65 protein-coding genes, 1 other RNA gene and 1 riboswitch (2 of these 67 only partly in view) are annotated in these 55,499 nt (G+C 45.7%); of the genes, 45 read left to right on the top strand and 21 right to left on the bottom strand.

Annotated elements, in window-relative coordinates; genetic code table 11:
* From gap to QRD89_RS14025, 7 genes are all read left to right on the top strand, one after another.
* On the top strand, positions 1–62 hold the final stretch of the coding sequence (gap, locus tag QRD89_RS14055; RefSeq protein ID WP_008634098.1) for a type I glyceraldehyde-3-phosphate dehydrogenase. 946 nt of this gene lie to the left of the window's left edge; 62 of the gene's 1,008 nt are visible here — the last part of the coding sequence; its start codon lies off the left edge, out of view; the stop codon is at positions 60–62.
* Positions 63–234: 172 nt separating this feature from the next.
* Positions 235–1,416 (top strand): phosphoglycerate kinase, encoded by a 1,182-nt coding sequence (locus tag QRD89_RS14050; protein WP_008634099.1) that lies wholly within the window; start codon positions 235–237, stop codon positions 1,414–1,416.
* A 20-nt stretch (positions 1,417–1,436) separates the two neighbouring features.
* Entirely contained in the window at positions 1,437–2,198 is a 762-nt protein-coding gene (gene tpiA, locus QRD89_RS14045) for a triose-phosphate isomerase (RefSeq protein ID WP_008634100.1), read from the top strand.
* A complete protein-coding gene (gene gpmI, locus QRD89_RS14040) occupies positions 2,191–3,726 on the top strand; it encodes a 2,3-bisphosphoglycerate-independent phosphoglycerate mutase (protein WP_008634101.1) in 1,536 nt (511 codons plus the stop codon). The genes tpiA and gpmI overlap by 8 nt, the downstream gene beginning before the upstream one ends.
* Before the next feature lie 18 nt (positions 3,727–3,744).
* On the top strand, positions 3,745–5,031 hold the full coding sequence (gene eno, locus QRD89_RS14035; RefSeq protein ID WP_026578238.1) for a phosphopyruvate hydratase: 1,287 nt from the start codon (positions 3,745–3,747) through the stop codon (positions 5,029–5,031).
* A gap of 90 nt (positions 5,032–5,121) precedes the next feature.
* Complete coding sequence (locus tag QRD89_RS14030; protein WP_286095517.1) at positions 5,122–5,706, top strand: YdcF family protein; 585 nt, start codon at positions 5,122–5,124, stop codon at positions 5,704–5,706.
* An 8-nt stretch (positions 5,707–5,714) separates the two neighbouring features.
* Positions 5,715–6,293 carry a nitroreductase family protein gene (locus tag QRD89_RS14025; RefSeq protein ID WP_286095515.1) on the top strand — a complete coding sequence of 193 codons (579 nt, stop codon included), beginning with the start codon at positions 5,715–5,717 and terminating at the stop codon, positions 6,291–6,293.
* A 140-nt stretch (positions 6,294–6,433) separates the two neighbouring features.
* Here the strand turns inward: QRD89_RS14025 and ytzI are convergent, their stop codons facing one another.
* The 6 genes from ytzI to QRD89_RS13995 form a co-directional block, all read right to left on the bottom strand.
* Entirely contained in the window at positions 6,434–6,598 is a 165-nt protein-coding gene (gene ytzI / locus QRD89_RS14020) for a YtzI protein (protein WP_008634105.1), read from the bottom strand.
* A gap of 89 nt (positions 6,599–6,687) precedes the next feature.
* On the bottom strand, positions 6,688–8,403 hold the full coding sequence (gene ptsP, locus QRD89_RS14015; RefSeq protein WP_286095513.1) for a phosphoenolpyruvate--protein phosphotransferase: 1,716 nt from the start codon (positions 8,401–8,403) through the stop codon (positions 6,688–6,690).
* A gap of 4 nt (positions 8,404–8,407) precedes the next feature.
* A complete protein-coding gene (locus tag QRD89_RS14010; RefSeq protein ID WP_008634107.1) occupies positions 8,408–8,674 on the bottom strand; it encodes a phosphocarrier protein HPr in 267 nt (88 codons plus the stop codon).
* Positions 8,675–8,729: 55 nt separating this feature from the next.
* Entirely contained in the window at positions 8,730–10,625 is a 1,896-nt protein-coding gene (locus QRD89_RS14005; RefSeq protein ID WP_008634108.1) for a PTS fructose transporter subunit IIABC, read from the bottom strand.
* Between the two features lie 13 nt (positions 10,626–10,638).
* On the bottom strand, positions 10,639–11,553 hold the full coding sequence (gene pfkB, locus QRD89_RS14000) for a 1-phosphofructokinase (protein ID WP_286095511.1): 915 nt from the start codon (positions 11,551–11,553) through the stop codon (positions 10,639–10,641).
* Entirely contained in the window at positions 11,550–12,299 is a 750-nt protein-coding gene (locus QRD89_RS13995) for a DeoR/GlpR family DNA-binding transcription regulator (RefSeq protein WP_008634110.1), read from the bottom strand. Before QRD89_RS13995 ends, pfkB begins: the two co-directional genes overlap by 4 nt.
* Positions 12,300–12,537: 238 nt before the next feature.
* Between QRD89_RS13995 and secG the strand changes: the two genes are divergently transcribed.
* The 3 genes from secG to rnr all read left to right on the top strand — a co-directional run bounded on the left by secG (position 12,538) and on the right by rnr (position 16,038).
* Positions 12,538–12,771: a preprotein translocase subunit SecG gene (gene secG / locus QRD89_RS13990; RefSeq protein WP_008634112.1), complete on the top strand. Its 234-nt coding sequence runs from the start codon at positions 12,538–12,540 to the stop codon at positions 12,769–12,771.
* A 189-nt stretch (positions 12,772–12,960) separates the two neighbouring features.
* A complete protein-coding gene (locus QRD89_RS13985) occupies positions 12,961–13,704 on the top strand; it encodes an alpha/beta hydrolase (RefSeq protein ID WP_008634114.1) in 744 nt (247 codons plus the stop codon).
* A gap of 42 nt (positions 13,705–13,746) precedes the next feature.
* Positions 13,747–16,038 carry a ribonuclease R gene (gene rnr / locus QRD89_RS13980; protein ID WP_008634116.1) on the top strand — a complete coding sequence of 764 codons (2,292 nt, stop codon included), beginning with the start codon at positions 13,747–13,749 and terminating at the stop codon, positions 16,036–16,038.
* Positions 16,039–16,072: 34 nt separating this feature from the next.
* Here the strand turns inward: rnr and QRD89_RS13975 are convergent, their stop codons facing one another.
* Together QRD89_RS13975 and QRD89_RS13970 are read right to left on the bottom strand one after the other, a co-directional pair.
* Positions 16,073–16,492 carry a Thoeris anti-defense Tad2 family protein gene (locus QRD89_RS13975; protein WP_026578242.1) on the bottom strand — a complete coding sequence of 140 codons (420 nt, stop codon included), beginning with the start codon at positions 16,490–16,492 and terminating at the stop codon, positions 16,073–16,075.
* Positions 16,493–16,559: 67 nt separating this feature from the next.
* Positions 16,560–17,444 (bottom strand): GNAT family N-acetyltransferase, encoded by an 885-nt coding sequence (locus QRD89_RS13970; protein ID WP_286095506.1) that lies wholly within the window; start codon positions 17,442–17,444, stop codon positions 16,560–16,562.
* A 155-nt stretch (positions 17,445–17,599) separates the two neighbouring features.
* Between QRD89_RS13970 and smpB the strand changes: the two genes are divergently transcribed.
* Entirely contained in the window at positions 17,600–18,064 is a 465-nt protein-coding gene (gene smpB / locus QRD89_RS13965) for an SsrA-binding protein SmpB (protein ID WP_008634122.1), read from the top strand.
* Between the two features lie 95 nt (positions 18,065–18,159).
* Positions 18,160–18,520: a transfer-messenger RNA gene (gene ssrA / locus QRD89_RS13960) on the top strand.
* A 67-nt stretch (positions 18,521–18,587) separates the two neighbouring features.
* On the opposite strand, the gene QRD89_RS13955 is transcribed toward ssrA, so the two are convergent.
* Positions 18,588–19,523 (bottom strand): arginine deiminase family protein, encoded by a 936-nt coding sequence (locus QRD89_RS13955; RefSeq protein WP_008634124.1) that lies wholly within the window; start codon positions 19,521–19,523, stop codon positions 18,588–18,590.
* Positions 19,524–19,638: 115 nt separating this feature from the next.
* On the opposite strand from QRD89_RS13955, the gene QRD89_RS13950 reads away from it, so the two are divergent.
* Positions 19,639–20,940, top strand: coding sequence for an amino acid permease (locus tag QRD89_RS13950; RefSeq protein WP_286095505.1), 1,302 nt, complete (start codon positions 19,639–19,641; stop codon positions 20,938–20,940).
* Here the strand turns inward: QRD89_RS13950 and QRD89_RS13945 are convergent.
* The 3 genes from QRD89_RS13945 to QRD89_RS13935 form a co-directional block, all read right to left on the bottom strand.
* The gene (locus tag QRD89_RS13945; protein ID WP_286095503.1) at positions 20,935–21,678 is read right to left on the bottom strand and encodes a YqcI/YcgG family protein; all 744 of its coding nucleotides are present in this window, start codon (positions 21,676–21,678) and stop codon (positions 20,935–20,937) included. The genes QRD89_RS13950 and QRD89_RS13945 overlap by 6 nt on opposite strands.
* A gap of 67 nt (positions 21,679–21,745) precedes the next feature.
* Positions 21,746–22,366 carry a LysE family transporter gene (locus tag QRD89_RS13940; protein ID WP_008634130.1) on the bottom strand — a complete coding sequence of 207 codons (621 nt, stop codon included), beginning with the start codon at positions 22,364–22,366 and terminating at the stop codon, positions 21,746–21,748.
* A 103-nt stretch (positions 22,367–22,469) separates the two neighbouring features.
* Positions 22,470–23,090, bottom strand: coding sequence for a spore coat protein (locus QRD89_RS13935; protein WP_286095501.1), 621 nt, complete (start codon positions 23,088–23,090; stop codon positions 22,470–22,472).
* 174 nt (positions 23,091–23,264) lie between these two features.
* On the opposite strand from QRD89_RS13935, the gene QRD89_RS13930 reads away from it, so the two are divergent.
* Complete coding sequence (locus QRD89_RS13930) at positions 23,265–23,867, top strand: YpjP family protein (RefSeq protein WP_286095500.1); 603 nt, start codon at positions 23,265–23,267, stop codon at positions 23,865–23,867.
* Between the two features lie 70 nt (positions 23,868–23,937).
* Here the strand turns inward: QRD89_RS13930 and QRD89_RS13925 are convergent, their stop codons facing one another.
* Positions 23,938–24,315 carry a winged helix-turn-helix transcriptional regulator gene (locus QRD89_RS13925; protein WP_008634136.1) on the bottom strand — a complete coding sequence of 126 codons (378 nt, stop codon included), beginning with the start codon at positions 24,313–24,315 and terminating at the stop codon, positions 23,938–23,940.
* 135 nt (positions 24,316–24,450) lie between these two features.
* On the opposite strand from QRD89_RS13925, the gene QRD89_RS13920 reads away from it, so the two are divergent.
* Positions 24,451–25,428 carry a zinc-binding dehydrogenase gene (locus tag QRD89_RS13920; RefSeq protein WP_026578247.1) on the top strand — a complete coding sequence of 326 codons (978 nt, stop codon included), beginning with the start codon at positions 24,451–24,453 and terminating at the stop codon, positions 25,426–25,428.
* 37 nt (positions 25,429–25,465) lie between these two features.
* On the opposite strand, the gene murB is transcribed toward QRD89_RS13920, so the two are convergent.
* The gene (gene murB, locus QRD89_RS13915; RefSeq protein ID WP_286095496.1) at positions 25,466–26,386 is read right to left on the bottom strand and encodes a UDP-N-acetylmuramate dehydrogenase; all 921 of its coding nucleotides are present in this window, start codon (positions 26,384–26,386) and stop codon (positions 25,466–25,468) included.
* Between the two features lie 237 nt (positions 26,387–26,623).
* Here murB and QRD89_RS13910 point away from each other — a divergent pair, with 237 nt between their 5' ends.
* The 6 genes from QRD89_RS13910 (at position 26,624) to hpaB (ending at position 34,123) form a co-directional block, all read left to right on the top strand.
* Positions 26,624–26,782 carry a DUF1540 domain-containing protein gene (locus QRD89_RS13910; RefSeq protein ID WP_286095494.1) on the top strand — a complete coding sequence of 53 codons (159 nt, stop codon included), beginning with the start codon at positions 26,624–26,626 and terminating at the stop codon, positions 26,780–26,782.
* Positions 26,783–26,963: 181 nt separating this feature from the next.
* Positions 26,964–28,679 (top strand): dihydroxy-acid dehydratase, encoded by a 1,716-nt coding sequence (gene ilvD / locus QRD89_RS13905; protein WP_035388336.1) that lies wholly within the window; start codon positions 26,964–26,966, stop codon positions 28,677–28,679.
* 63 nt (positions 28,680–28,742) lie between these two features.
* Positions 28,743–29,315: a histidine phosphatase family protein gene (locus QRD89_RS13900; RefSeq protein WP_026578249.1), complete on the top strand. Its 573-nt coding sequence runs from the start codon at positions 28,743–28,745 to the stop codon at positions 29,313–29,315.
* A 339-nt stretch (positions 29,316–29,654) separates the two neighbouring features.
* On the top strand, positions 29,655–31,241 hold the full coding sequence (aceB, locus tag QRD89_RS13895; protein ID WP_286095489.1) for a malate synthase A: 1,587 nt from the start codon (positions 29,655–29,657) through the stop codon (positions 31,239–31,241).
* Positions 31,242–31,256: 15 nt separating this feature from the next.
* Positions 31,257–32,549, top strand: a complete 1,293-nt coding sequence (aceA, locus tag QRD89_RS13890; protein WP_286095487.1) for an isocitrate lyase — start codon at positions 31,257–31,259, stop codon at positions 32,547–32,549.
* A gap of 134 nt (positions 32,550–32,683) precedes the next feature.
* A complete protein-coding gene (gene hpaB, locus QRD89_RS13885; RefSeq protein WP_062514206.1) occupies positions 32,684–34,123 on the top strand; it encodes a 4-hydroxyphenylacetate 3-monooxygenase, oxygenase component in 1,440 nt (479 codons plus the stop codon).
* An 18-nt stretch (positions 34,124–34,141) separates the two neighbouring features.
* Here hpaB and QRD89_RS13880 read toward each other — a convergent pair whose 3' ends face one another.
* Positions 34,142–34,279: a hypothetical protein gene (locus QRD89_RS13880; RefSeq protein ID WP_201029310.1), complete on the bottom strand. Its 138-nt coding sequence runs from the start codon at positions 34,277–34,279 to the stop codon at positions 34,142–34,144.
* A gap of 128 nt (positions 34,280–34,407) precedes the next feature.
* On the opposite strand from QRD89_RS13880, the gene QRD89_RS13875 reads away from it, so the two are divergent.
* Both QRD89_RS13875 and QRD89_RS13870 read left to right on the top strand, forming a co-directional pair.
* Positions 34,408–34,593, top strand: coding sequence for a YozQ family protein (locus tag QRD89_RS13875; protein ID WP_235601492.1), 186 nt, complete (start codon positions 34,408–34,410; stop codon positions 34,591–34,593).
* A gap of 4 nt (positions 34,594–34,597) precedes the next feature.
* Positions 34,598–34,861, top strand: a complete 264-nt coding sequence (locus tag QRD89_RS13870; protein WP_026578251.1) for an alpha/beta-type small acid-soluble spore protein — start codon at positions 34,598–34,600, stop codon at positions 34,859–34,861.
* A 45-nt stretch (positions 34,862–34,906) separates the two neighbouring features.
* On the opposite strand, the gene QRD89_RS13865 is transcribed toward QRD89_RS13870, so the two are convergent.
* Entirely contained in the window at positions 34,907–35,362 is a 456-nt protein-coding gene (locus tag QRD89_RS13865; protein WP_286095481.1) for a flavodoxin, read from the bottom strand.
* Between the two features lie 4 nt (positions 35,363–35,366).
* Positions 35,367–35,753, bottom strand: coding sequence for a hypothetical protein (locus tag QRD89_RS13860; protein WP_008635780.1), 387 nt, complete (start codon positions 35,751–35,753; stop codon positions 35,367–35,369).
* Positions 35,754–35,903: 150 nt separating this feature from the next.
* On the opposite strand from QRD89_RS13860, the gene QRD89_RS13855 reads away from it, so the two are divergent.
* Positions 35,904–36,497 (top strand): hypothetical protein, encoded by a 594-nt coding sequence (locus QRD89_RS13855; protein ID WP_008635778.1) that lies wholly within the window; start codon positions 35,904–35,906, stop codon positions 36,495–36,497.
* A 74-nt stretch (positions 36,498–36,571) separates the two neighbouring features.
* On the opposite strand, the gene QRD89_RS13850 is transcribed toward QRD89_RS13855, so the two are convergent.
* The gene (locus QRD89_RS13850; protein WP_062514202.1) at positions 36,572–37,330 is read right to left on the bottom strand and encodes a TrmB family transcriptional regulator; all 759 of its coding nucleotides are present in this window, start codon (positions 37,328–37,330) and stop codon (positions 36,572–36,574) included.
* 131 nt (positions 37,331–37,461) lie between these two features.
* Between QRD89_RS13850 and QRD89_RS13845 the strand changes: the two genes are divergently transcribed.
* From QRD89_RS13845 to QRD89_RS13810, 8 genes are all read left to right on the top strand, one after another.
* On the top strand, positions 37,462–38,634 hold the full coding sequence (locus QRD89_RS13845; RefSeq protein ID WP_026578255.1) for an MFS transporter: 1,173 nt from the start codon (positions 37,462–37,464) through the stop codon (positions 38,632–38,634).
* 75 nt (positions 38,635–38,709) lie between these two features.
* Positions 38,710–38,892, top strand: coding sequence for a YfhD family protein (locus QRD89_RS13840; RefSeq protein WP_008635774.1), 183 nt, complete (start codon positions 38,710–38,712; stop codon positions 38,890–38,892).
* A gap of 126 nt (positions 38,893–39,018) precedes the next feature.
* Complete coding sequence (locus QRD89_RS13835) at positions 39,019–39,828, top strand: VLRF1 family aeRF1-type release factor (protein ID WP_008635773.1); 810 nt, start codon at positions 39,019–39,021, stop codon at positions 39,826–39,828.
* 164 nt (positions 39,829–39,992) lie between these two features.
* Entirely contained in the window at positions 39,993–40,298 is a 306-nt protein-coding gene (locus QRD89_RS13830; RefSeq protein ID WP_008635772.1) for an antibiotic biosynthesis monooxygenase family protein, read from the top strand.
* On the top strand, positions 40,295–40,663 hold the full coding sequence (locus QRD89_RS13825) for a hypothetical protein (RefSeq protein WP_008635771.1): 369 nt from the start codon (positions 40,295–40,297) through the stop codon (positions 40,661–40,663). Before QRD89_RS13830 ends, QRD89_RS13825 begins: the two co-directional genes overlap by 4 nt.
* 5 nt (positions 40,664–40,668) lie before the next feature.
* Positions 40,669–41,328, top strand: a complete 660-nt coding sequence (locus QRD89_RS13820) for a cobalamin B12-binding domain-containing protein (RefSeq protein ID WP_008635770.1) — start codon at positions 40,669–40,671, stop codon at positions 41,326–41,328.
* Entirely contained in the window at positions 41,315–42,079 is a 765-nt protein-coding gene (locus tag QRD89_RS13815; protein ID WP_008635765.1) for an STAS domain-containing protein, read from the top strand. The genes QRD89_RS13820 and QRD89_RS13815 overlap by 14 nt, the downstream gene beginning before the upstream one ends.
* 90 nt (positions 42,080–42,169) lie before the next feature.
* Positions 42,170–42,376, top strand: coding sequence for a cation transporter (locus QRD89_RS13810; RefSeq protein WP_008635764.1), 207 nt, complete (start codon positions 42,170–42,172; stop codon positions 42,374–42,376).
* A gap of 35 nt (positions 42,377–42,411) precedes the next feature.
* On the opposite strand, the gene QRD89_RS13805 is transcribed toward QRD89_RS13810, so the two are convergent.
* Positions 42,412–42,741 (bottom strand): spore coat protein, encoded by a 330-nt coding sequence (locus QRD89_RS13805; protein WP_286095474.1) that lies wholly within the window; start codon positions 42,739–42,741, stop codon positions 42,412–42,414.
* A gap of 11 nt (positions 42,742–42,752) precedes the next feature.
* Positions 42,753–43,016, bottom strand: coding sequence for a hypothetical protein (locus QRD89_RS13800; protein WP_008635762.1), 264 nt, complete (start codon positions 43,014–43,016; stop codon positions 42,753–42,755).
* A 214-nt stretch (positions 43,017–43,230) separates the two neighbouring features.
* On the opposite strand from QRD89_RS13800, the gene QRD89_RS13795 reads away from it, so the two are divergent.
* From QRD89_RS13795 to QRD89_RS13755, 9 genes are all read left to right on the top strand, one after another.
* Positions 43,231–44,148: a proline dehydrogenase family protein gene (locus tag QRD89_RS13795; protein WP_008635761.1), complete on the top strand. Its 918-nt coding sequence runs from the start codon at positions 43,231–43,233 to the stop codon at positions 44,146–44,148.
* Between the two features lie 211 nt (positions 44,149–44,359).
* Positions 44,360–46,747 (top strand): 3-hydroxyacyl-CoA dehydrogenase/enoyl-CoA hydratase family protein, encoded by a 2,388-nt coding sequence (locus QRD89_RS13790; RefSeq protein ID WP_286095469.1) that lies wholly within the window; start codon positions 44,360–44,362, stop codon positions 46,745–46,747.
* Between the two features lie 24 nt (positions 46,748–46,771).
* Positions 46,772–47,947, top strand: coding sequence for an acetyl-CoA C-acetyltransferase (locus tag QRD89_RS13785; RefSeq protein WP_062514192.1), 1,176 nt, complete (start codon positions 46,772–46,774; stop codon positions 47,945–47,947).
* Positions 47,948–47,964: 17 nt separating this feature from the next.
* The gene (locus QRD89_RS13780; protein WP_008635758.1) at positions 47,965–49,746 is read left to right on the top strand and encodes an acyl-CoA dehydrogenase FadE; all 1,782 of its coding nucleotides are present in this window, start codon (positions 47,965–47,967) and stop codon (positions 49,744–49,746) included.
* Positions 49,747–49,885: 139 nt separating this feature from the next.
* Positions 49,886–50,245 carry an arsenate reductase family protein gene (locus tag QRD89_RS13775; protein ID WP_286095466.1) on the top strand — a complete coding sequence of 120 codons (360 nt, stop codon included), beginning with the start codon at positions 49,886–49,888 and terminating at the stop codon, positions 50,243–50,245.
* 83 nt (positions 50,246–50,328) lie between these two features.
* Entirely contained in the window at positions 50,329–50,712 is a 384-nt protein-coding gene (gcvH, locus tag QRD89_RS13770) for a glycine cleavage system protein GcvH (RefSeq protein ID WP_286095463.1), read from the top strand.
* Positions 50,713–50,831: 119 nt separating this feature from the next.
* Positions 50,832–51,179, top strand: a complete 348-nt coding sequence (locus QRD89_RS13765; RefSeq protein ID WP_008635754.1) for a toprim domain-containing protein — start codon at positions 50,832–50,834, stop codon at positions 51,177–51,179.
* 10 nt (positions 51,180–51,189) lie between these two features.
* A complete protein-coding gene (locus QRD89_RS13760; RefSeq protein ID WP_286095461.1) occupies positions 51,190–51,504 on the top strand; it encodes a thioredoxin family protein in 315 nt (104 codons plus the stop codon).
* A gap of 104 nt (positions 51,505–51,608) precedes the next feature.
* Complete coding sequence (locus QRD89_RS13755) at positions 51,609–51,920, top strand: hypothetical protein (protein WP_152522219.1); 312 nt, start codon at positions 51,609–51,611, stop codon at positions 51,918–51,920.
* Here QRD89_RS13755 and QRD89_RS13750 read toward each other — a convergent pair.
* Positions 51,913–52,332: a TlpA family protein disulfide reductase gene (locus tag QRD89_RS13750; RefSeq protein ID WP_286095459.1), complete on the bottom strand. Its 420-nt coding sequence runs from the start codon at positions 52,330–52,332 to the stop codon at positions 51,913–51,915. The two genes, QRD89_RS13755 and QRD89_RS13750, sit on opposite strands and share 8 nt — an antisense overlap.
* Before the next feature lie 197 nt (positions 52,333–52,529).
* Positions 52,530–52,638, top strand: a riboswitch (SAM riboswitch).
* Positions 52,639–52,717: 79 nt separating this feature from the next.
* Here QRD89_RS13750 and QRD89_RS13745 point away from each other — a divergent pair.
* The 4 genes from QRD89_RS13745 to QRD89_RS13730 form a co-directional block, all read left to right on the top strand.
* The gene (locus tag QRD89_RS13745) at positions 52,718–53,743 is read left to right on the top strand and encodes a methionine ABC transporter ATP-binding protein (RefSeq protein ID WP_008635750.1); all 1,026 of its coding nucleotides are present in this window, start codon (positions 52,718–52,720) and stop codon (positions 53,741–53,743) included.
* Entirely contained in the window at positions 53,736–54,404 is a 669-nt protein-coding gene (locus QRD89_RS13740) for a methionine ABC transporter permease (RefSeq protein WP_008635749.1), read from the top strand. Before QRD89_RS13745 ends, QRD89_RS13740 begins: the two co-directional genes overlap by 8 nt.
* Before the next feature lie 24 nt (positions 54,405–54,428).
* A complete protein-coding gene (locus tag QRD89_RS13735) occupies positions 54,429–55,259 on the top strand; it encodes a MetQ/NlpA family ABC transporter substrate-binding protein (protein ID WP_026578263.1) in 831 nt (276 codons plus the stop codon).
* Positions 55,260–55,324: 65 nt separating this feature from the next.
* A protein-coding gene (locus QRD89_RS13730; protein ID WP_008635747.1) for a carboxymuconolactone decarboxylase family protein crosses the window boundary here: on the top strand, positions 55,325–55,499 show its 5' portion. 191 nt of this gene lie beyond the right edge of the window; 175 of the gene's 366 nt are visible here — the first part of the coding sequence; its start codon is at positions 55,325–55,327; its stop codon lies off the right edge, out of view.

The following is a 55,499-nucleotide window of genomic DNA, read 5'->3' as shown; positions in this document are numbered from 1 at the left end:
AAACTGGATACTCCAACCGTTGTGTAGACCTAGCTGTTTACCTTAAAAATCAAGGCCTGTAAGCCGAAAGCCTGATTTGAAAATACTATAAAAAAATGGAAAGGAGGGGGTCTCATGTCCTCCTCCTTTATCCATGTTTTATTGGTTCCCGTTCAGACGGCGTTTCCATATCAGGAAGATGTGGAAACGTACATAAGGGGACATCAAACACAACTCTAAGGAGGTTGTCATTCTATGAACAAGCAAACAATCCGCGACGTAGAAGTACAAGGGAAGACGGTTTTCTGCCGTGTGGACTTCAACGTACCTATGGCTGATGGAGAAGTGACAGATGACACTAGAATTAAAGCTGCCCTTCCTACCATCAAACACCTGACTGGCAACGGAGCGAAAGTCGTTCTTGCAAGTCACCTTGGACGTCCTAAGGGAGAAGTAGTAGAAGACCTGCGTCTTGATCCTGTTGCGAAGCGTCTAAGCGATCTGCTGGGGCAGACGGTTACGAAGACAGACGAAGTAGTAGGAGACGAAGTGAACAAAGCTGTGTCTGACATGGCAAACGGCGACATCGTCCTAATCGAAAACGTCCGTTTTCACCCTGGTGAAGAGAAGAATGACGCAGATTTGGCGAAAGCATTCGCAGATTTGGCTGACCTCTATGTGAATGATGCCTTCGGTGCAGCTCACCGTGCACATGCTTCTACAGCTGGTATTGCCGAGCATGTTCCTGCTGTAGCTGGCTTCTTGATGGAGAAAGAGATCAATGTACTCGGTAAAGCTCTATCAGATCCGGAGCGTCCGTTCACGGCAATTGTCGGCGGCGCGAAAGTTAAAGACAAAATTGGTGTGATCGATAATCTGCTAGACAAAGTCGATAATCTGATTATCGGTGGAGGACTTGCTTATACATTCGTGAAGTCTCTTGGCCACGAAATTGGTAAATCCCTGTTGGAAGAAGATAAAATCGATCTGGCGAAGGAATACATGAAGAAAGCAGAAGAAAAAGGCGTGAACTTCTATATGCCTGAAGATGTTGTCGTAGCCGACGACTTCTCTGATTCTGCCAATAAAAAAGAAGTTGCGATCGACAGCATTCCTGCTGATTGGGAAGCGCTTGATATCGGACCGAAAACGAGAGAGAAATACGCTAAAGTCATCAAGGATTCCAAACTTGTAATTTGGAACGGACCAATGGGCGTATTTGAAATTGAATCTTTCGCTAACGGTACGAAAGCTGTAGCCAACGCTCTTTCTGAAACGGAAGGATATACAGTCATTGGTGGAGGCGACTCTGCGGCGGCTGTCGAGAAATTCGGATTTGCAGACGCCATGGATCACGTATCCACAGGCGGCGGTGCTTCTCTTGAATTCATGGAAGGTAAAGAACTTCCAGGCGTCGCTCTATTGAACGATAAATAATAAAGGAGAGGTGAATCATTATGCGTAAACAAGTCATTGCAGGTAACTGGAAAATGAATAAGAATCACCGTGAAGCGGCTGATTTTGTTCAGACGACAAAAAATGAGGTTCCTTCTTCCGAGCAAGTGGAATCCATCGTTTGTGCTCCGTTCCCTTTTCTACAGAAACTGGTAGAAGAGACGGAAGGTACAAGCCTGAAAATCGGTGCACAGAATATGCACTTTGAAGAAAACGGAGCATTCACTGGGGAAGTTAGTCCGGTTATGCTGAAAGAACTTGGCGTGTCCCATGTCGTACTTGGTCACTCCGAGCGTCGCGAGATCTTCAAAGAAACAGACGAAGAAGTAAACAAGAAAGTCCATGCGGCATTCAAGCACGGTTTGACTCCAATCATCTGTGTAGGGGAATCCCTTGAACAGCGTGAAGCGGACCAGACAATGGACGTTGTTGAAACGCAAGTGAAGAAAGCGTTGGACGGTCTTACAAATGAACAGTGTGCAGAATCCATCATTGCTTACGAGCCTATCTGGGCGATCGGTACCGGTCGTACAGCTACTTCCGAGCAGGCAAATGAAGTATGCACATACATTCGTAAAGTTGTCAGCGAATTTGTTAACACAGAAGCTGCAGAAGCTGTACGTATCCAGTACGGTGGAAGCGTGAAGCCTGCTAACGTAGAGGAACTTCTATCCCAGTCTGATATCGACGGCGCACTTGTCGGCGGTGCCAGCTTAGAAGCGGATTCTTTCTTGAAATTAGTGGAGGCAGGTAAGCATGAGTAATCAAAACCTTGCTGCCTTGATCATCCTTGACGGCTTCGCTATCCGCGAGGAAGAGAAGGGGAATGCCGTCAAACAGGCGAACACACCAAATTTTGATCGGTACTGGAACAATTACCCCCACTCCCAGCTTACGGCTAGTGGAGAAGCGGTTGGGCTTCCGGAAGGTCAAATGGGTAACTCAGAAGTGGGTCACTTAAATATTGGTGCAGGCCGGGTGGTCTACCAAAGCTTGACAAGAATCAATCTTTCCATCCGTGAAGGAGATTTCTTTGAAAATGAAGTATTGCTGAACGCCGTTCGCCATGCAAAAGAAAACGGCAAAGCGCTTCACATTTTCGGTCTGCTTTCCGACGGTGGAATTCACAGTCATATCGATCATATGATTGCAACATTAAAGCTTGCTAAACAGGAAGGGCTGGAGAAAGTATTTATCCACGCATTCCTAGATGGTCGTGACGTAGGACAGCAGTCAGCGAAAACGTACATCAAGCAGGCACAGGAAGCGATGAAAGAAATTGGTATTGGTCAAATTGCGACGCTTTCCGGTCGTTATTTTGCGATGGACCGTGACAATCGCTGGGAACGTGTGAAGAAGGCTTATGACGCCATCGCTTATGGAGAAGGATCTAAGTATCAGGATCCAATTAAAGCGATGGATGATTCCTACGCAGAAAACGTGTACGATGAATTCGTTGAGCCGGTCGTTCTGACTGATGAAAACGGACAACCGCTCGGAACGGTAGAAGATGAAGAAAGTGTTGTATTCTTCAACTTCCGTCCTGACCGTGCGATCCAGCTTTCCAAGGCGTTCGCCAACGATGATTTCAGTGACTACGATCGTGGAGAAGAAGCTCCTAAGAATCTTCACTTCGTAGGAATGACTCAATACAGCGATCAAGTGAACAGTAAAGTTGCTTTTCCTCCGAACAATCTGAAGAATACGGTCGGAGAAGTACTTGCATCTAATGATATGAAGCAACTGCGTATTGCGGAAACGGAGAAATACCCGCACGTAACGTTCTTCATGAGCGGTGGCCGCGAGCAAGAATTTGAAGGGGAAGAGCGCATCCTCATCGATTCTCCGAAAGTGGCGACATACGACCTTAAACCGGAAATGAGCGCCTACGAAGTAACGGATGCTCTACTGGGTGAATTGGATGCGGATAAGCATAATGCTATCATCCTCAACTTTGCCAACCCGGATATGGTTGGTCACTCCGGCATGCTTGAGCCGACAGTCAAAGCGATAGAAGCGGTCGATGAATGTCTAGGTAAAATCGTAGACAAAATCCTTGAAAAAGGCGGCCATGCGATCATCACGGCCGATCATGGTAATTCCGACGAGGTGACGACCTTGGACGGTGATGCGATGACGGCACACACGACGAACCCGGTTCCTGTAATCGTAACGAAAGAAGGCGTAGAACTTCGCGAAGGCGGAATTCTGGGCGATCTTTCACCGACGCTTCTTGAACTATTGGATGTCGAGCAACCAGAAGAAATGACAGGAAAATCATTAATCAAATAATTAAGGGAGAGAATTTATATGCCATACATTACTGACGTATATGCACGCGAAGTCCTTGACTCTCGTGGTAACCCAACTGTAGAAGTAGAAGTTTATACAGAATCCGGAGCTTTCGGTACAGCACTTGTACCAAGTGGAGCTTCAACTGGTGAATATGAAGCAGTTGAACTTCGTGACGGTGACAAAGAACGCTACCTTGGTAAAGGTGTTGAAAAAGCAGTTGCCAACGTAAATGAAACAATTGCTCCAAAACTTCTTGGAATGGACGTTACACAACAAGTCCTTATCGACCAAATGATGAGAGAACTTGATGGTACAGAAAACAAAGGAAACCTTGGTGCGAATGCAATTCTTGGTGTTTCCATGGCTGTTGCACACGCGGCTGCAGATGTTGTAGGTCTTCCACTTTACAAATATCTTGGAGGATTCACTGCTTCTACTCTTCCAACACCGATGATGAACATCCTAAACGGTGGAGAGCACGCGGATAACAACGTAGATATCCAAGAATTCATGGTCATGCCTGTGGGCGCTCCTACTTTCAAAGAAGCTCTACGTATGGGTGCGGAAATTTTCCACTCCCTTAAGACAGTTCTTAAGAACAAAGGCTACAACACTGGTGTTGGTGACGAAGGCGGATTCGCTCCAAACCTTCAATCCAACGAAGAAGCACTATCTACAATTATTGAAGCAATTGAAGCAGCAGGCTACAAGCCGGATGCAGAAGTTAAGCTTGCTATGGACGTAGCATCTTCTGAAATCTATGAAGACGGCAAATATAACCTTAAAGGTGAAGGTGTCGTACGTACTTCTGAAGAAATGGTTGACTGGTACGAAGAGCTTGTTAACAAGTACCCGATCGTATCAATTGAAGACGGTCTTGATGAGAACGACTGGGAAGGTACGAAGCTTCTTACAGACCGTATCGGCGACCGCGTACAGCTTGTTGGTGACGACTTGTTCGTTACAAACACAGCTAAACTAAGCCGTGCGATTGAAGAAGGCGTTGGCAACTCTATCCTGATTAAAGTTAACCAAATTGGTACGCTTACAGAAACATTCGAAGCGATCGAAATGGCTAAACGTGCAGGTTACACAGCAGTCATCTCCCACCGCTCCGGTGAAACAGAAGACGCTACAATTGCTGACATCGCAGTTGCGACGAACGCTGGTCAAATTAAGACTGGTGCACCGTCCCGTACAGACCGTGTAGCTAAATACAACCAGCTTCTTCGTATTGAAGATCAGTTGCTTGGAACAGCTAACTATGCAGGTGAAAAAGCGTTCTACAACCTGAATAAATAATTTTTTCAAATTGAGCCTCTCTGATTATTCAGAGGGGCTTTTTTCTATGATATGATAGGAAAAGATTATCAGGAGTAGGAGAACGAATGTATGAAACGAGTAGCCAAATTCGTATGTTTAATTGTCTTTATATACAGTATTTATACCGCATATTCTGTGTGGACCTATGGAGAAGAGGAGCCTGTTCAAAAAGCAGATGCAGCCATCGTCCTCGGAGCCGCTCAATGGAATGGAAAACCAAGCCCTGTCTTTGAAGGAAGACTGAAACAGGGGATTGAACTGTATAAGGACGGGAAAGTGGACTACCTCGTCTTGACAGGTGGTAGAAGTGAAAACGCAGCTTCTTCGGAAGGGGAGACTGGTAAGGTCTATGCGATGGAGCATGGGGTCCCGGAAGAGCATATTCTTTATGAGGATCGTTCCATGGTGACGGAAGAGAATTTGACGAATGCAAAAGAGGTAGCCGAACAAAAAGGGATTCACACGTATATTCTCGTCAGTGATCAATTCCACCTCAAGCGTGCGGTAGGGATGGCGAAGAACCAGGGAATGAACGTACGAGGCGTCCCGACGAAATATAGTGCTTATGAGACGTTGGAAACGAAAGTACCCTTTTTCCTGAAGGAGTGGGGGTACTCGATGGGCCAGCAGGTAACGAAGATTTTAATTGTGTGAGGTGACTTATGGAGCTGCAAGATGCGATTCTCGGGCGAAGATCCGTTCATGAGTATAAACAGGAGTTGGTTCCCGAAGGAGTATTAGAGGGAATTTTCACAAAAGCTTCCTGGGCTCCCACCCACCATATGAAGGAGCCTTGGAATATTTATATGTACCAGGGGGCGGGGGTGAAAATGTATGCGGACAATGTGCTCCGCAGCTATGAAAGGCAGGGCTTCTTCTCGGGATACAAAGAAGACCGTCAAACCAAAGTGAGAGAAGGTATCCGTGATTTCTTATTGCGCATTCCTCATCATGCCCTTATTTATATGGAGAAGGACCCGGATAAGAGGAAATACGATGAAGATTATGCTGCGGTATGCGCCTATATCCAAAATGTTCAGCTTCTCGCCTGGGAATCTGGAGTGGGTGTTCTGTGGACGACGAATCCTTATTTGTACGATTCGGAGTTCGTCCGTGATATCGGATTGGATCCGCACATTCACCGTCTCGTGTCTGTGTTGCAGATGGGGTATCCGGCGAGAGTTCCTAAGCCGAAGCTGCGGACGGAGATAGGTAAGAAGTTGAGTATTATCGATCGATAATAAACAGAGTGAACCCGACGTGGGCATTATAAGCGACAAAGACCATGGTTAGAAGCGTTTTCGTTGCGTGGCAGGGGTTTGGGGTTTGTAATAGGCAGAAAGATCATAGAAGGTCTCTAATAAAGAAAAAAAGCTGACGCTTAAGGGGCGTCAGCTTTTTTGTGTTTGTCTTCATGGAGATCCTCTGCGGGCAAAGGATCGACGGTGTGTTTATAGTCATAGCCTTTAGAGACAGCAAAACCAAACATAGCGGCGATCAGTAGTACAATACCGATGCACACGATTAAGAGAATCGTCAATGTCATGGAAACACATCTCTTTCGTCAGATTCGACGTACTGAGACTTGCATCAGCACACGCTTATTGTCCCACAAAGCAATTAGTTATACCAGTTTTATTTCTGTGTCTTTTCTTTAATGAAATCAACGACTTCTTCTGCAGTACCCATAGAAAGAATCTGATCCTTGAAGGAAGCAAGCTCTTTCTTGGATAGATCTTTGATTTGTGTACGTGCAGGAAGAATGGATGTGGCGCTCATACTGAATTCGTCCAAGCCGAGTCCAAGCAGGATAGGGATAGCGATTTCGTCTCCCGCCATCTCTCCACACATGCCTGCCCATTTGCCTTCGGCGTGAGCAGCTTCAATCACGTTATTGATAAGGTTCAGGATGGCAGGGTTGTATGGTTGATACAAGTAGGATACTCGTTCGTTCATACGGTCAGCAGCCATCGTGTATTGAATAAGGTCATTTGTACCGATACTGAAGAAGTCGACTTCTTTAGCGAACTGACGAGCGATGACCGCCGTAGCAGGGATCTCAACCATCATACCGACTTCAATGTCATCCGATACTTCCTGACCTTCCTTCACCAAGTTGGCTTTCTCTTCCTCAAGAAGTGCTTTTGCCTGACGGAACTCGTCCAGCGTAGCAATCATAGGGAACATGATTTTAAGGTTCCCGTGAACGCTCGCACGAAGTAGTGCTCTCAGCTGCACACGGAAAATATCGTCGCGCTCAAGGCAGAGACGGATAGCACGATAGCCGAGGAACGGGTTCATTTCATGTGGAAGTTCCAAATAGTCCAATTCTTTGTCGCCGCCGATGTCAAGCGTCCGGACAACAACTGGTTTGTCTCCCATTTGCTTCAGAACGGAGGAATACGCATCGTATTGCTCTTCTTCTGTTGGAAGCTGGCTTTTGCCCATGTATAGGAATTCTGTACGATACAGACCGACACCTTCACCGCCGTTGTTCAAAACTCCTTCTACGTCTTCCGGAGTACCGATGTTGGCAACAAGCTCCACGTGCTCCCCTTCAGAAGTGATGGTCGGCTCATCTTTAAGCTTCGCCCATTCCTGTTTCTGCTTCTCGAAATCATCCTGCTTCTGTTTGTACGCTGCAATCTGCTCGTCAGAAGGATCGATGATGACATCTCCGCTGATACCGTCAACGATGATCATCGTATCTTTATCAGCCTGGGAAGTGATGTTCTTCGTACCTACGACCGCAGGGATTTCAAGCGAGCGGGCCATGATAGCGGAGTGGGATGTACGTCCTCCGATGTCTGTAGTAAACCCTTTAACGTACTGTTTGTTTAATTGAGCTGTATCAGAAGGAGTAAGATCATCGGCAACGATGACTACTTCTTCGTTGATCAATGCTGGATCCGGGAAGGTCACACCCAGAAGGTGGGCCATAACACGTTTTGTAACGTCGCGGATATCAGCAGCACGTTCGCGCATGTACTCGTTATCCATGCTTTCAAACATGTTGATAAACATATCCGCCGTTTCAGATAAGGCAAACTCAGCATTTACATTATCACTCTTGATTTTATCTTCTACAGGCTGGATCAACTCCGGATCACTAAGGACCAAAAGGTGAGCAGAAAAGATTTCTGCATGTTCGTCACCAAGTGATTTCTTCGTATGTTCCTTGATTTTCTCCAATTCTGATTTAGAAGTGTTCAAAGCCTCATGCAGGCGTTTTACTTCTTCTTCTGGTTGTTCAATATCTTTTTTCGTGAACGAAAGGTCTGGAGCTTCCAGACGATATACTTTCGCTATGGCGATGCCGCTGGAAGCTGCAATACCTTGAAGCTGTGTCATGCTGTTATTCCCCCAAGCCTTCATTCTTCATAGTGTTTTCTAAATGATCGATTGCTTCTTGTTCATCGTTGCCTTCTGCAGTAATCTTCACTTCTGCGCCGGCAGGGATGCCAAGGCTCATGATTCCCATGATGGATTTCAGGTTCACGGCCTTCTCTTTGTAATGTAAGTTGATATCAGACTCGTATTTACCAGCGTTCTGAACGAGAACAGTGGCTGGACGAGCGTGTACACCGTCAGCAGATGTAATTTTAAAAGTTTTTTCTACCATGATAATTCCTCCTAAGAATTAGTGTTAATGATGGAAATACCCTAACTTTATCATTTTAAGCTTTTCTTAGGTCTTTTTTCAACAATCCTACAATAATTGCGCCAAGAATCGATCCGGCAATAATTGCCACCAGGTAAAGCAGAATTTGCGTTATTCCACCTGCCACCAATGGAGCTACAATAATTCCGCCGTGTGGTGCCTGTAGGTCGATGCCGAACAACATTGTCAACATTCCGGCGAGGGCGCTACCTGCCACCATGGACGGGATAACACGCGCCGGGTCCGCTGCTGCAAACGGAATCGCACCCTCGGTAATGAAGAATGCGCCGAGTGGATAGGCTGCTTTTCCAGTTTCGCGTTCTTCTTTCGTAAATTTATTTTTGAAAAGCGTTGTGGCAAGAGCCATAGCCAGTGGTGGAACCATTCCACCTGCCATCGCTGCTGCGATGAACGTGTAGTTTCCGGCCTCAAGAGCTGCGATACCGAACGTGTAAGCCGCTTTGTTTACGGGACCACCCATATCTACAGCCATCATACCGCCGACAATTAACCCGAGAAGGGCAAGGTTGGAACCGCTCATGCTGTCAAGTAAATCAAAGAGCCATGTGTATACACTTGTTAGAGCAGGGTTGATGAGTAACATAATCATTCCTGTAAGGAAAATCGCAAAAAGAGGATATAGAAGAACCGTCTTCAATCCGTCCATAACAGCTGGCAGGCCTTCAAGCATTTTCTTCACAAGGAGTGTTAAATAACCGGCTAGGAAACCGGCGATTAATCCGCCTAAGAAACCAGAACCGTTTCCAGCACCTTCAACTGTTTGAGTAACGGCAATCAAACCACCGATCATACCTGGGGCGAAACCTGGTTTATCAGCAATACTGGATGCGATGAAACCGGCAAGGACAGGAACGAGCAGGAAGAATGCGTTTGCGCCGCCAATGATGTTCAGCATTTCTGCGAAGCGGTTGTATTCGCCGCTGGCCGGATCTGCGGAGTTAATTCCCCAGAAGAAAGAAATAGCGATCAGAATTCCGCCTCCGACAACAAATGGAAGCATGTTGGATACACCGTTCATCAGGTGCTTGTAGAATCCGGAACGTCCTTTAGCATCAGAGCCGCTGTCTTGTTTCTCGCCTCCGCCTTGATAGATCGGTGCGTCTTTATCTACTGCTTTCTGAATAAGTTCTTTCGCTTCGTGGATTGCTTTGGCAACAGGTACTTGAATGACCGGCTTGCCGGCGAATCCTGACATATCCACATTGACATCAGCTGCTACGATGATAGCGTCTGCTTCTTCAATGTCTTCTGCTGTTAGACGGTTTTTTACACCACTGGACCCGTTAGTCTGTACTTTGATCTGGACACCCATGTCTTTAGCTGTTGCTTTCAACTTATCAGCCGCCATGTACGTGTGAGCGATACCTGTTGGGCATGCAGTGACTGCAAGGACTTTACCGGATGCGCCGTCTCCTGTTTCTTCTTCGCCTTCTTCTTCCGCTTCTTTAGCGTTAATAGCAGCGAGAACGTCTTCATCCGTCTCTGCTGCTTCCAGCTTCTCGCGGAAATTCGTGTCCATCAAGAAGGAAGAAAGGCGGGACAGCGTTTCCAGGTGAGCGTTGTTTGCACCTTCAGAAGCCGCAATCATGAAGAACAAGTTTGTCGGCTGTCCGTCCAGTGACTCGTAATCCAATCCTTCTGTGGAACGTCCAAAAGCGATCGCTGGATTTTTTACAGCAGCTGTTTTGGCGTGAGGAATAGCAATTCCGTCACCGATTCCTGTTGTGCTTTGTTCTTCCCGAGCTTCGATGGCCTGTTTGAATGCAGCGCGGTCATTCAATTTTCCTGCGGTATCAAGCTTACCGACAAGTTCATCGATCGCTTCCGGCTTAGAAGCGGCAGACATGTTCAACAAAATGGTGTCTTTTGTCAAAAGATCTGTGATTTTCATATGGTTACACTCCTTATTTAATAGTAGTTAATTTAATTTCTGGCAGTAATTTCTCCACGTCTTCCTGCTGACAAAGGTCATCCTGGAAGGCTGTAGCACTTCCGGAAGCTACGCCGTAGCGGAATGCTTCCTCTTCCGGCTTGCCGTGGTGAAGGGCAGATAGAAAACCGGATACGACAGAATCGCCGGCTCCTACTGAATTCTTCAATACACCTTTCGGAACATTGGCGTAACGAACGCTCTCTTTTCCTACATAAACGGCGCCCTCGCCGCCCATTGATACAATGACGTGCTCCACACCTTTGTCCAAAAGTTTCTTCCCATACTCCGCTGCGAGTTCTTTGGAGTCTATCGTTACATCAAATAACTCTCCAAGTTCATGGTGATTGGGTTTCAGCAGGAATAAAGGAAGGCCGATCAGCTGTTCGAGTGCTTTTCCTGAAGTATCGGCTACTACTTTCGTTCGGTTCTCTGCGCAGATACCTACAACGGTTACGTAGAAATCAGATGGCAGGGAGGAAGGGACACTTCCTGCAAGCACAAGCGTATCGTTCTCATCCATACTGCGGATTTGTGTAAGGAGGGTTTCCTGTAATATTTCTGAGATTTCAGGTCCTGGACCGTTAATTTCAGACTCACCCTGGCTCTTCAACTTAACATTGACACGCGTGTTCTGCTTCGTGTCGATAAAGTCGTGGGATACATTTTCCGCTTCAAGAGCTTCTTTTACAAACGCTCCCGTGAACCCGCCGAGGAACCCGAGTGCTTTTGTTTCGACACCGAGTCTGCCCATGACGCGGGACACGTTGATTCCTTTTCCGCCCGGGTAGTAGAAGGTCCGTTCTGCGCGGTTCAATTCACCGGCTTCGAATCCATCTACATGCATAATGTAATCAATGGAAGGATTCAATGTACAAGTATAAATCATGTAGTCACAACCTTTATGTTCGTTTTGCTTTGATATTCTTTCAAGTCTTCTCCATCATAGTCTGTCACAATTTCAGCATCCGATAGATCGGAAATCTTAGTGAAGCTGACTTCCCCGAATTTCGAGTGATCAATCAATACATAACGCTTCCGCGAAAAACGGATCGTCGTTTGTTTGATAACAGCTTCTTCAGGATCCGGTGTCGTAAAACCGTCCTCCAGGGTGACGCCGTTCGCTCCCATGAAACAGATATCAAAGCGATACTGCTTCAAGTTATCCAAAGCGCCGGCTCCTATGACTGCGCCGGTCCGGTGTTTGACCCTTCCACCTAAGACGTATGTCGCTATCTGATGGTCATTGAGGGCATCCAGATGGGATAGACCGTTCGTTACAACAGTGATGTCGTTTTGCTTAAGGTACGGAATCATTTCGAATGTTGTGGAACCCGCATCAAGAAATATGCAATCGCCGTCCTGTACAAGGGATGCGGCAAATTTTGCTATGTGAGTTTTTTCTTTGTGAAACTTGGTAGCTTTCTCGCGCATCGTCGGTTCCGTATTCGCAGAGCTCTTCAGGGAGGCACCGCCGTGGACGCGTCTCAGCAACCCTTCCTTTTCCAAATGATCTAAGTCACGACGGATCGTTGATTCAGAAGCACCCGTAGCATCGACCAGTTGTTGTATCTTAGCTGTGTGATTGTTTTTGACTGCTTTCAGGATGAGTTGGTGACGATCTGGCGTGAGCATGCACGATCCTCCTCTCCGATGATTCCTACAACCATAATAAAGTAAGCACTTACATAAAGCAACCAAAAATAATCAAAAACAATCAATAACTTTCAACATTATACACGAAATTCGTCAAAATACGCGAAAAACCTACAAAAAATTTTAGAGTGGAATGGATAATTATCTTGCTGGAACAAGGTGTTTATGCTACATTTAAACTAGTTATTTGTACGTCTTCCGGGAGGTGTTGGATATTATGGAAACACTTGCGATTACTTTATTGACGATTGATACGGTTATTTTGATCATTCTGGTTCTTCTGCAGTCAGGAAAGAGTGCCGGGCTGTCCGGAGCTATTTCCGGCGGAGCGGAACAGCTGTTCGGTAAGCAAAAAGCAAGAGGGATTGATGCAGTCCTTCACAGAGCAACTATCGTGACAGGAGTTCTGTTCTTCGTTTTCGCTTTCTTGGCGACATATATTCTCGGGTAAAACAAAATGATGCACATAAGACCGCGCCTATTTTAAGCGCGGTTTTTCTATTTATTCCCCTGCTTCCATGATCTGCATGCATGGAAAGGAAATGCCACTTCTTCTTGCATTTGATAAAATAGAAACGATTGTGTAAGAGAATGAAATAGCGTAATTAGGACAATGATGAAGGTAAGGAGAGAATGACATATGAAAATCAAACAACCTCAGCCATTTACGTTTGAAGGAGGAGAACGTGCGGTATTATTACTACATGGATTCACGGGGCATTCTGCCGATGTGAGAATGCTGGGACGATTCCTTCAAAAGAACGGATATACGGCTCATGCGCCCATTTACAGAGGGCACGGCCGTGAACTGGAAGCTTTGATCGATGCAAGACCGGAGGATTGGTGGAAGGATGTACAGGATTCCTTGAACCATCTACGGGATTCCGGTTACGAGAAGATTGCAGTCGCTGGTCTTTCCCTAGGCGGTGTGCTCGGATTGAAAACCGCTTATTCCGAACCGATTAAAGGTCTTGTTACGATGTGTGCACCGATGTTCTTCGATAACGAAAAACAGCTCACACAAGGATTTGAATTCAAAGCAAGACAGTACAAACAACTGGAAGGCAAAGATAAAGAAACGATTGATAAAGAGGTAGCTGAGCTGCTCGATGAATCGTCTGAAATGTTCAAACAACTTGGCGCTTTTATCACAAGCGTACACGATGAAGTCGACCAAATCTACACACCGACTTTCGTTGTCCAGGCTGCACAGGATGACATGATCAACACAGATAGTGCTGACTACATCTATGAGCAGGTGGAAGCAGATCAAAAAGATATTAAATGGTACAAAAACTCCGGGCATGTCATTACGATGGATAAGGAAAAGGAACAGCTTCACGAAGATATACTTGAATTCCTTGAATCATTGGATTGGTCATAAACACCGGAGTCTTGTCCTTCATTTAAAAGGAGGTAAGACAAATTGAGTTCAGAATTAAAGCAGAAGATATTAGATTTATTCCAGGAGCATATTTCCAAACCATTATCCGTCGAAGAATTGCAGGATGCATTGGAACTTGATGGGGCTGATTCATTTAAGGAATTAATGAAGACGCTGAACAGTCTGGAAGAGGAAGGGGAGCTCGTTCGTACTAGGAAAAACCGCTTCGGTCTACCGGAGAAGATGAATTTGATCCGTGGACGAATCCAAATGCATGCCAAAGGTTTCGCATTCCTCATTCCTGATGAGGAAGACAAAGATGATGTGTACATCCATCATTCCGATTTGAATTCTTCCATGAACAATGACAAAGTACTTGTTCGAATTGAGAAGCGGAAGGAAGATGGAACAAGGCCGGAAGGTGCGGTTATCAGAATTCTTGAAAGAGCGACAACCCGCGTGGTGGGGACCTATGAATCCAGCCGCAATTTCGGTTTTGTCATTGCGGATGATAAACGTATCCCTAATGATATTTTCATTCCGAAGGGACAGACGAATGGTGCGGTGGACGGCCATAAAGTCATCGTCAATATCACCAAATTCCCTGAAGGGCGTATGAGTGCGGAAGGTGAAATTGTTGAAATACTTGGTCACAAAAATGACCCGGGTATCGATATCATTTCCATTATATATAAGCACGGAATTAAGGTGGACTTTCCGGAAGAAGTGCTGCAGCAGGCAGCGGATACACCGGAGACAATCAGTGAAGATGAAATTAAGAACCGTCGGGATCTTCGTGATGAAACGATCGTTACGATTGACGGGGCGGATGCGAAGGACTTGGATGACGCGGTTACAGTGAAGAAACTGGATAACGGCCATTTCAAACTCGGTGTTCATATCGCAGATGTTTCCTATTATGTCAAAGACGGATCTCCTATTGATAAAGAAGCGAGGGAACGCGCGACCAGTGTGTATTTGGTGGATCGGGTTATTCCTATGATTCCTCACCGGTTATCGAATGGAATCTGCTCTCTGAATCCTCAGGTGGACAGGTTGACGTTGTCCTGCGAGATGGAAATCGACAGCAGCGGTGAAGTAGTCCAACATGAAATTTTCCAAAGTGTGATCAAGACAAATGAACGAATGACATATAAAGATGTAAACAGCATTCTTGAAGATGAGGATGAGGAACTCATTAAGAAATATGAGAGCCTTGTACCGATGTTCCGGGAAATGGAAAGACTGGCCAGCACGCTGCGCGGAAAACGCATGGGACGCGGAGCTATCGATTTCGATTTCAAAGAAGCCGGCGTCGTTGTGGACGAAGAAGGAAAAGCAGTCGATGTCAAGCTTCGGGAACGGTCGGTGGCAGAGCGTTTGATTGAAGAATTCATGCTTGCAGCCAACGAAACCGTTGCGGAGCACTTCCACTGGATGGAGGTCCCTTTCATTCACCGGATTCACCAGGACCCGGATGAAGAGAAACTGCAAAAGTTCTTTGAATTTGTAGCAAACCTGGGCTATGTCGTTAAAGGCTCTGCCGAGAGTGTTCACCCGCAGGCGCTGCAGAAAGTGTTGGAAGAAGTCAAAGGGACGCAGGAAGACATGATCATATCAAAACTGATGCTCAGATCCATGCAGCAGGCTAAGTATGATCCGCAGAGCCTTGGACACTTCGGTCTTGCAACGGATTTCTATACGCACTTTACATCTCCGATCCGCCGTTACCCGGACTTAATTGTGCATCGCCTGATCCGCACTTACCTTGTAGAAGATAAGCTGGATTATAAGACGCGTAAGCATTGGAAAGATCAAATGCCGGAGATCGCCCGCCATTCGTCCGAAATGGAACGGGCGGCAGTTGATGCCGAACGGGAAACAGATGATTTGAAAAAAGCGGAATTCATGCAGGATAAAATCGGGGAAGAGTTTGAAGGTGTCATCAGTTCCATCACCAGTTTCGGTATGTTCGTTGAATTACCGAATACAGTGGAGGGCCTTGTTCATGTTAGTACTTTAACAGATGATTACTATTCCTTCCACGAAAACCAGTTCGCTATGATCGGAGAAAGGACCGGGAACGTCTTCCGTATTGGAGATGAAGTCACCATCCGTGTGACGAATGTAAATCTTGATGAACGGGTTGTGGATTTCGAAATTGACGGTATGAAGCCCCGTAAACAGCGTCCCCGTCCGGAGCGTCCGAAGCAGATTAAATCCAAAGGACCGGAACGGAAGAAAGATAAGAAGAAAAACAAGCAAAAAGGAAACAAACCATTTTATAGAAATAAAGGCGTTCCTAAAAAAGGAAGCAAGAAAAAGAAAAAATAACAAAAAAGCCGTCCATTGCGGACGGCTTTTTTGTTTAGGCACTGAGTTTGTTCTGTACGTTCTCGATGTCTTTTTCGTTGAGGTGACGGGAAGAGGTTTTTAGGTCTACATCGACATAGCGCGCCCATTGAGGCAGCTCCTGCTCGTCGATCAAATGATTGTTCAAAACCTCGCCGTTGTGTTCTGCGCAGATTTGGTAGGAAACGAACAGTCTGCCCTGCATCAGTTCACGATCGTGAGAAACGGAAACGATCGTCCAGCGGTCTTTTTCTACCTGCTCCCAGTCGTCTGCGAGAGCGTCTGTCGTGGAGAGTTGATAGATAGCCGGTTCATTGTGATCGAAAAAGCTTATCGTTCCTTGTTCGTCCTTCGTTATATATCCAGCACTTGTCCATGAAGTACGTCGTAATGCATTACCTTCGTCCAACAGCTGTACGGCTTGAATAAAGTTCATTTTATCATTTATCCTTTCTGGAGAAGAAGTTTCACCATCAGGATTTTAAAGACTAAACCCACTCGTGTCAATACTTACAGGTTGATTTCATTAAAAAGTCAAGATGGTTCCGCTTCCATTGTCCGTACAGGATCCAAGGGTCCTGAAATTCAAAGGCAGTCGTGTTTGGGATGGTTTGGAAGCCTGCTTCGGTAAAGTCAAACCAGCACCCATCATTTTCGCTGTTCTTCTTCCAGTACTCCAGCACGGTTTCATAAAAACCGGGTTGATGAAAAGCATCATCCCAACTGTATTTCACATGGGCATATGCTTCACCTTTTACATCATTTCTAATGATCATAAAACGATCCTCTGCTTTGTTTATGTAGAAAGAGGAAGCTTTCATGTAAGCATCTGTAAAGAATACCTCGTCGTAGGGAAGGGGATAGTAGCATTCATAAGGGAAAACCTTTGAAGCGTACTGCATCAGAAGGCTGCGTTTATGAGAGGGATCGGTGACTTCCTCCCAGACAGGCCCTGGTGTGTGCCCTTTCAAGTGCTCTGGTTTCTTAAGGATGACGGCATGAGTAACCGATTCACCGTGAAAACCGAGTTTGGAAAATACTCTTCTCGCTGCTTTATTGTTTATTTGTGTGTGCCCTCCGAACCAACGGATATTTTCATTTATTTGAAAATCTTCAATAACGCGGGAAAGCAGGTTGGTGGAGCAGCCCTTTCCTTGGTGCCGTAGGTCACTCCGCAGCCGCCCCAGCATCGCATAACGTCCCTTGCCATATAGACTGATGCCGCAGATGGAAAGGAGGGCATCGTCTTCAAACATCCCGTACAAGTACTCGTTATCCGATTCCACTAAACGTGGAAAGATACGCAGCACGTAATCATCTTCTATTCCTGTATCCATTCGCTTAAAGACATCATAGTCGTTTCGTGTTAAGCGCCTTACATCAGCCATCGCTTGTTCTCCTTTTCTATATATACCTCCATCTTCTCATATGCCGTTTAAAGAAGTCTATTCTAATAAATCAGATAATTGCGACGTTCGTTTGGAATTGGAAACAACGGGTACATTTGGTACAATAGAAGGTACGCGAAAGAGGAGGAAAGCTTATGCCTAAGGGAAACGGAAAGACATTAGCACAAAATAAAAAAGCACGTCATGATTACCATATAGAAGAGACGTTTGAAGCGGGCATTGTCCTTCAGGGCACGGAGATCAAGTCGATCCGTAATGGACGCCTAAATTTGAAAGACAGCTTCGCCCGGATTAATAAAGGGGAAGTGTTTCTCCATAACATGCATATTTCGCCTTATGAACAGGGGAACATCTTCAATCACGACCCGACTCGGGCGCGTAAACTGCTTCTGCACCGAAAAGAAATCAACCAGCTTATTGGTCAGACCCAGCAGAAAGGGTATTCGGTCGTACCGCTCAAAGTCTATATAAAAAACGGGGTAGCGAAGGTTTTAATTGGACTCGGTAAAGGGAAGAAGAAATATGACAAACGGGAAGACTTGAAGCAGAAACAGCAGAAACGGGAAATTGACCGCGCCATGAAAGACAGCCTGCGGTAGCTCCGGGTTGAAAAAATAAATGTTTCTGTTATAATAATATTTGTCGTCAATATGACATTGGATACAGCTTGACTGTACTCCCTTTTAATCCTAACGGGGACGTTACGGATTCGACGGGGATAGGTCGAGCTCGGGTCGCGAGTCGAGCGACGTCTCGTAAACCGTCATTTGCCTATAATAACTGGCGAATCTAAACAAAACCTAGCTGTAGCTGCGTAAGTAGTCTATAGCTGATCCTTCCCGGCATCGCCCATGTGCTGGATGAAGGGTCTCAAACTGAAGTGGGCTACGCGTTTCTCCACCGCCTGAGGAGAGACGAAGAGACTAATCAGGCTAGCTCCTCGGAAGCCTGTTGATAGGCCGAAGAGGTAGTGAATGATAATATATCAACTACGCCCGTAGAAGCCCGAGTGCCGATATCTCCGGACGTGGGTTCGACTCCCACCGTCTCCACCAATACATACTATTGGTGGTTTTTTTATGCTTAAAAAACAGAAAGCTGCCCCTGAAGGAGCAGCTTTTTTTATTCTCTTGTCACAGGCAGCGTCATGCAGCGTATTCCACCACCGCCTTTTTCCAGTTCATCAACATCAATTTCAATCAGCCGCTTCTTTCGGAAGACATCTTCTTTAAGAATTTTTTTATTTGCTTTCGTACTGATCAGGATGGTTTCCGGATCCAAATTAAGAAAGTTAATATCTGCGACAGTATGCTTTACATCATCGGTCCACACGGGGGAATAGCCGTGACGCTCAAGGAAGGGGCCTGTCATCATATACGAAGCACCATCCTCCTTCCATACTTCCACAGGAAAGAAACGCATGTAGCTTTTGCAGAGGATGGAAGTCGCACCTATGATGGCGCAGTTCATATCCAAGTGCATTTCCGCTCCTTGTCGGGGCAGATCAATGATACCGACTTCTGAGAATCCGCTTGCAAGCAGTCGATCTTTCAAAAGTCGTGCGCTCTCGTGACTGGAGCGTAATCCTACATTGATAAAGACGGCATCTCTGCTGAGAAGGAGAACATCTCCAAATTCGAGCGCGTGCAGAGGATCGTTCCAGTCAACAGAATATTGGTCAGGACTTGTCCATTTCTCAAAAAGAGGATGCGCAAGCCGGTATTCCGGCCGTCTTAGAGAGGTGCCAGCTTCACCAGGGATGAATATCGATCCGAAACTGCAGGCAAGATCTCTTGTGAAATAACGGTTGATTAATTGTTTATGGGTGTTTTGGTCCTCTTTAGACAAGTAATTGCAGTAGTTGATCACTTCTACACCCTCTGTCTTCATCGCATCCACCATGCCTTCGAAAGAGGCCCTAGCTTTGTCGGATTGGACGGGCTTTTCCCACTGCACATAATCCGCAGTTTTCTGATCGGGAATATCGAGACAGGATGGTGTACAGACGATGACAGTCTTCAAACGATCAAATTCATTCCAGCAGTTCGGATTCAGCATAACACGTTCCCCCTGGTCATTTTTAAATTTAGTTTGTCCCTACGTGCTTTATCCATTCGTTTACATAAACTTCTCATTTCCCCTAAGACTAAGAAATAAAAAGGGGGAGAAAACCGTGGATGGAAAGCTGACTTGGTGGCAGATGTCCTTCATAGGCGTGGGCTGTATTATCGGAACAGGATTTTTCTTAGGGTCAAGCATAGCGATAGAACTGGCCGGGCCGTCGGTCCTTGTTTGTTATCTGGCAGCCGGAATCGGTACCTATATCGTTTTTCACGCCCTTGCTTCTATGACGGCACACCATCCAGAGAAAGGGTCCTTCCGTACGTATGCGAAACAGGCATTTGGAACGTGGGCGGGATTTGGGAACGGTTGGCTGTACTGGTGCTCCGAAATGCTTATTATGGGGAGTCAATTAACTGCCTTAGCAATATTCGCCAGGTTCTGGTTCCCGAATGTGCCTCTTTGGTTGTGTGCGGCCTGTTTCGCGGTGCTTGGTCTGAGTGTGTTGTGGATCGGTACACAATTAATTGAGAAACTTGAGAATATATGCGGGCTGATTAAATTGGCAGCACTCGTCATGTTTCTTATCTTAGCGATTGTCGCTCTCTTCGGGGGCTTTGAGAAATCCGCCGGACAAACCCTTTCCTCTCCGCTGGAAGAATTTTTCACGCAGGGGTTCAACGGGATATGGGCAGCTCTGATCTTTTGTTTTTATGCCTTTGGTGGAATAGAAGTGATGGGGCTGATGGCAAAGGAATTAAAAGATCCCAAGGACGCATTAAGGTCGGGTAAGTGGATGCTTCTTGCGTTGACGGTCCTCTATATTCTGGGGTTCTGGCTGGTTATGGAGATTGTTTCGTGGGCAGCGATATCGCCCGATGAGAGTCCTTTTCTTTCGGCCTTGAAGACGTTCTCCCTTCCGTTGGTCCCTGATATCTTCAACGGTCTTTTGATTGTTGCCGGATTTTCGACGATGGTCGCCTCGCTGTATGCTGTCACTACGATGTTAATGACTTTGAGTGAGGAGGGGGATGCTCCGGCTCGGTTTAAGGAAGAGAAATCGGGAAGGGTTTCCGGAGCAGCATTCTTGCTTACTGTGATCGTGGTCGCCGCTTCGGTTATTCTCGCCGTCTGGCTGCCTGAGACGATCTTCGAGTATATCACCACGGCTGCGGGACTGCTCCTTCTTTATAACTGGGCATTCATCCTCCTCTCTTATTATAAATTAATGGCTCGGGCATGGTTTGCCAAGATCAGGGTTACAACCGGTCTCCTGCTTCTATTGTCCGCGGTGACAGGTACACTTCTTGAAAAGATTGCAAGAACCGGCTTTTATGTAAGTCTGCTGTTTCTCATTGTGATCGCAATTGCCACCTATATAAAGCAAAAACAGTCTCCGATCATGAAGTCATGATCGGAGACTGTTCCATTTCTGTTTCATTGCCATAAAAGGGCACTTAGAAGGCGAGGTATTCTCTTCTGCTAGAAAATATTGTTTCCATTCGTGGTTATTCTCTTCTCCGTACCACTTAAGGGAAGGGTGGATAGGGAGGTCATCATAAATAGAAAGACGTTTCCTGATAACATTCTGCAGTTTTCTCCCTAGCGGAGTGGAAGCGTTTATTTTTTCAAATACAAAGCGGGGCTGGAAGGCGAGAAGCAGATAAGGAAAGTGTCTGCTCTTCCTTCGTTCGTGAGCGGGAGTCGCGCAGAAAGCGAAGTAAGGCTCTCCGTCGTAACAGAATTCCCAGGCAGGATCTGATGGATCAAGTGGGATATGTTCGGGCCATTCTCTTTTGTCCGCAGCGTGACATTCATTTAGAAGGTTCCAGAACAATGACTCATAATCTTTGATTTGATAAGAATGGAGGCAAGGCTCACACAAAACGACAAGAGAAGCGTAATCACCCGTTTCTCTTGAAATTGTTCCGTATTGCTTTAAAATTTGTCCAAGTGTTTCCGGCGCAGCGGATCCGCTTGGATCGGATAAAAATGCGAACCGCAGCATATCCTCTTTGAATCCTTGGATACCGGGAACACATGGATAGGGGCTCTCTCTGGAGAGCATCATTTCGGAAAAGCTTGTGAAGGCTTTAGACTGCCAAGTGGTTCGTTCCGGAGCATTCTCCAGTTCTGTTTTTCTGTAAAGCATAAACAAGCGCGCTCCTTCCTGGGGATACATACCTATCGTATGGAAGGAGGAGAATGCGGGTGTTTGTCTATCCGAAAATCATTCGGTATGCTTGAAAGCCAAAATACACTCCGAAGCCCATCAGCATGATTCCGGACGTAATGGATACGCCGCGAAGCAGTCGTCCGGTGAGTAGACGGCGTGCGCCGGATGCGGCGAGTGCCATCAGGATGTCCCATAACATGATGCCGAGAAATATGCCGCCGCTGTATAGAAGTATCTCTGCGTCATCATATCTGGACGAAACCTCGGCGAGAATGGAACCGTAAATCCCCATCCAAAACAGAATGTTCAAAGGATTTGTCAGGGCCATAAGGAAGCCTGTCCGAAACGATTTCCTTTTCGAGCTGCCGGATATGTGCTCCTCTTCGTTCCACCCTCCGGAGGAGTGGATACTTTCCACTCCCGTATAGAGAAGAACGAAAGCCCCGAACGACCAGAGGAAGCTCTTAACAAGAGGGAAATCGACATACTGGGCCAGTCCAAGATAAATAAGCAGCATAAACAGGGCATCTGCTGCCATCGCTCCGATTCCGACAAGCCATGCATGGAGAAAACCGTAACGAACTCCTTTGTCCAACTGGGCGGCGTTAATAGGACCGAGGGGAGCGGATAGGGAGATGCCGAGTAGTATGTAACTGAAAAACATCCAATTCCTCCTTTATGGGAGCGGTTGTTTCTATTATACGATGCTTCTTTTCAACATATGAAAGAGGAAAGAGGCCCGGGCAGCCGGATCTCTTTCCTGTAGATCAGTGCATTTGGTTTTGGGACTGCACCGTCGTATAGCTTTGCAGCATTTGATTCATGTCCTGCTGCTGCAGCTGCGGCACTTGGTAATAGGCATGTTTGTTCTGATAAAGAAAAATCTCATAGCTCATTTCGATGAAGTTGGGAACGCTGTCTGCGATGACACGACGAAGAACGGGGTTTGTCATCTCAAGCGCGGTCATAGAAAGGAGTGTTGCAAGTCCTTTCGTTTGGCCGAGCATATAGGCGGAAAGACCATTCTCCGAAAGATCATTGACAGACTGATTCGGCTTTTTCGGTTGCCCAGGCTTGATACCATAGACGACTTCATTACTCTGCTGCATTTTATACTGCTGTGTGTCTACAGATGGATCCTGTCCGCTGCGGAAGCTTTCCACAATGGTATTATAGAGCTGAGTGACGAACATTTCCTGACGCTTTAAAATATCCTTCAACTCTTGATCCTTTATATGCTGGTCGTACATTTGATACTGGTCGAGCATCGTTATGATTCCAGCAATGACTTCATGAGCGTCAAACAGCTCATGCCCTCCGTGGGCCTGGCTCGTATGGTTCGTCGGCATTTGCGCCTGTTGTTGGGCTTGGTTTTGAGTTACGTTCATGGATCCATCCTCCTTAAGATCTTGGTACATCTTATGGATTCCCAAGCTGGCTGTATTCATGAATAGTAAATGATGCATAGTATTTTGGAAGCGATTTCAGCGCATGTATGGACAAGCTGTCTGAAAATGGTATACAATTATAAATAAGTGATTACATAAAAGGGAGTAAATGCAATGAAACCGTTGATGAAGAGAATATTCGTTGTTCTTATATCCGTTATGACATTGGGGATGTATGTCCCTCCCATTCATATAGATGCAGATGCTGCAGAGAAGAAACATATCGGAGGGGAAGGGTCCATTAAAGAACAGAGCGGCCTTCTTTCCGAAGAAGAACTTGATTTAGACGCACCGCCGTTCGAAGCGCAGACATCAGAGCAGCGTATTCAACAATTAACGGAGTCTGCGAAATCACAGACGGTGATCAAGATGGGACCAAGAATTATTGAAAAAGTGGACGCTGATATGACTTCGGAGATTCTTCCGAAAATAGAAGAGGTCGTCACAGATCTTTTGGTGAACGCCGGGGATGAAGAAGTACCATATTTGGAGATAACAGAAGAGCCGACAGCAGGCTATGGAGAGAAGATATTTAATGTATATAACCAACGGACAAAAGAAGAAATAGCCAGATTCCATGTCCGCAGAGATAAACGGCCGGGCGAAGGGTACTGGTTCAATTTCCATTACCATTTGAAAGATGATCAATTTGTTAAGCACCATCAAATCGGTGAGGTATTCTGGGAGAAGAATACTCCCCCGAAATGGATGTCCTAAGTATTTTATTTCTTACCTGAGTGAAGTATGAGGCGTGATAAAGAAGGAGGCCGTAACAGGGCCTCCTTTTTTAGTTCTGTTCCTTTATAAAATCCGTTTGCGTCCAACACCTGTTCATTTGAATTCCGTGGCCCTCTGCGTACTCATCACCCCAGCGGCACATCGCGTACAAAGCAGGCTGCAGACCGCGGCCGAGATCTGTCGTTGTATATTCTACCCGCGGGGGTACCTCATCATAAACAGTGCGTTCCACCAAGCCGTGTTCTTCCAATTCCCTTAATTGCTGTGCCAGCATCTTACGTGTGATTCCCGGCACGGATCGCTGCAGTTCGTTGAAACGCTTCGTACCCTCGTTCAAGTTCCATAACAGAAGCACCTTCCATTTCCCTCCAATGATATCGATGACGAGATCGATGGCGCATGTATATTCCGGTTGTAATTTCTTCATATTCATTCCTCCAAATAAACCGCCTATGTTACTGTCTGGTAACTACGTTACGGAAAAGTGCCTTCTTGTCCGCAGACCGGCATCTGTTTTAGTATAGAGGATGAAAGTGTGAATGTTAAATAAAGGAGTGTCATCATGAAAGCATTGGTTCTTAAGAATAAAAATAAATGGCGTGAGATGCAGATAGAAGAAGTGATTACCCCGGATCCTGGCAATGGAGAAGTACTGGTGGAGGTACAGGCGGTAGGACTGAATCCAGTGGACTATAAAACAGGTACGAACGGCAACCCGGCATGGAGTTATCCTCATATTCTCGGGTTGGACGTTGCGGGTACGATTGCCGGGGTCGGAGAGGATGTACAAGGATGGAAAGTTGGAGACCCGGTCGTCTATCACGGGGATCTGCGCACGAGCGGAGGATACTCGGAATTTGATGTAGCAGATGCGGATATTCTGTCCCGCATTCCGTCGGGAGTGTCTTTTGCTGAAGCGGCTGCTCTTCCTACCGCTGGATATACGGCTTACCAGGCTGTCCATCGGAAGCTTCCTTTAGATCGTGTGAATTCTCTCTTGATTCACGCCGGGGCTGGAGGAGTAGGTGGATTCGCTGTTCAACTGGCCAAAATGGCAGGCAAGACCGTTTATACGACAGCATCGGAACACAACCATGAATATGTCCGTTCTTTAGGGGCTGATGGAGTCATTGATTATCGTCAGGAAGATGTTCATACCAAGATTATGGAATGGACAGAGGGACGAGGGGTGGATGCGGTTATTGATACGGTCAGCCGGGATAATGCAACGGCCTCTCTTGATTCCATTGCCTATATGGGGCATATCGTTTATATAGCGGGTGCACCTGATTTCACAAAGGTTAAGCCGTTCACCAGTGTCGTTTCTTATCATGAAGTGGCATTGGCTGCCAATCATAAAGCTGGTCGGGAAGCAAGAAAAGATCTCGGTATGATGGGAGATGCTATGCTCCGATTCGTTGCCGATAAGAAACTCTCTCCAATGCTGAAGGATACTGTTGCCATGGAAGAAGTTCCGGCTGCACTGGAAAGGCTGTCTGAGAGACACGTTAATGGAAAACTTGTAGCGGTGTGGAAATAATAGAAAAAAGGCTGTGCAGCTGCACAGCCTTCTTTTTTTATTCTTTATCTTCTCCGATAATCCGTACTTCCCTTTCCAATTCCACGCCGAACTTCTGCTTCACTGTTTTCTGTACGTGCTCGATGAGGGAGATATAATCGGAGGTGGATGCATTATCTTTATTGACGATAAAACCGGCATGTTTCTTGGAAACTTCCGCTCCACCGATGTTCGTACCTTGAAGGTCGCTGTCCTGAATCAGCTTTCCTGCGAAATATCCAGGCGGACGTTTGAATACACTTCCGCACGAAGGGTATTCCAACGGCTGCTTCGATTCACGCTTGTAAGTCAGGTCGTCCATGACTTCTTTGATTTCTTCGTAGGACGCAGGTTTTAAGTGGAACGTCGCTTCTACTACGATGTCCCCGTTTGCAGCAATATTGCTGGTCCTGTAATCAAGGTCCAGCTCGGAAGCGAGTCGTTTCACGAGGTTTCCTTCTTTGTCAACAACGTAGGCGTAGTCAAGCACATCCTTGACCTCCCCGCCATAGGCTCCTGCATTCATATACAAGGCTCCTCCGACGGTACCTGGAATGCCGCAGGCGAATTCTAAACCGGACAATTTCTCCTCCAAAGCGAGGCGGGAGGCATCAATGATTCGTGCTCCACTCTGTGCGACAAGAACGCCGCCTTCAGAAGAAATGTTGTCCAGATGCTTCAAGTTGATTACAATGCCGCGAATGCCGCCGTCTTTAATAATTAAATTAGATCCATTACCCAGGAGTGTCAGGGGAATATCCTCCTCGTTGGACAACCGGACGACGTGCTGCACTTCCTCGAAAGTCGTCGGAGTGATAAAGAAGTCCGCCTTCCCTCCAAGCTTCGTATATAGATGATCTTTGAGCATCTCGTCGACTTTTACATTGTCTTCTTTCACGAGATCCAAAAGTTTATGGTACAGCTTTTCCTTTTTATTCATAAAAAAACACCATTCCTATTTGAGATGTATTCCTTCCAAACCATTCGTTCCAAAGCGCACTTATTCTCCTACCAGTTTATGAAGGGCGATAAGGAAACGTTCAATAAGCGATATAATCACGATATTTATTCTAACATAAATGACCGTAGTAGTTGGGTAGGAATTTGTTTGGGCGTATTTGGCACGAATAGGCGTGTGCACACAAGGCAATCTATGTCTGTAAGGGAGGTGTGTAAGATGGCCCTTGATGTCAGATGCGAAGTGCGCAACTGTGTACACAACCGGGACGGCAAAGCCTGTGGTGCAGATGAAATTTTTGTCGTCAGCCGCTCAGGAAAGAAAGCCAGTGACAGCAAAGAAACAGATTGTAAGACGTTCGAACCTGCGAGTTTGTAATGTTGAGAAGGCCTGCTTTTGACAGCAGGCTTTTTTTCATTTTTTTCGGAAGAAGAAAGCGCTTAACCAATGCTGAAAGTTCGTTATTTTCTGAAAAGTCATTGCCATTTCATGCTCTTGTTAGTATCATCATGGTAAGTTGTTTTCATAAGAAAAATCGACAAGAAATTCATAAGCCAGGATGGAAAGGGTGTCAGCATTGGAGAAGACAAAAAAAGATTTACGGATAAAGAGTAAAGTCATCAGTGAAGGTGTAAACAGAGTTCCAAACCGCTCGATGCTGCGTGCAGTCGGATTTACAGACGAAGATTTCAAAAAGCCGATGATTGGTATTGCCAGTACTTGGAGTGAAGTGACTCCGTGTAACGTACATATAGATAAATTGGCACGGGAAGCCAAGGACGGGGCGCGCGATAACGGAGGCGCACCGATGATATTCAATACGATTACCGTTGCAGATGGTATTGCTATGGGACATGAGGGAATGTTCTACTCCCTTCCAAGTCGTGAAGTGATCGCAGATTCCATTGAAACCGTAACGAATGCCGAGCGTCTAGACGGTATCGTTGCTATAGGAGGCTGTGACAAGACGACTCCGGGGTGTCTTATTTCCATTGGTAGAATGAATATTCCTTCCGTTTATGTATACGGAGGAACCATACAGCCGGGTAAATTGAATGGTGAAGACATCGATATCGTCTCCTCTTTCGAAGCAGTCGGCCAATATCACGAAGGAACAATCGGAGAGGAAGAGCTGCACAAAGTAGAGTGTCATGCCTGTCCAGGCGCCGGTGCATGTGGAGGTATGTACACAGCTAATACTATGGCTTCAGCCGTGGAAGCTCTTGGAATGAGTATTCCAGGTTCTTCTTCTACGCCTGCAGTGAATGACTATAAAGAATCAGAATGTAAACAGGCTGGAGAATTGGTCATTGAACTGTTGGAGAAAGATATCTATCCTCGAGACATTATGACAAAAGAAGCGTTTGAGAACGCTATTACCGTCGTTATGGCTCTTGGGGGATCCACCAATGCGTTTCTTCACCTGCTGGCCATTGCCCATTCAGCCGGTGTCGACTTGACGCTGGATGACTTTGAGCGGGTCAGACAGGAAGTTCCTCACATTGCTGATATGAAGCCGAGCGGTAAATACGTCATGCAGGACCTTTACGAGGCGGGTGGCGTACCTGCAGTTATGAAGCTTCTTCTTGAAGAAGGGCTGCTTCATGGGGATTGTCTGACAGTAACAGGTAAAACGGTGGCAGAGAACCTTGCGGAGGTTCCTTCTTTGAAAGAAGGCCAGCAGGTCATCGTACCGTTTGATAAACCGATTAAACCTAAAGGCCCATTGGTTGTCATGAAGGGGAATCTGGCACCGGAAGGCGCTGTTGCAAAAATGTCCGGTCAGAAGATCAGCCGCTTTGAAGGGCCTGCCCGTGTCTTTGACGGAGAGGACGCAACGACAGAAGCTATCGTTAATGATGAAGTAAAAGCCGGAGATGTGATCGTAATTCGCAATGTAGGACCAAAGGGCGGACCTGGAATGCCGGAAATGCTGTCTATTACAGCGATGATTGTCGGGAAAGGTTTAAATGGGAAAGTCGCTTTAATGACAGATGGACGCTTTTCCGGAGGATCCCACGGGTTCGTCATCGGACACGTGGCTCCGGAAGCATATGTAGGTGGACCGATCGGTCTTCTGCAGGACGGTGACATCATCACCATTGACAGTGACACGCAGCAGATCAATGTCGATCTCAGCGAAGAAGAGTTCGAACGTCGCAGACAGGGGTGGATGAAACCGGAGCCCAAGCATACATCCGGGGTTCTTGCCAAGTACGCCCGTCTCGTCTCTTCTTCTGCAAAAGGTGCGGTAACAGATTTAGATTTGGAATAAACCTAGACAAGGGATCGTTGTTCAGACGATCCCTTATTTTATTTACAGAGAGGAGCAGTCCAATTGAAGGTATTACTAATTAGACACGGTGTTACCTCATGGAATAAAGAAAAGAGGGCACAAGGGTCGGCGGATATCCCATTGGATGAAGAAGGGAAAGCCCAGGCACGGATGCTTGCCGCCCGACTCAAAGGGGAGAAATGGGATGTTCTATGTGCCAGTCCGTTATTACGGGCAGTGGAAACTGCCGAAATTATTCAGGACAGCGTCGGTGCCCCCGTTTTTTATACCGATGAAAGGCTTAAAGAAGTGGACGGCGGTCAAATCGAAGGAACGACGGAAGAAGAGCGGGTGGCCCGCTGGGGGAAAGAATGGCGAGGGATCGACCTTGGAATAGAGAAGCCGGATAAGATCATGGAGCGTACGCAAGACTTTATGGCCGCTCTATTAAATAAGTCAAAAGGAAAACGGGTGATCGTCGTCACACACGGAGGCTGGATTGGGAACTGGTTGAAAGCAGAAGAAGTGGAAGGTGTGGAAGGGAATCTGGATAATACATCATTGACCGAACTGGAGTGGCGAGACGGAAACTGGCTGTGCCACACCTTCAACTGCGTCCGACATTTATCTGATTGAGCGGTCCCTTTTAAGGGATCGCTTTTTTGTGTGGAAATGCCTAAATAGAAATTTCTTCAAAAAAAGGGTTGCATAATCCATCAACCGAATATAAACTGTTACATAACAGATAAACAAAATACAATCTGTTATAAAAGAGGAGGAATTATAATGAATAAGCAGAAGAAACAAACCGGTACCCTTTGTCCGCAGTGTGGTAGTAACGTGGAAGGACATATCTATACTTATATGATGGAATGTGATCGCTGCCTTTCTAAGAAAGAGGAATAGCATGCACTTTCTGTTATATAACAATCATAAAATTAATTTAATGTTTTATTACAGTTGAGGGGGAGAAGGATGGAAATAGAATTGTCGGGAATATCCTGTACAGGGCTCATGGAGGAGCGTTTTGAAGTAGTCCTTTCCGATGGTGCTGTGCAATTTTTACAACAGCTCCATGAACGTTTTAATGACAGACGACAGGAATTGCTTCAAAAGAGGAGGGAAAGGGAGGCTCTTCTGGAGAAAGGAGAGCTTCCTGACTTTCTTGAAGAGACCGAATCCATAAGAAGATCTGATTGGAGAGTAAGTCCGGTCCCGAAGGATTTAGAGGATCGTCGTGTGGAGATGACAGGGCCCGTAGACAGAAAAATGATCATTAACGGATTGAATTCAGGAGCAAAAGTTTTCATGGCCGACTTCGAAGATGCCCATTCTCCGACTTGGTCAAACACGATAAACGGGCAGATCAACTTAATGGACGCGGTGAATCGGGATATACGATTTACGAACGAATCGGGTAAAGTTTACCAGCTCCATGAACATCCGGCCGTTCTCATGGTCCGACCGCGCGGCCTTCATTTGGATGAAAAGCATCTGTTGTATAACGGGGCACCGATGGCGGCAAGCTTCGTAGATTTTGGTCTCTACATGTATCACAATGCGAGGAAGCTCATCCAAGACGGGTCCGGCCCTTATTTTTATTTGCCGAAACTTGAAAGTCACCTGGAGGCAAGATTATGGAACGATGTATTTCTATTTGCGCAGGAATTCCTTGGCATAAGCCGTGGGACAGTGAAAGCGACGGTGCTGATTGAAACGATCATGGCAGCATTTGAAATGGATGAAATTCTCTATGAGCTGAAAGAACATTCAGCAGGTCTCAACTGTGGGCGCTGGGATTATATTTTCAGCTACTTGAAGAAGATGAAAAGCCGGGATGTTGTCCTCCCGGATCGGTCCACTATTACAATGACCGTGCCATTTATGCGGGCTTATTCCCAACTGACTATTCAAACCTGTCATAGAAGAAAGATTCATGCTATGGGAGGGATGGCTGCCCAAATACCCGTGAGAGATGATGCAAACCTAAACGCACTTGCCTTTGAAAAAGTCAGGAAGGATAAGGAGCGAGAGGTGAAGGATGGTCACGACGGGACGTGGGTCGCCCACCCGGGCATGGTACAGACTTCCATGGATGTTTTTAACAAATATATGCCTTCCAATAATCAAATCGACAGGCAGGATGAATGGAAGTCGATCACAAGAGAACAGTTGTTGGAAGAACCTGTAGGCGATATATCCGAAGGTGGGCTCCGGCTGAATATAAATACAGGCATTCAATATGTTGCTTCCTGGCTGTCAGGGCGAGGTGCGGCACCAATTCACCACTTGATGGAAGATGCCGCTACGGCAGAAATTTCGAGAGCTCAAGTATGGCAGTGGATTCGTCATCCAAGAGGAGTGCTTATGGATGGACGTAAGATAACACTTGCGTTGTATCATTCTCTGAAAGAGGAAGAAATGAATACGATTCGCAGGGAAGTGGGCGAAGATGTATTTAAGAAAGGGCGGTTTGAAGAAGCCGGGGATTTGTTTGATGAGTGGGCAGAGCAGGAGGAACTGGAAGAGTTTCTGACTTGGAAAGCTTATGAAAAATTATAAGGGAGATGAGAGGTTATGAAGGAAAGAGCGGAGCGTTTGCAGCGGACATGGGAAAATGAGGATAGGTGGAAGGGTGTCAATAGACCGTATACAGCAGAAGAGGTTATCAAACTGCGCGGGTCCTTGGATATTCAACATACCATTGCAGCAAGAGGTGCTGATAAGCTTTGGGGGATGTTGAAGGAAGATGGATATGTTCATGCTCTTGGAGCCTTGACAGGAAATCAAGCTATGCAGCAGGTAAAAGCAGGTTTAAAAGCGATCTATCTTAGTGGATGGCAGGTAGCGGCGGACGCAAATCTTTCCGGGCATATGTATCCGGATCAAAGCCTGTATCCTGCGAACAGCGTTCCGCAAGTGGTGAAGAGAATCAATCAGGCGCTTCAACGGGCTGATCAGATCCACCATATGGAGGGAGATAACTCTATTGATTGGTTTGCTCCGATTGTCGCTGATGCGGAAGCGGGATTTGGAGGGCAGCTGAACGTTTTTGAGCTAATGAAAGGCATGATTGAAGCGGGAGCATCGGCTGTCCATTTTGAAGATCAGCTTTCTTCCGAGAAAAAATGTGGTCATCTCGGTGGAAAGGTGCTCTTACCGACGCAGACAGCTGTGAAAAACCTTATCTCTGCAAGGCTTGCCGCAGATGTGATGGGGGTCCCAACCATCATTATTGCTCGAACGGATGCGAATGCTGCAGAGTTGATTACCAGCGATATTGACGGAGAAGACGCAGCCTTCCTGACAGGAGAACGGACACCGGAAGGATTCTTTAAAACAAAAGCAGGTATTGACCAGGCCATTGCCAGGGGGCTTGCTTATGCTCCTTACGCGGACTTGATCTGGTGCGAAACATCGGAACCGAACTTGGAGGAAGCGCGAAGGTTTGCGAATGCGATTCATGAGCAGTATCCCGGAAAGCTGCTTGCTTATAACTGCTCTCCTTCGTTTAATTGGAAGAAAAAGCTGAAAGACGAGACGATAGAACACTTTCAAGAACAGCTTGGCGAAATGGGGTATAAGTTCCAGTTTGTTACCCTTGCCGGTTTCCATTCTTTAAATCATGGAATGTTCGAGCTTGCCAGGCAATATAAAGATCGAGGAATGGCGGCTTATTCTGAACTGCAGCAGGCGGAATTCGCCAGTGAAGTTCACGGTTATTCTGCTACAAGGCATCAGCGGGAGGTGGGAACCGGCTATTTTGATGAAGTCGCTCAGGTAATAACAGGAGGCACTTCTTCGACAACCGCTTGGAAAGGTTCCACAGAGGCAGAGCAATTCACAGAAGAGCCGATAGCGAAAAGGTGAGTATGAAACACAAACATCTGCTTGGTTAAGCAGATGTTTGTGTTCTTTCTTATTTACATAGGCACATCTTCTCGTTTATTTAATATGGTAGGGTATCAACATATTTAATCTGTGCAAAGACATGGAGTGATATCATGCCGGTAATAACAGGCGAGGAGTATAAACGGCGGTTGGATGCTATGAAGACGGACGTACGGATGGAAGGCGGACGCTTGAAAGGTAAGATTTCGGAACATCCGGCTTTCCGGGGCGTCATCCAAACGCAGTCCGAACTATACGATTTACAACACCATCCTGATTGGAAGGATACATTAACCTATACATCAGAAACTTCGGGAAATGCGATCGGACTTTCCTATTTAATACCGAAATCGCGGGGGGATTTGGAGAGAAGGCGGACGATGGTCCAGCATTGGGCGAGGCACACCGGTGGCGTATTGGGCAGAAGCCCTGATTATATGAACACTGTGCTTGCAGCCTTCGCCGCTTCGGTCGATCTTCTGGACGGAGAAGAAAACTGTTATCCGGAACGTCTGCTTCGTTTTTATGAATATGCTCGGGAGAACGATTTATCATTCACTCATACGTTTGTGAATCCTCAGAGCAACAGAGGAAAACTTGCTTTCCTTGAAGAAGATGTCACGAATGCCAGAATTGTGGACCGTACGGAAGCAGGATTAGTAATGAAAGGAGCGAAGCTGTTGGCTACACAGGGCGGGATGACAGATGAATTGATTGTTTTCTCTGCTCCCGGCGCCGTGGATAATTCTCACGCCTATGGTTTTTCTATACCTAGTGACACAAAGGGACTGACGTTCATATGCAGGGAATCCTTTGCCAGCGCAGGTTCTGCCTTCGATTACCCGCTCTCTTCCAAATATGCAGAAATGGATACCATCGTTTTGTTCGACGACGTCATCGTACCATGGGAGCGTGTTTTCTTTCATGACAATCTAAGAGCTGCGACCCAGATGTACGTGAAAGGAAAGTTTGTACCGTTTACCTTGCACCAAATTGTTTCGAGGCAGGTGGTGAAATCAGAATTCATGCTGGGCATTGCTCAGCGGATTGTCGATACAATCAACATCGAAGAATACCAGCACGTGCAGAGCAAAGTAGTGGAAATTGTAAAAGGAGTACAGACACAGAAGGCGCTCCTGCTGCTGTCGGAACAGGAAGCAGAAGTAGATGCTACGGGTATCATGGTTCCTTCCCGCCAGCCGTTGTACGTAGCGATCAACAACTTTCAGGAATTCTATCCCAGGTTCTCTGAAATTGTGCAGTTGTTGGGAGCAAGCGGTCTAATGTCGATTCCAAAGGAGAAAGAATTCCTTTCTGAAACAGGCGAACGTTTAAACCATTATTTACAGGGTGTGGACGTAAAAGGGAAGGAACGCGTCGCGTTATTCCGTCTGGCGTGGGATATGACAATGAGCAGCTTTGGAGCAAGACAGACGCTTTACGAGCGTTTCTTTTTCGGGGATCCGATTCGATTGTCACAATCTATCTACGCGCTTTACGATGATGAAAACTCCCAGGAACTTGTTTCGAAGTTTCTTCCTGAAGAAAGCTGACCTGTAAGGGTCAGCTTTTTATCGTTTTGTATTTGCTTTTTTCGCTTTTTGTTCCAGTTGGGAGTCAGGACGTTGATCTGCTGCATCCTCTGACATGCCTTGAGGGTTCACGGTCTTTTTTCGGACTCCTTTGTGAGCGTTACTTTTGTTACTCATTTCTATACACCTCCGTAATTAGTATGAGGGTTTGCAGAATTTTTATAAGAGGAGAAATCAGGGGGAGGAACCATGGAATGTTTTCTGAACTTTTAGCGGAAGCTATGGAAAACAAGGAGGGAAAAGGGATGACAAACAAGAGAAAAGAACGTCCTTCACAGGAAGAAGACAGCAGCGGTTTGGCTGTGACAGAGGAGCAGGTTTCCGATACGTTGACGGAAGGCACGATAGAAGCGGAAATAGACCAAGTCGATGATCAAGGTCATTTAATCAGCCACCATGGAGAGAAAATCCGCGGAAAGAATCACAGGTGAGAATATGCCAAACAGAAAGCGGATATTAGTTCCAGAAGCGAGAGCTGGACTGGATCAACTGAAGAAAGAAGTAACAAGAAGCAGCACCGCAGACCGAGCGAAGTTTGAAGTGGCGGAAGAATTGGGTATTCCTTTGAGAGAAAAAGGGAACGGTGATTTGTCTACAAAAGATGCCGGTCGTATAGGCGGGAGAATAGGTGGAGGAATGGTTAAAGAGATGATCCGCCGGGCACAAATGGAGCTTCAGCATAAGAATACAGAAGAATAAAAATAAAACAGCGAACGGAAGAGGTGCGGACCTCTTCCGTTTTTGTTATACGCCGACTTTCATGAGATAGTGAGAGACGCGTTCTGCAAATACCTTGCATTTGTTGACATCTTCTTCCGAGTCGGGAGTCATTTCAATTTCCAGGCCGTCTTGAATAATGGCTGCTCCGTTTGCTTTCAACTGTGCCTGCAGCAAGTGAACGGCTTCACAGAACTGTGGATAGATCCTGTCACCGGAACCGAAGACTGCTCCGTGCACCTCTCTCAGGTCATTCTCTGACAACTCCTCATAAAAATCCTCCACCTCATATGGTAGATCCCCGTCGTTCCAAGTGTAGGAACCGATTAATACACAATCAAAATCACGGAGTTCGGTAATTTCGGTTTCTTCAACTTCCTTCATAATCACTTCATAGTCATTTTTAAGGTGGGAATGGATGATGTCCGCAATTTCTTCCGTATTTCCAGACATACTTGCATAACAGATCAAGATACGCGCCACTCTATCACTCCTTCAGCACTGGTGTGAATTCCGGGTGCAGAGCTTTGAAACGGTCGAAAGCTTTGGAATGTTGCAGGAATACTTCTTTCTCTTTCCTGTCCAGCGCTTCATTCACTTTGTATTTGTGGTAGTTCATAGCGAGTGTCAGGTCCATCTTCGTATATAACGCTTGTTTCTCGTATAAATCATCAATAAAATGTGCGGCCATATAGAAAGGAGAAGAATCGTTCTTCTGAACGGCGATGTACCATCCTAATGAATCAACATAGAACGGGTCCCCGGCAATATGTAACAGATCACCGTGCTGGAACCGGATAATTTCGTGACAGGAACAGTCAGTATTTCCTTTCTCGTAACGAAAAGGTTTATAAACAAACAATGTGCCTTCCATAATTAGGTCTCCCTTCGAGAAGTTATATTCAATATAATTGATAATGATTATCAATGTCAAATAGTTTTGAGTAAAAGTAACATGTTTTATTCTTCATTTTGGTATAATGGAGGTAATAAAGATGCTTTTTCATAGAGGTGATTCCTTGTGATGAAGATAGAGGATAAAGTGAGAGAGGTTGTCTTTGAAAATGGCAGGATCACAAATATACCGGAAGGATTCCGGTGTGTTGGGCAGGGAAGAAGTGCTGCCGTATTCCATGTTCAGGATTCTAATACAGCTGTCAAAGTTTTTTATCCGGAGTTCGCTGAACTTGCAGAAGTGGAAGCGGAGGTTTATGAAAGTTTAAATAACAGTGAGATGTTCCCTCTTTTTATTTCTCAGGGAAAAGGGTATCTCGTTATGGAATATCTGGAAGGAATGACCTTTTATGACTGTCTTGTGAGCGGTGTACCCATCACTGCAGAGATGGTCAAGCAGGTGGAAGAAGCGCTTCTGTTCGCCTGCAGCTTAGGTCTGAACCCTTCTGATATTCATTTAAAAAACATGCTGCTCACATCATCGGGGAAAGTGAAAGTCATCGATGTCGTCCGCTTTAAACAGGAGCAGGACTGCCCGCATTGGCGTGATTTGAAGAAAGCGTATGAGACGTATTATGTGAAGCCTTACATGCCTAAAAAGCTGCCCAGATTCTTTATCGAGTGCATCATTCGCCTATATCGCAGGAGATTATTGCCGATTTAATGGATAAAAGGATCACAAAAAACCGCACATCCCAACGGGTGTGCGGTTTTACTTTATGAACGGGGATGAAATACTTAATATCGAAGCTTCATCAAAATATTTTTGACCTCTTCATCTTCCATCAAGATGTCTTTATATTTTTCGGTGATTTCTGCCAGGGCGACATCGTGGTAAAAATATTCCGTGAAAAATTTGACCAGTGGCTTGGAAAGCGTGTGTATTCCTTGAGATACTCCCGATTCGGAACCGGCGAACACCATCTCCTCGCCGTCAATAATGACAAGCTTGTGCCGTTCTAATGCTTCGTGCGTCTCGTTCGGGTGCAGAATATGCGATTGGAACATGGGTGCATCAAGGTCCCCTACAGAAAGAAGCTCCACCATTACGCCTTGCTCCGCTTTCCGCTCTAAATCTGTGACCAAAGAGGCCAATTCATCATTCCAGCCCGTAAGAAGAATGCTGTTAGTGGCTCGATCAATACATGCCTTCAACAGCGCTGTAATGGATTGTTCATTTTCCATTGTCCAAACGCGCTCATCGGAGACAGGGAGCGTGTACTCCTTCGTTTTCAATTCTTCCAAGTTAGCTTCGAAGTCTGACGTCAGCTTTTCAATGGTCGTTTCAAGAGCAAGTGCTGTATATAATTTTCTTTTTCCGTGGAACGATGTGAGGATTAGGCCTTTCTCTTGAAGGCGTTGAAGGACTTCGTACACTTTGGACTTAGGAACTTGTGAATACTTTACAATGCTCGTTGCATCAAGTGGTTCACGGCTGGATGTTAATACTTCAAATACATTGCTTTCATATTGGGTGAAACCGAATTTCTGTAGCATGAATGTCTCCTTTATTTTGCTGTTACATAAATGATACACCGAACATCCGACTAACGTAAACATGACCTATTGTAATTGTCTCTCATTTTAGTTACCATCATAGTGGTAACTAAAATGAGAGGGTCGAAACTATGAACAAAAAAATTTACTTGCTGACAATTGTTGCCTTCGTAGTAGGAACGGTTGAATTAATTATCGGAGGAATTCTGGATCTTGTTGCGGCTGATTTACAGGTGTCAGTCGGAAGAGCCGGTTTGCTCATTTCCTTGTTTTCTATAGTATTCGCTGTCGCTTCACCGATCTTGTTGACTGTGACTGCCAATATGGAACGGAAGAAGCTGATGATCGTTACATTATTCATTTTCTTCCTGGGGAACTTGATCGCCTTTTGGAGTCCAAACTATACGATATTGATGTTGTCGCGGATCGTAACGGCTGCAAGCGGCTCCCTGTTGGTTGTACTGGCTATTACCATCGCCTCTTCCATTTCAGAACCTGCCTATAGAGGAAGAGCGATCGGAACAATTTTCATGGGAATCAGCGGTTCGCTTGTATTGGGCGTACCCATCGGCCTTACGATTGGGAATGCATTCGGTTGGAGGGCACCGTTCCTGTTGATCAGTGTTCTCACATTATTATCAATGGTGGCGGTCGCGGTATCCTTAGGTACGATAGCGCCGAAGCCGATCATTTCTCTGAAAGATCAGATCCGTACTTTGAAAGACAATAAAATATGGACCGCCCAATTCACTTCTTTTCTGTTTTTGAGCGGACATTTAACTTTGTATGCGTATTTGACACCATTCTTGAAATCGGAGCTTGGCATGAACGGTACTTGGGTCAGTATCGTATATTTCGTATTCGGTGTAGCTGCCGTCCTGGGAGGCGGAGTAGGAGGATATTTATCCGACAAGTTCGGACCTGAGAAAAGCATCATTGGAATCATTGCTCTATTTGCTGTGGCTCTTTTCGTCATTCCACACGTCACATTTTCCTTGCCGCTTTTCCTTATCGTGCTTGTCATTTGGAGCGCACTCAGTTGGGCCGTTACTCCTGCTCAGCAAAACTATCTCGTTTCTACCGCTCCGGAAACGTCAGATATTCAGCAAAGCCTGAACAACTCCGCCCTTCATTTCGGAATTGCTTTCGGTTCTTCCGTGGGGAGTGTAGTTATTGAGCAGACCTCGGTCATTTATAATGCCTCTGTCGGTGGTGTCTTCGTACTTATTGCCCTTGGAACGGCTATTTTCTCGATTACAAGGGTGAAACCGGCGAAAAGGAAACAGCTCCTTCGATCTTCTTGATTTTTAAAGGAATCGAATAAATCCGTCGCCCCGGGCTCATACTAACATTGTTCCTAATTTAAGGAGGGGTTAGTCATGGGTAGAGACGATCACCGAAAAGGTAAAGGGAAACAGAAATATAAATTACCTCAAACTCCTAAGAACGAAAAACATCCTAATATTGATGTTGAGTTCTCAGAGGAACTAGCGGATCGGGAAGATAAAATTGCTCAAGAACGAAGCAAGGCCGCCGACCGCAGAGCACATCGACAGAAATAAATTGGAAACGGACATCCTCGGATGTCCGTTTTTTTATGAAGTATTTCAAATGAAGTTTAACCCCTTTTTAATTTGGAAACATACGTACCATAAGCTCAAATAAACATATCGAAAGGGGTCTTTTGCATGAATTTGAATAAAGAACTAAAAAAATTAGAAGCTATTCATTTAGAAAAACCGGAAAAAGTTTTTACGATGTACTTAAACACCGATCCTTCCGATCCCGAGCAGCAAGGTGGAGAGTGGAAGATCCATCTTAAGAACGGTCTGAACAACTTCGAATCCTATCTTCAGGAAGACGGGGATTCTGATGAGAAAAGGAATTTCTGGGCGGTCAAAGAGAAAGTCCAACAATTTATCGAGGAAAACGAACAAAATTTCGCAAAAAGCGTCGTTCTTTTCGCTACAGGTGATGATACGATATGGTTCGCTGAACGCTTTCAAATGCCCGTAAAGACAGAGTTCTATTGGGAGGAAACGCCGCGTCTGGAACAGTTGAAGGAAATGAAGGATAAATTCCCGAAAACAGGAATCGTTTTGACTCAAAAGAATCAGATCAAATTAATCGATGCAGAGCTTGGAATGTTGAAAGATACCCAGCTGTTTGAACTGGATCTCGATACGGAAGATTGGCGCCAGCACCAGGGGCCGCACCAGGCTCAGCCTTCCATGGGTAAAGGCGGAGCGAAATCATCCAAGAAGGATGAGTTCCAGGAGCGGTTTGAAGCAAATCGCTACAGATGGTATAAGAGTGTAGCACCCAAGCTTGATAAACTCGCAAAAGATTATGAATGGGAACGATTGTATTTAGTCGGCCATAAAGAAGAATTGAAAGACCTGCAGGACAATATGAACAAATCGGCCGATGATATGGTAAACAAGAATCTTCTTGATCATGAAGAGACGCATGTCATTAAAGAAGTCGTTCCATCCTGAATAGTAAAAGTGCCTGGTTGAACCCAGGCACTTTTTTTGCTTGTGATGAAGAAAGCAGGGGATGGAAGGGCAAAGGTGGAAGTAAATCTTTACATTATACATAGGTAAAATCAATATGATAAAATATTATTCAGAGAAAATAATTGAGAATGGGGAATTTTTAAATGTATGTAGTGGATTCCATGGTTGTAGTTCCAGAACATAAGGCGGAAGATTTAATTAATATATACCGAAAGCGCTCGAGGCTTGTAGATGAAGCGGAAGGATTTTTGTCTTTTCAACTCCTTCAGAATGACCGCAAGCCTGGTGAGTTAACGGTACACATGGAATGGGAATCAAAAGCGGCATATTTGGAATGGGTGCGCAGCGAGCAGTTTAGAAAAATCCACGAGCTGGAGAAGAAATACCCGGACGAAGAACTGCAGGGGATTGTACCTAAAGTCACGAAATATGAGGTGGTTGCGACATGAATCCGGAAGAGCAGAACCGGCTTGCTCGAAAAGTTACCGATGAAATTTATGAAGCTTATCCTTATTTGTGGGAGAAGTTCGGCCAGAACGGCCGGGAAAGAACAGAAGAGGACAACCATCATCATTTGGATCACCTCCAAGCAGCGTATGAAATGGATAGTGTCCATTTCTTCCTTGACTATACCTCCTGGTTAAATAACGTCCTCACATCCAGACAGGTCCCTACAGCGTTGATCATAGATAATTTTGAGAGACTGATACGGCTCCTTGAAGCAATGGAAGTAGATGATAAGGAGCAGAAAGAGCACTATATAGAATATTTGCAGCAGGCTTTACAGCATTTGGATATCCTTACGGAGAGGTGAACAGTTTGGAACTGCATCATGAGCGACTGGCCCGTTATTTCCTTGATGGAGATGAAGAGGCAGCGTTGCAATATATAAGGCAATTGTTAGAGGAACACCCCCGGGCATATTTGTACGAAGACATTTTGACACCCGCTATGTACTATATCGGTGAACTATGGGAGCGAAATGAAATATCCGTTGCGGATGAACATTTGGCAACGGCTATTTGTGATTTTGTCTTATCTAAATTGGAACAGGAAAAGAAGACCGATAAGAAATATAGAAATAAGAAATATAAAGCCCTGTTATTTGGTGTGGAAGAAGAACATCATTACATAGGTTTGAAAATGGTCGCTGAGACGTTTAAGGAACATGGTTGGCGTGTCCGGTATCTTGGGCCGAATTTGTCTCTGCAGCACGCTCTAGTCCAAATAGAAAAGTATCGCCCGGATGTAATCGGTATATCTGCAGCCTTGTCTTATCGTCTGCCAGCCATTAAGGATCTGGTCAACCATTTCACTATGTTGGATTGGAAACCATTTATTATGATTGGTGGACGGATGGCCGGCAAATATGACCTGAGCCAGCTGGAGTCGGATCAGTCTATGGTAATCAAAGACTTGAATCACTTGAACCAATGGTTTAAAGAGGGAAGGGATGAAGCAATAAATGAAACAAGTTGAACGTACATTCCCACTCCCTTATTTCATTATTAATAAAAACTACTTCGTCCAATCGTATTCCAAAGAAGCGGAACAGGCTTTTGGGAGACAGGAAAACCTGCTTGAATTATTAGATGAGGCAAGTGTACCAAAGGTGAAGAACTGGGTAACTCCGGAAGTTCAGAAATTATCCTTGGAAGTCCACTTAAAGCCGGAGGATGGTCAAGGGAATCCGCAAACATGTGACATGCATGTGAAATGGGAGAATGACATGTATGCGGAAGTACTTATTCTGACGAAAGATGAACAGTTGTCCAAGGTGACCAAAACACTGGATCAGCTCCGGTCACGTTTAAACGATACCAACTTCGAGCTGTTGGAAGAGAAAGAAAAGTTAGAAGATGCTATTGAAAACAGCAACCAATTGTCAGCCCCTTTCATCCGCCTTACAGCGGACACCGCACTAGTGCCGTTATTCGGAGATATCACCGCAGAGAAAATGTATTCGGTGGAAACGTCTATATTAAAGGCTGCGCAAAAGTCTGATATCGATCGTGTTTTGTTTGATTTTACAGCTGTTGGAGAAATGGAGCTGGAGGGCGCGGGTCTCCTGAAGAACATCATGATTTCCCTTCTTTATATGGGGGCAGAAGTTATGATTATAGGGATGCAGCCTGTCCAGGCACAAAGTTTTCAGATGCAGCACTTCCCTTCGAGTATCAAATATATGAACTCCCTGCAGCAAGCTGTACAAAAATACTGTGTGAAATGAGCGTTCCTAAGATAGGAATGCTTTTTTTATGTTATATTTTTCCTTCCTTGTGGAATGGGCCAGTATAAAGAAAGTGAAGGAGGAGTTTTCATGGAATTGACTTTGGAAGTGAATGGAATGTCTTGTGAGAAGTGCAGGGAATCGGTAAAAGACGCTCTTCAGACGTTAGAGGGGGTGCACGGTGTCGAGGTGCTTCTTGAGAGTGGAAAAGTTCATATCGCTTACGACGAAGCATATGTTTCAAAAGGACTGATGAAAGAAGCTGTGAGAGCGCAAGGATATGAAGCAGTAGGATAAAGAAAGCCCGGCGTTATACCGCCGGGCTTTCTCATTTACTGTACATTGTAAGGAAGTTGATTTTTGTATCCATTGAACTGTTGATAGGTCTGCTGAACTTTTTGTTGTTCCGCCTGTTCGACAGCATACCAGCCATTTTGAAACATCAGGTTATACAAGTTGCGCTGGCAGTCCTGTGTCTCTTTGAAAATCGTAGCTAAGTCCTGATAAAAGTTTTGATTGCTTGCTTCGTTCAAAGCGACATTATAAGAAGAAGTCATATACTTTTCGGTGGTTAATTGATCGTTCAGGAAATCTCTTTCATTCATCTGCGGCGTCTTTGGGACATTTGTTTCCGGGTTTTGAATCTTTTGAGACTGGTTCATCTTGGTCCTCCTTAGTTCAAGTTTTGTTTAGGGGCATTCAGATGGTTTAATAATTTATCGTAATGTCGTTGGTGCATTTGACCTGCAGCTTCAAGGGCAGCCTGAACTTCAGGTGTCTGACAATTTTGGGCGAAGAAGTGTGCTTTCTTACTTGCGTTTAAATTCCAGGAAAGCATGTCCGCTAAATACAGCTGATCCTTCGTAGAGACAATATCAGGTACCTGCGTCATCGGCTGCGCCTGTTGAATGGATTGATTCTGTTGCTGCTGTTGCATCTACATCATCCTCCTTTGGCTGTTTTGTTTAGTATGACCGGAAATAATAGTTCTATTTAGGGTGGGTTTTTATGGGAATATAAGGATAACATTGTCGAAATGAAGGTTCTTTTTATCCCTTTTTTTCTCTGTAAGTGATAAAATATAATTGCTAGCGATTACAAGACGGAAATATATAAATATTTTGATATTTTTGCTGGCAGGGGGTAATGGCATGGAAAAGATCCTTAAGAATTTCTTTTTATTTCTATCCAAAAACCGGTTCTTTACAAAGCTGGCAAAACGATACGGACTTCGCTTCGGAGCTGGAAGATTTGTTGCCGGAGAAACCATTGAAGCAGCTGTTCAAACGATCAAGGAACTGAATGACAAGGGAATGTCCGTCACAATCGATCACTTGGGGGAGTTTATCGACAGCAGATCGGAAGCTGTAGCAGCAGCGGAAGAGTGCATGGAAGCGATCCGTGCAATTGCTGATAACAAGCTTGATTCCCAACTATCCCTGAAGCTTACTTCCATGGGGATGGATATAGCCGATGATCTGGTTATGGATAATATGCGCCGGATATTGGATGTGGCTGAAGAAAAAGATGTATTTGTAACTATTGATATGGAGGACTTCGAGCGGTGTGAGAAGACGCTTGAGATTTTCAAAAAGCTGAGAGAGGATTATGATCATATTGGTACTGTTCTGCAGTCTTATTTGTACCGTACCGAGGAGGATATAAAAGCGCTGAATGCTTATAGTCCGAACCTTCGCCTTGTGAAGGGAGCCTATAAAGAATCAGCAAAAGTCGCTTTCCCTGAAAAGAAAGACGTAGACGAAAATTTAAAGAATATCATCCGTATACATCTCATGAATGGAAACTATACGGCTGTAGCGAGTCACGATGATGCGATCATTGATTATACGAAACAGCTGGTAGCGGAAAAGAAAATACCAAACGATCGCTTTGAATTTCAGATGCTTTATGGAATCCGCGTGGACCGTCAGGAAGAGCTTGTCAAAGAGGGATACAAGGTGAGAGTTTATGTGCCGTATGGAAATGATTGGTATGGGTACTTCATGCGCAGACTTGCAGAGCGTCCAGCCAATGTTGCATTCGTTTTAAAAGGCGTTTTTGGTAAATAAAGAGGGGTTTGTCAAGGGGCGAGATGCCGGTTTGATGGGGAGACTGGAGCCGCCCTTGTCCTCAATTGGAAGATCTTGTCCTTTTTTACGACAAAAGGATTGCGAAATATCTGAAAATATTTTATATTATACATAGATACGATTTTGTCGTACTTATTTTTTTGATTTTAAAATGAATGACTGTTCATTCAAAATGACAGGGGGATTAGGAATGGCTCATAAAATCAAACGAGCAGCCGTGCTCGGTTCAGGAGTAATGGGGGCAGGTATTGCCGCTCATCTGGCTAACATAGGTATCCCGACACTTATGCTCGATATGGCTCCTAAGGAACTGACAGAAGTGGAGAAAAATCGTGGGTTGACGTTGGAAGATCGTACGGTCCGCAATCGGATTTCATCTGATAATAAACAGAAACTGTTGAAGCATAAACCGGCACCACTGACGAGTAAGCGTAACATGGATTTAATTGAAACAGGTAATTTTGAAGACGATTTAAGTAGGATTGCTGACGTGGACTGGGTAGTTGAAGTCGTCGTTGAAAATCTGGACATCAAGAAGAAGGTCCTTGCTGATGTGGACCGGTTTAGAAAACAGGGGGCAATTGTCAGTTCAAACACTTCGGGAATATCCATTGAAGCCATGGCGGAAGACTGCAGTGAAGATTTTCGAAGCCACTTTTTAGGAACGCATTTCTTCAATCCGCCTCGTTATTTAAAGCTGCTCGAACTCATCCCGACAAAGGATACGGATCCGGAAGTTCTACAGTTCATGAAAACGTTTGGAGAAGATGTGCTTGGTAAAGGCGTAGTGGAAGCGAAAGATACACCGAACTTCATCGCCAACCGAATCGGAACATACGGGCTTTTGATCACCGTCCAGCAGATGCTTGAAAAAGGGTACAGTGTCGGGGAAGTGGACTCGGTCACGGGCCCGCTGATCGGTCGTCCGAAAAGTGCAACGTTCCGAACCTTGGATGTCGTGGGTCTCGATACGTTCGCTCATGTGGCGAAGAATGTTTACGATCAAGTGGATGGAGAAGAGAAGCAGGCGTTTGAAATACCGGCCTTTATGAAACAGATGCTTGATAAAGGCTGGCTCGGATCTAAGAGTGGCCAAGGATTCTTTTTAAAGCAAAAAGGAGAAATCCTGCAGCTCAATCCTCAGACGATGGATTACGAACCGAGGGCGAAATTGAAAACGAGAGCAACGGAGGCTGCCAAACAGGAAAAAGGCACCCGCAGAAAGTTAAAGACACTGGTAGCAGCCAATGATGACCAGGCTGGAGATCTTGTTTGGTCTGTCTTGAAGCCGGTGCTTATCTATTCTGCTCAATTGGCTGGTGAAATTGCAGATGATATCGTTGCGATTGATAAAGCGATGAAGTGGGGATTCGGATGGGAATTGGGACCGTTTGAACTTTGGGACGCCATCGGACTCGAAACATCGGTGAAGCGGATGAAGGACGAAGGAGATGCAGTTCCAGGTTGGGTCGAAGCCATGATTAAGGAAGGTAAGGAGAGCTTTTACAAACAGGAAAATGGAAACGTTTACTTTTATCACGAAGGAAACTACATCCAGCAGTCCTTCAACAAGAAGAACATCCATTTAAAGCGCCTGAAAGAGGGAAAAAACGTTATTAAAAAGAATGCCGGTGCGAGTCTAATTGATTTGGGAGACGGGGTGGCAGGTCTTGAATTCCACTCTCAAAGCAATTCGATCGGGCCGGATATTGTCCAGATGATCAATTATGCAGTGGAAGAGGTTGACAAAAATTTCGAGGGTCTTGTCCTTGGAAACCAAGGGAAGAACTTCTGCGTTGGTGCCAACCTTGGAATGATCCTGATGGAAGCCCAGGACTTTAACTTCTTCGAAATCGAAATGGTCGTGAAGAATTTTCAGGACAGTATGATGAGACTGAAGTATTCCGATAAACCGGTTGTTGCAGCACCATTCGGTATGACACTAGGAGGAGGAGCGGAAGTTTGTCTGCCGGCTTCTGCCATCCAGGCATCTTCAGAAACCTATATGGGACTGGTGGAAACGGGAGTCGGACTGATTCCGGGCGGTGGTGGAAATAAAGAACTTTACATGAAACAACTGCGAAGTATTCCAAAAGATGTTGCCGTCGATTTACAGAAGGTCGCTGTAAGTGTGTTTGAAAAAATCGCCATGGCGAAGGTGTCAACTTCCGGAGAAGAAGCGAAGGAAAATGGATTCCTTGATCAGATGGATGCCATTAGTCCAAATGGGGATCACTTGATCCACGATGCGAAAGAGAAAGTACTTGGTCTTGCCGGGGCGGGATATACAGCTCCAAAACGGACGAAGGTTCCGGTTGCGGGTGAACAGGGGTACGCAACGATGCTGCTTGGTGCAAAGTCGCTGTTGTTAAGCGGCTATGCAAGTGAACATGATTTGAAGATTGCGGAAAAACTGGCGAACGTCCTGGCCGGCGGCCGGCTGAAAGAAGGCACACTTGTAGATGAGCAATATTTATTGGACCTTGAAAGAGAAGCATTCCTAAGCCTCGTCGGAGAACCGAAATCGCAGGCAAGAATGCAGCATATGCTTATGAAAGGTAAACCACTGCGTAATTAATCGTTTAAAAAGGGGGAAGGAACCGTGAGAGAAGCTGTTATTGTTGCAGGTGCACGAACACCTGTCGGCCGTGCAAAAAAAGGCTCGCTTGCCTTTACACGTCCTGACGATCTTGCTGCACTTACCATTAAAGAAACATTAAGGCGTGCCAACAACTATGAGGGCAACATAGATGATTTGATTATCGGATGCGCCATGCCGGAAGCAGAACAGGGGATGAATATGGCGCGAAACATAGCGGGCCTTGCCGGTCTCTCCCATGAAGTGCCGGCAATTACCATAAATCGTTACTGCTCTTCAGGGCTTCAAAGTGTCGCCTATGCAGCCGAAAAAATCATGCTCGGTCATCACGACACTGCACTTGCTGGTGGTGCAGAGTCCATGAGTCTCATTCCGATGGGCGGCCATGTCATTAAACCGAACGTCAAACTTGTGGAAAACGCACCGGAATATTACATGTCCATGGGTCATACCGCAGAAGAAGTGGCGAACCGTTTCGATATTTCCAGGGAAGATCAGGACGCTTTCGCCGTCCAAAGTCATGCAAGAGCGGCTAAGGCAGTAGAAGAAGGTAAATTTACGGATGAGATCGTGCCTGTAGAGGTGATGAATCGTGAGCTCGGCAGTGATTTCAAAGTTAAGGAAACGACTAGAACTTTCTCGGTGGATGAAGGAGTTCGTCCAGGCACGACCGCCGAAGTACTCGGAAAACTGAAGCCCGCTTTCTCTGTCAAAGGGTCCGTCACGGCAGGGAATTCCTCACAAATGAGTGATGGTGCGGCTTCCGTGCTGCTGATGGATAGAGAAAAAGCAGAAAGCGAAGGGTTGCAGCCATTAGTGAAGTTCCGGTCTTTTGCCGTTGCCGGGGTCGAACCTGAAATTATGGGGGTAGGACCGGTGGAAGCGGTACCGAAGGCTTTGAAGATGGCAGGCTTATCCTTAGCTGATATTGGGTTGTTTGAATTGAATGAAGCGTTTGCTTCGCAATCTCTTCGTGTGATTCGCGCACTCGACCTCGATCCGGAGAAGGTGAATGTAAACGGAGGAGCGATCGCTCTCGGTCACCCACTCGGATGTACCGGAACGAAACTGACGCTCAGTCTGATACATGAAATGAAAAGGAGAAACGAACAGTTCGGTGTTGTCACGATGTGTATCGGTGGAGGTATGGGTGCTGCCGGCGTATTCGAATTAATATAATCAGGGAGGCTGTAAAAATGAGCGATTTGAAAGAGATGATTAAAGGTGGCGGATTTGTAGTAGAGGACTTGAAAGCGGAAGATATCATCACGCCGGAGGATTTTACGGATGAACATTTGATGATTGCTAAGACGACGGAAGATTTTGTAGTAGGAGAAGTCGTTCCGAAAATTGATCAACTTGAAAATCACGAGTTTGAACATTCCGTAGCTCTATTGAAGAAGGCCGGTGAACTCGGTTTGCTTGGTGCCGATGTCCCGGAAGAATACGGAGGGTTACAGCTTGATAAAATCAGTTCCTCCCTTATTACAGAAAAGTTTGCAAGAGCCGGCGGCTTTTCCATTACACACGGGGCTCACGTGGGGATTGGATCCCTTCCAATCGTGTTCTTCGGTAACGACGACCAGAAGCAAAAGTACCTTCCTGCACTGGCTGTAGGCGATAAAATTGCAGCATATGCTTTGACGGAGCCGGGCTCCGGATCCGACGCCCTCGGAGCGAAAACGACGGCCAAGTTGAATGAAGCAGGGACGCATTACATTTTGAATGGAGAGAAGCAATGGATCACGAACTCGGCCTTTGCCGATGTGTTTGTTGTCTATGCCAAGATCGATGGAGATAAATTTACTGCGTTTATCGTCGAAAGAGATTACAAAGGTGTCTCAACGGGGGCGGAAGAGAAAAAGATGGGAATCAAGAGTTCTTCTACACGAACACTGATTCTTGAGGATGCAGAGGTCCCGGTAGAGAATGTTCTCGGAGAAGTAGGGCGCGGACACGTCATCGCTTTCAACATCCTTAACGTCGGTCGCTACAAACTGGCAATCGGAGGGGTAGGAGGAGCGAAACGGGCCGTCGAGTTATCTGTCACTTACGCTAAACAGCGGAAGCAGTTTAAAACGCCGATCTCAAGTTTCCCGTTGATCCAGGAAAAAATCGCCTCCGTCGCTGCGAATACGTATGCAAATGAAAGCTCTGTGTACAGGACGGTTGGACTCTTTGAACAAAGCATGGGCAAACTATCGGATGAGGAATTGAAGGATGGTGCCGCTGTAGCGAAGGTCATTGCAGAGTATGCTATTGAATGCTCCTTGAACAAAGTGTTCGCGACGGAACTGCTGGACTTTGCCGTTGATGAAGCGGTACAAATTCACGGCGGGTATGGCTTTATGGCTGAGTATGAAGTAGAGCGGATTTACCGGGATTCAAGGATCAACCGTATTTTTGAAGGAACCAACGAGATCAACCGGATGATTGTTCCCGGTACGCTGCTGAAAAAAGCGATGAAAGGTGAACTGCCGCTGCTTCAGAAAGCACAGAAGCTGCAGGAAGAAATCATGACGATGATGCCGGAAGAGCCTGGCACAGAACCACTTGCTCAAGAGAAATATCTGGTTGCCAATGCTAAGAAAATCGGTCTTCTTGCTGCCGGCGTTGCTGCTCAGAAGTTTGGGGAGAAGCTGGAAAGTGAGCAGGAAGTTCTTGTGAATATTGCTGATATGGTCGGAGAGGTATACAATATGGAATCTGCCGTTCTCCGAACAGAAAAAGCGATGGATAAAGTAGGAGAAGAGAATAGTAAACAAAAGTTGTTGTACACGCAAGTTTATGTGCAGGAAGCGTTCAACCGTTTAGAAGCACATGCTAAGGAAACACTGATCGCTGCAGACAGCGGGGATTCTTTACGAATGATGCTTGGGGCACTGCGGAAACTTACCCGCTACACTCCTACAAATGTCATCGCCAAGAAACGGGAAATTGCTAAAGCTCTGATCGAAGCAGAAAAATATATCGTATAAACTGCGTGAAGAAGGCGCCCTGTTCTTCCTTGATCGATGGAAGTGCAGGGTTCTTTTCTTTTGTGCAAAAAAATCACCATGAAATATATCCTGGCAATGTGATAGAATAAAATACAATAAGAAGGAAGGAGCGTTTTGTATGACTGTAACCTTCTATTGGTATCCGAACTGCGGAACCTGTAAAAAGGCAAAAAAGTGGTTCGATGAAAACGGGGTGGACTATAAAGCTGTACATATTGTCGAAGAGCCACCTTCAGAAGAGCAATTGAAAGACCTGGTCTCTAAAAGCGGAAAACCTGCCAAGAAGTTCTTTAACACGAGCGGGAAAAAGTATAGAGAGCAGAACATGAAAGAAAAGCTGAAAGACGCAGATGAAGATACGATGATTCAATGGCTCGCTTCTGACGGCATGCTCATCAAACGGCCTGTTGTAACAGACGGCACCCGGGTCACCGTCGGCTTCAAAGCGGAAGAGTTTGAAGAAAACTGGCTTTCGTGAGCAGATGTGTGGAAATAAAGGCATTCTTGCTTTTATGGTAATAAAATAAACAAAATATAATTTGATTGTGGAGGTATTCTTACATGAGCTTACCAAAAGAACTACGTTATTCTGAAGAACACGAATGGGTGAAAGACGAAGGAGAAAAAGTACGTATCGGCATCACTGACTTTGCACAAGCAGAGCTTGGCGACATCGTATTCGTTGAACTTCCGGAAGTGGGAGATGAGCTGGAAGCGGACGAGCCGTTCGGCAGTGTGGAATCCGTTAAAACCGTTTCTGAATTATATGCTCCGGTAAGCGGTAAAGTAGTAGAAGTGAACGAAGATCTGGAAGACAGCCCGGAATTCGTCAATGAGTCTCCTTATGAAAAGGCATGGATGGTTGTCGTAGAGCCGAATGACTCTTCTGAAATGGACAAACTAATGTCTCCGGAACAATACAAGGAAATGATCAACGAAGATTAATTATTTCAGTACGGACAGGTGGGAACAGGCGCTTGTCTGACATGATCGCGTTGGATCTTAATCATGTTCAGACCATGTCTCTTCCGGCATGGTCTGTTTCTTTATAGAAGGTGATGCAGATGGATGGAGAGCGAATCGTCATTGTCGAAGGGATAACCGACAAGAAGAAACTGAAGAAAGTGCTGGATGAAGAAGTGGAAATCATCTGCACGTACGGCACCTTAGGAATCGAGCGGATGGAGGAAATGATTTTCAACCACAACCTGGATGATCGCAGGGTATATATTTTAGTGGATGAAGACGATTCGGGCTACAAACTAAGGAAGCAGTTGACCGAAGAGCTTCCGCACGCCGAGCATATTTATATCGATAAAGCCTTCCGGGAAGTAGCAGCCACGCCTGAACAGGAGCTCGCCCGAGCATTGTTGAACCACCACTTTCAAGTGAAGTCCATTTATCTGATTTAGGAGGAAGCTTGTGCAGGAACTTGACTCACAGGAGTGGACCGAGCAGTCGAAGCAGGACCGATACACGTTGTCGTTCATTCACAGCCCTTTTTGTGCTACCTGTCATTTAGCAGAAAAGATGCTGAGGACGTTGGAAGAATTGTATAACGAGGAAGTATTCATAAAAGTGAATGCTTCCTTGAACCCTTTCGCTATGGAGCGTTTTCAAATTGAGAGTGTTCCATGCCTTTTAATCATGAAGAACGAACAAATCGTCAAAAAGGTGTATGCGTTTCAATCGGTCCCTCATATGTATGAACAAACAGCTGAATATGTAAAACAATAAGCTAATTTCCCGGGAAATGACGAAGGAAAGCCTTGTTGGTAAACAGGAAAAACGCCCCCTTTGCAAGAATGTCTAAGCAAAGGGGGCGTTTTAGGATGGTGGAAATGATGAAGACTTGGATAGAGAAAGTGAACCATAGGAACGATCTGATTCCATCTTGGCGGGAAAGAGAGATCCATGTAGCTTTTCAGTCCAAGAATAATTTATTTACTTTCCTCATCACTCCGGCGGGGATATGTCCTGATGTGCAAAGAACGGATGATGGCACGCTTTGTATCCATGTGGAAGATTCTGTGATGGAGGATCTGCTTGCCGGCAGGGAAAGGCTGACGGCGATGGACGACTCCCTCATCCGAATTCACGGCTCCTTCTCTGATGTGCTTTATTTGGAATCCCTGATGTTTCTTGCTAAATGATTCTTCCCAAGGACTGTGCGATATCGAGAAAGGAAGCTTGATCACCAAACGCTTCGTGGATAAACCCGTTCTGATCGATGATGACCGTTGAGGGTACTCCTCTGCATCCAAACAGGTCATATACGGTCCTGTCCTTATCGGCAAGGGTCGGCTGAGTGAGGAATTCTTTCGTGTAAGCGATGCCCGCTTCCGGACTTCTTTCCCGCCCTGTGACATTGATCGTCAGCATTTTTACTTTTTCTTTATCTGCGTTCTGATATAGCTGTTCCTTCAAAGGAAAATCCCTTCCGCAATCCGGGCACCAGGATGCCCAGAAGGTCAGAACGACGGCTTTTCCTTTATCTTCTCCTAGTTGATAAGTTCCTTGTTTATTTATAAACGGTAATTCGAAGTCGGGTGCTTCTTGTTTCATATCTGCGGCTCCTTTATGTGATTGGACTAAGCTTACAGCAACATGCTACCACATATTGTCCGCGTCCTTCGACCAATGAGAGGTACATGGAAACGACTTATTTTTCTGAAAAACGGAATATTTCCAGTTGACACAATTTTGGTGCGATGCTACAATCCATCTTGTGCTATTAAAATTATACATGCGAATAAGCGAATCTCTTATCCAGAGAGGCGGAGGGACTGGCCCTATGATGCCCGGCAACCGGCAAGCGTACGCTTGACAAGGTGCCAAATCCTGCAGAGTTATAATTCTGGGAGATGAGAGAACAGAGCGAATACAATAGATGTGCGCTTTTCTGTTCTCCTGAACAGAGAAGCGCTTTTTTTGTCAGGAGGGAAACATCATGATTACTATCAAAGGTCTATCGAAGATTTTTCAGACCAAAGATCGTGAAGTACGTGCGGTGGATGACCTCAGCGTCACGATCAATAAAGGAGAAATCTATGGCGTTATCGGATACAGTGGTGCAGGGAAAAGTACGTTTATCCGGCTGCTGAACAGACTGGAAGACCCGACGGAGGGAAGTATTATCGTCGATGATCAGGACTTAACCACTTTAAGCAAGAATAAATTGCGGGTGGCAAGACAGGACATCGGGATGATCTTCCAGCACTTTAATCTCCTGTGGTCCCGTACCGTCTTTGATAACATCGCATTTCCATTAGAAATAGCAGGGATACCGAAAGAAGACAGGAAGAAGCGTGTCAATGAACTCATCGATCTTGTCGGCCTGTCAGGCAGGGGGAATTCATATCCGTCCCAATTGAGTGGAGGGCAGAAGCAGCGGGTCGGAATCGCCCGGGCCCTTGCCAACAACCCGAAGGTCCTGCTGTGCGATGAAGCGACATCTGCTTTAGACCCGGAGACGACGGACTCGATTCTCGACCTCCTCGTTGATATCAACGAAAAGCTTGGGTTGACCATCGTGCTGATTACTCATGAAATGCACGTCATTCGAAAAATATGCCATCAGGTAGCGGTGATGGAAGAGGGGAAGATTGTAGAACATGGGGACGTGCTCGATGTTTTCCTTCGTCCACAAAAACCGGTGACGAAGAAGTTTGTTGATCAAGTAATGGGAGATCCCGATAAAGAGAACTCTCTCCAGTTGATCAAAGACCATTATTCGTCTGGTGAAATCGTCCGGCTCCACTTTGTAGGAGAAAGTACGAATCAGGCGTTGATCAGTGAGATCTCCAGAGAATTTGCGCTGGATGTCAATATCCTTCACGGGAAGATCACCCAAACACAAAAAGGGGCGTATGGTACCTTGTTCGTGCAATTGGAAGGGGAAGAAAGTGAGAGGCAGCGGGCCATCTCCTATATTCAATCTACATCCGTAGAAGTGGAGGTGAATCCGAATGTTTAATCAACTGTTTCCAAACGTAAGAATGGAAGATATGATCACGGCGACGAATGAGACATTATATATGACTATCATATCTGTGATCGGGACGTTTATCCTCGGCTTACTGCTCGGGCTTCTGTTGTACCTCACTTCTCCGGGAGGTTTATGGCAGAACAAGATTTTAAATGGTATAACAGCTTCGGTCGTCAACGTATTCCGGGCCATACCTTTCATCATTTTGATTCTGTTGCTTTTCCCTTTCACCGACTTCCTTATCGGGACAATCCGTGGACCGCAGGCTGCGCTTCCGGCATTGATCATCGGTGGTGCTCCGTTCTATGCACGTCTTGTAGAAATTGCATTGAAGGAAGTGGATAAAGGAGTGGTGGAAGCGGCAAAATCGATGGGGGCGAAATACTCCACCATCATCTTCAAGGTGCTGCTTCCGGAATCGATGCCAGCTTTGATTTCGGGTATTACTGTTACAGCCATCGCCCTTGTCGGCTATACGGCTGTAGCCGGAGCGATCGGTGCAGGAGGTCTTGGGGACTTCGCGTACTTTTATGGCTTCCAGCGCAGTGATTTCGACGTCGTATTCGTCTGTACTGTATTAATCATTCTGCTCGTATTCATCTTCCAATTCATCGGGGATTTCATTTCCCGTCGATTGGATAAAAGATAAAACAACCTTAGGAGGAAAATACTTATGAAAAAATGGTCACTTGGTTTACTGGCATTATTGTGCGTTGCTGTCCTGTCCGCCTGTGGTTCTTCTGATGAAGAATCCGGTGATTCAAATGAAATTAAGGTGGGGGCTACTAGTATTCCTCACGCAGAAATATTGGAAGAAGCTAAGCCGCTTCTTGAAGAGGAAGGCATTACGCTGACAATCGATACGTACCAGGATTATATCCTTCCAAATAAAGCTTTGGACGATGGGGACATCGATGCGAACTACTTCCAGACGATTCCCTACATGGAACTGCAGGAGAAAGATAACGGCTACGATTTCGTGAACCTTGGTGGCATCCACATTGAGCCTATGGGGATCTATTCACAGAAATATGATGATATCAAAGATGTAGAGGACGGAACGACACTCGTCATGAGCCGCTCTATATCCGACCATGGACGAATCCTTGCCCTCTTGGAGCGTGAAGGCCTGATCAAGCTTGACGAAAACGTGGAGAAAGTCGATGCCCAGGTGGATGATATCGTGGAAAACCCTAAAAATATCAAATTCGATTCCGGTGTAGATGCAGCCAACCTTCCGGAAACGTATAAGCGGGAAGAAGAAGTTCTTGTAGCAATCAACACGAACTATGCCATTGAAGCAGGCCTGGATCCACAAGAAGATTCTCTAATCTTGGAAAGTCCGGATTCCCCGTATGTGAACGTGATTGCAGCTAACAGCGATGATAAAGACAATGAAGCGTTGAAGAAATTGGTTGAGGTGCTTCATTCTGATGAGATTCAAACGTTTATTGAAGAAGAATACGATGGTGCCGTCGTACCTGTGAAGGAAGACAGCGAATAACGGATAAAACGAGTGGCTGCGGGGATAATAACCGCAGTCACTTATTTTATTGGGAGGTTATACGCATGGAGGAAAACAATAGAACATGGACAGAAACATACTTACACGATTATAAGGAAGGAATGGGCTTGTTCAAGGAGCATATGCCTGAAGTAGCTCATCAATTCAGTCAGTTTACGGAAGAGTGCTTTAAGGAGGGCGAGATTTCTCAAAAGCAGAAGCAGTTGATTGCCCTCGGAA

The organism is Halobacillus sp. ACCC02827 (assembly GCF_030291935.1).
GTDB lineage: Bacteria > Bacillota > Bacilli > Bacillales > Halobacillaceae > Halobacillus.
This window is presented reverse-complemented; position numbering and strand designations above follow the sequence as displayed.

Coding starts and splice junctions, on each gene's coding strand:
- QRD89_RS14050 (WP_008634099.1), top strand. CDS start 235: ATGAACAAGCAAACAATCCGCGACGTAGAAGTACAAGGGAAGACGGTT.
- tpiA (WP_008634100.1), top strand. CDS start 1,437: ATGCGTAAACAAGTCATTGCAGGTAACTGGAAAATGAATAAGAATCAC.
- gpmI (WP_008634101.1), top strand. CDS start 2,191: ATGAGTAATCAAAACCTTGCTGCCTTGATCATCCTTGACGGCTTCGCT.
- eno (WP_026578238.1), top strand. CDS start 3,745: ATGCCATACATTACTGACGTATATGCACGCGAAGTCCTTGACTCTCGT.
- QRD89_RS14030 (WP_286095517.1), top strand. CDS start 5,122: ATGAAACGAGTAGCCAAATTCGTATGTTTAATTGTCTTTATATACAGT.
- QRD89_RS14025 (WP_286095515.1), top strand. CDS start 5,715: ATGGAGCTGCAAGATGCGATTCTCGGGCGAAGATCCGTTCATGAGTAT.
- ytzI (WP_008634105.1), bottom strand. CDS start 6,598: ATGACATTGACGATTCTCTTAATCGTGTGCATCGGTATTGTACTACTG.
- ptsP (WP_286095513.1), bottom strand. CDS start 8,403: ATGACACAGCTTCAAGGTATTGCAGCTTCCAGCGGCATCGCCATAGCG.
- QRD89_RS14010 (WP_008634107.1), bottom strand. CDS start 8,674: ATGGTAGAAAAAACTTTTAAAATTACATCTGCTGACGGTGTACACGCT.
- QRD89_RS14005 (WP_008634108.1), bottom strand. CDS start 10,625: ATGAAAATCACAGATCTTTTGACAAAAGACACCATTTTGTTGAACATG.
- pfkB (WP_286095511.1), bottom strand. CDS start 11,553: ATGATTTATACTTGTACATTGAATCCTTCCATTGATTACATTATGCAT.
- QRD89_RS13995 (WP_008634110.1), bottom strand. CDS start 12,299: ATGCTCACGCCAGATCGTCACCAACTCATCCTGAAAGCAGTCAAAAAC.
- secG (WP_008634112.1), top strand. CDS start 12,538: ATGGAAACACTTGCGATTACTTTATTGACGATTGATACGGTTATTTTG.
- QRD89_RS13985 (WP_008634114.1), top strand. CDS start 12,961: ATGAAAATCAAACAACCTCAGCCATTTACGTTTGAAGGAGGAGAACGT.
- QRD89_RS13975 (WP_026578242.1), bottom strand. CDS start 16,492: ATGAACTTTATTCAAGCCGTACAGCTGTTGGACGAAGGTAATGCATTA.
- QRD89_RS13970 (WP_286095506.1), bottom strand. CDS start 17,444: ATGGCTGATGTAAGGCGCTTAACACGAAACGACTATGATGTCTTTAAG.
- smpB (WP_008634122.1), top strand. CDS start 17,600: ATGCCTAAGGGAAACGGAAAGACATTAGCACAAAATAAAAAAGCACGT.
- QRD89_RS13955 (WP_008634124.1), bottom strand. CDS start 19,523: ATGCTGAATCCGAACTGCTGGAATGAATTTGATCGTTTGAAGACTGTC.
- QRD89_RS13945 (WP_286095503.1), bottom strand. CDS start 21,678: ATGCTTTACAGAAAAACAGAACTGGAGAATGCTCCGGAACGAACCACT.
- QRD89_RS13940 (WP_008634130.1), bottom strand. CDS start 22,366: ATGTTTTTCAGTTACATACTACTCGGCATCTCCCTATCCGCTCCCCTC.
- QRD89_RS13935 (WP_286095501.1), bottom strand. CDS start 23,090: ATGAACGTAACTCAAAACCAAGCCCAACAACAGGCGCAAATGCCGACG.
- QRD89_RS13930 (WP_286095500.1), top strand. CDS start 23,265: ATGAAACCGTTGATGAAGAGAATATTCGTTGTTCTTATATCCGTTATG.
- QRD89_RS13925 (WP_008634136.1), bottom strand. CDS start 24,315: ATGAAGAAATTACAACCGGAATATACATGCGCCATCGATCTCGTCATC.
- QRD89_RS13920 (WP_026578247.1), top strand. CDS start 24,451: ATGAAAGCATTGGTTCTTAAGAATAAAAATAAATGGCGTGAGATGCAG.
- murB (WP_286095496.1), bottom strand. CDS start 26,386: ATGAATAAAAAGGAAAAGCTGTACCATAAACTTTTGGATCTCGTGAAA.
- QRD89_RS13910 (WP_286095494.1), top strand. CDS start 26,624: ATGGCCCTTGATGTCAGATGCGAAGTGCGCAACTGTGTACACAACCGG.
- ilvD (WP_035388336.1), top strand. CDS start 26,964: ATGGAAAGGGTGTCAGCATTGGAGAAGACAAAAAAAGATTTACGGATA.
- aceB (WP_286095489.1), top strand. CDS start 29,655: ATGGAAATAGAATTGTCGGGAATATCCTGTACAGGGCTCATGGAGGAG.
- aceA (WP_286095487.1), top strand. CDS start 31,257: ATGAAGGAAAGAGCGGAGCGTTTGCAGCGGACATGGGAAAATGAGGAT.
- hpaB (WP_062514206.1), top strand. CDS start 32,684: ATGCCGGTAATAACAGGCGAGGAGTATAAACGGCGGTTGGATGCTATG.
- QRD89_RS13880 (WP_201029310.1), bottom strand. CDS start 34,279: ATGAGTAACAAAAGTAACGCTCACAAAGGAGTCCGAAAAAAGACCGTG.
- QRD89_RS13875 (WP_235601492.1), top strand. CDS start 34,408: ATGACAAACAAGAGAAAAGAACGTCCTTCACAGGAAGAAGACAGCAGC.
- QRD89_RS13870 (WP_026578251.1), top strand. CDS start 34,598: ATGCCAAACAGAAAGCGGATATTAGTTCCAGAAGCGAGAGCTGGACTG.
- QRD89_RS13860 (WP_008635780.1), bottom strand. CDS start 35,753: ATGGAAGGCACATTGTTTGTTTATAAACCTTTTCGTTACGAGAAAGGA.
- QRD89_RS13855 (WP_008635778.1), top strand. CDS start 35,904: ATGAAGATAGAGGATAAAGTGAGAGAGGTTGTCTTTGAAAATGGCAGG.
- QRD89_RS13850 (WP_062514202.1), bottom strand. CDS start 37,330: ATGCTACAGAAATTCGGTTTCACCCAATATGAAAGCAATGTATTTGAA.
- QRD89_RS13845 (WP_026578255.1), top strand. CDS start 37,462: ATGAACAAAAAAATTTACTTGCTGACAATTGTTGCCTTCGTAGTAGGA.
- QRD89_RS13840 (WP_008635774.1), top strand. CDS start 38,710: ATGGGTAGAGACGATCACCGAAAAGGTAAAGGGAAACAGAAATATAAA.
- QRD89_RS13835 (WP_008635773.1), top strand. CDS start 39,019: ATGAATTTGAATAAAGAACTAAAAAAATTAGAAGCTATTCATTTAGAA.
- QRD89_RS13830 (WP_008635772.1), top strand. CDS start 39,993: ATGTATGTAGTGGATTCCATGGTTGTAGTTCCAGAACATAAGGCGGAA.
- QRD89_RS13825 (WP_008635771.1), top strand. CDS start 40,295: ATGAATCCGGAAGAGCAGAACCGGCTTGCTCGAAAAGTTACCGATGAA.
- QRD89_RS13815 (WP_008635765.1), top strand. CDS start 41,315: ATGAAACAAGTTGAACGTACATTCCCACTCCCTTATTTCATTATTAAT.
- QRD89_RS13810 (WP_008635764.1), top strand. CDS start 42,170: ATGGAATTGACTTTGGAAGTGAATGGAATGTCTTGTGAGAAGTGCAGG.
- QRD89_RS13805 (WP_286095474.1), bottom strand. CDS start 42,741: ATGAACCAGTCTCAAAAGATTCAAAACCCGGAAACAAATGTCCCAAAG.
- QRD89_RS13800 (WP_008635762.1), bottom strand. CDS start 43,016: ATGCAACAGCAGCAACAGAATCAATCCATTCAACAGGCGCAGCCGATG.
- QRD89_RS13795 (WP_008635761.1), top strand. CDS start 43,231: ATGGAAAAGATCCTTAAGAATTTCTTTTTATTTCTATCCAAAAACCGG.
- QRD89_RS13790 (WP_286095469.1), top strand. CDS start 44,360: ATGGCTCATAAAATCAAACGAGCAGCCGTGCTCGGTTCAGGAGTAATG.
- QRD89_RS13780 (WP_008635758.1), top strand. CDS start 47,965: ATGAGCGATTTGAAAGAGATGATTAAAGGTGGCGGATTTGTAGTAGAG.
- QRD89_RS13775 (WP_286095466.1), top strand. CDS start 49,886: ATGACTGTAACCTTCTATTGGTATCCGAACTGCGGAACCTGTAAAAAG.
- gcvH (WP_286095463.1), top strand. CDS start 50,329: ATGAGCTTACCAAAAGAACTACGTTATTCTGAAGAACACGAATGGGTG.
- QRD89_RS13765 (WP_008635754.1), top strand. CDS start 50,832: ATGGATGGAGAGCGAATCGTCATTGTCGAAGGGATAACCGACAAGAAG.
- QRD89_RS13755 (WP_152522219.1), top strand. CDS start 51,609: ATGATGAAGACTTGGATAGAGAAAGTGAACCATAGGAACGATCTGATT.
- QRD89_RS13750 (WP_286095459.1), bottom strand. CDS start 52,332: ATGAAACAAGAAGCACCCGACTTCGAATTACCGTTTATAAATAAACAA.
- QRD89_RS13745 (WP_008635750.1), top strand. CDS start 52,718: ATGATTACTATCAAAGGTCTATCGAAGATTTTTCAGACCAAAGATCGT.
- QRD89_RS13740 (WP_008635749.1), top strand. CDS start 53,736: ATGTTTAATCAACTGTTTCCAAACGTAAGAATGGAAGATATGATCACG.
- QRD89_RS13735 (WP_026578263.1), top strand. CDS start 54,429: ATGAAAAAATGGTCACTTGGTTTACTGGCATTATTGTGCGTTGCTGTC.